The following is a 57,671-nucleotide window of genomic DNA, read 5'->3' as shown; positions in this document are numbered from 1 at the left end:
CGGTTTTATCCTCTCGGTTATGTTTAAATTGTTACCGGGTTGGGTTAACTTATCATTCCTGGCGCCAAGCGGTTTTTCTAAAATGACCGACGCGGGTGTTTACGAGATCCCTTTCCTTGACCGTATGGGCTTTGTGTTTGTGATCTGTATTGTGTTTATGTACATCATCAGCATGATTGAAAACAGCAAAGGCGATAAGGTTAATGCTCTGGAAGTGGATACCAAAATGTTTAAAGCACACCCAGCATTTGTGGCCGGTTCCATATTAATTTGTGGTATCCTGGTGGCTTTATATTCTATTTACTGGTAGTAGATAGAAGCAGGAAGTAAGAAACAGGACGCAAGATGCCTGAGGCAGGATAAAATCCTGTTAGGTTTCTACAGTTTTTATCTTATTTCTTGCATCTCAAAACAAAAGTCCCCGCTCCGGATCTCCGGATGCGGGGACTTTTGTTTTACACACTTGTTGGTTTGAAAATATTTCCAGTTAAAAACCTGTATCATTGCAGTAGTTAACTTATTACGTATAGTGGATCAATTTTCAGTTTATTTAACTTACGCACCGGTGGCATCAGCCATATTTGCTATTACCTTGATTTTTAGTTTACTGGCTTTTTACAGCGATGAATTGTACAGCAGGTTTATACTACAGCCTTACAGCGTGTCCCGGGGCGAGTATGTTTATACTCTTTTAACCAGTGGATTAATTCACCGCGATTGGCCTCATCTCATTTTCAACATGATGTCGTATTACTTTTTTGCTTTTCAGTTAGAAACAGTGATAGGGCATTGGCAATTTGGTCTGCTTTATACAGTCAGTTTGATTTTAAGCGATATGCCAACCGTTTTAAAACACAAAGAAGATTATTGGTACCGCAGTTTGGGTGCTTCGGGCGCTATCAGCGCGGTGGTATTTAGTTCTATCTTGTTTTTTCCGTTTGCACAGATGGGGCTGATTTTTTTACCCATCCATGTCCCGGCCATTGTATTTGGCGCGCTGTACCTTGTTTATTGCGTATATGCTTCGAGGCAGGCCATCGGCAGCATTAATCACGACGCTCACTTTTATGGCGCCATTTGCGGAATAATAGTTACCATAGCGCTATACCCACGTGTGGTACCGGCGTTTTTCCACCACCTGAGCACTTTAAGTTAAAGCCCTAACTCAATATTTTCGGCGGGGATAAAGTTTTCATCCTCGTCCAGCAGGAAAGTCATGGGATGCTCAGGGTTTTTGATGATCTCGAACAACAGGAAGCCCCATCGTTTCCAAAAACTTTCCAATACCTGTCCGTATGTTTTGCCCAGCCAATCGTCAAACAATGGCTTAGTGCTCATACCCTTTAACGACATCGCCTCAATATAAATCTCCTCGCCTACAGGCAATATATTATACTCGGGCAAGCGGTTAAACAAGTAGGCCGAATAAAATATCCTGCCGCTAAATTCTTCAAACTGGATGGGGTGCAGTGTTTTGCCCTCTATCTTTTCTAAAATCTGCCTGTGATAATTGCGGTTGGCCCCGTTATCCTGTAACGAAATAATTAAGCCAAAATCTTTTAAACGGATAGAAAATGTGAGCGTATTAATTTCATCGCGGTAAGCAAACTCATTTTCGGGATTGTTAACCTTAAATAAAAACAGGCTGAAGGGTTTAAACTCTTCAAATACCAAAGGCAAATTAATGCTTTGCAGCATCAGGTGCAGGTTACTAAACTTATGAATGATGGATTGCGATATATTAAACTCATCGCCCTGGGCATGCGATTGGCGGATAGCCATTTGTATCTCGTTAAAAATAATGCCGTAAAGCAGTTTTCCTGCCCATTGAAAAAGCTTCAGTTGGTCAATCGCCTGTACGCCCTCAAAGCCACCGTCAAAGGCCTCGGCTATCTCCTGCTCTAATGGCTCAAGGTATCGTTCGTTCACGGTTGCCGAACAAGGTATCTTTAAATCCTTGTAGGTGGCCATGCTTTCATCCAGCAATTTAAAGGGCTGATCCTGCAAGTCGTACCGGCTCATCAGCCAGGCCGGGAAAACCTGAATTTTTTCTTCGGATGATTGAAGGGTTTCGCCGGTAAGGAAACACTTGTTATTGCTAAAATTGAACGTATCGAATGGCTGGTATAATTTTACTGACATTGCCGCAAAGATAGGGTTCAAAATTTTTATTGAAGTAATTTTTTTGTCAAGCTAATAACTTCCCCTGGCAACAATTATTTATTTTTAAAGATAGCCACCACGGTTAAAACGAAATTTTTAGATTTGGTTTTAACATGAAACTGACTTACAAACCCTTTGAGCTCGAACTGAAACACACGTTCACTATTGCCAAATTCTCGCGTACATCAACCCCTGTTATGCTGCTGCAAATAGAGCATGAGGGATACACAGGGCATGGCGAAGCATCTATGGTTCCGTATATGGGCGAAAGCCACCAAACAGCTACAGCATTTTTACAAAAAGTTGATGTGGCTCAGTTTAAATACCCTTTTGATTTTGCTTATATTAACAGTTATCTGGATGAGATTGAGGCTGGCCATCCTGCTATTAAAGCCGCGATTGATATTGCCCTGCACGATTTGGACGGCAAGATGAAGCAACAGCCTTGCTGGCAATTGATGGGAAGCAATCCGGCGTTGATGCCGGTAACATCATTTACCATAGGGATTGATACGCTGGATGTAATTGTCCAGAAAGTAAAGCAGGCAGAAGGTTTTAAAGTGATTAAGGTAAAGCTGGGCCGGGATAGTGACCAGGAACTGATTAAAACCATCCGTAGCGTAACCGACGTGCCTTTATTTGTTGATGCCAACCAGGGGTGGACGGACCGGCAGCAAAGTTTGGACATGACCTATTGGCTGCAAGAGCAAGGCGTATTGCTGATAGAGCAACCCATGTTGAAAACCGATATTGATGGTAATGCCTGGCTCACCGAGCGCAGCCCCATACCATTAATTGGCGATGAAGCTGTACAGCGCTTACCGGATGTAGCCAGGGCGAAGGGGGTTTATCACGGCATTAACGTAAAGCTCATGAAATCGGCCGGGATGTATGAAGGGCACCAGATGATTTTAAAGGCGAAAGAATTGGGTTTAAAAACCATGATAGGATGCATGAGCGAAACCAGCTGCGCTACCCTGGCCGCGGCGGCTTTAGCCCCATTATGCGATTGGGCCGATTTGGACGGCCCTTTTCTCACTACAAATAACCCCTATGTTTTACCTGAATTTAAAGATGGTAAATGGGTGCTGAATAATGATGCCGGATTAGGATTAAAGGGGTAGCTGCTTTTGGGCGCGATTTAAGTCTGCCTGGCGAATATCCGTTAGGGAGCATAATATCCGGCGCGGGCCGTAAAAAACGGTTGTATAAAGTATAAAACAAAAGGCCCATCTGATTGGAGATGGGCCTTTTGTTTTATATTGAAAGTACAATTGTCGCCCTGTTAATTCAGGCTCAAGATTTTCGAAGCAAGATTAAAATCACAGTGCTAATCCTTGCCTAAAATAATTGGCGCTCCTTTGCCATTACCGAGGATAATTACCTTAGCATTTGGCGAAAGGGCAATTTCTTTTTGAGCCTTAATGGTTTCGTATTGCAATTGCTTGTCTGATAGGCCGGTAGATAATATCTTTTGATAATCGGCTATACCCTGTGCTTCTACCCTTTTACGTTCGGCTTCCTGCTTTTCCTTTTGCAGTACAAATTGCATTTTTTGAGCATCCTGCTCGGCATTGATCTTTGATTCGATACTGGCTTTTACCGATGCCGGGAGGGTGATGTTGCGTACCAGTAACTGTTGCAGCTCAATTCCGTTTTTGGCAAAGCTGGCGCTGATGGCTTTTTGTATTTTGTTTTGGAACTCTTCTCTCCGGGTGGAGTAAAGCGCCACGGCTTCATAGTAAACAGCATTGTCGCGTATGGCGGTACGCGCCACAGGGCGCACTATTTTGTCCACATAATCGATACCGATGTTTTGGAGGATGTAGGGGGTTTTGTAAGGGATTACGCGGTATAAAACAGTAAGGTCTACCGTTACTTCCAAACCATCCGATGATAATACGCGGATGGCATCGTCACCGCTTTTTTGACCTTCGGTAGTTTGCGCGCTCATGGTATAGTTTTGGGTGCGCGAATCGAAGGTGGTTACATCAACCACTGGATCAATAATGTGCAGCCCGCTTTCCAGTACATCATTTTGTACCTTGCCAAATAACGACTGTACGCCTACCGTACCCTGCTCAATAACCTTAACCGAGGAGCTGAACAAACCGATTACCACAATAACTACCCCAACAATGGTAATAATGCCCGAATAATGACTATTGGGCGACGGGCTACGTTTGATCACCATGCCCGCGATGAGCACAATGATGCCGAGAATTGCTATAAACATCTTTTGTTTTTTTTGTTGAAGTTACAGCTTTTTCTGTGTGCTTTTAATGTCTTTGATCAGCCTTATTTTAAAGATAATCACCATTGCACACAAAAAAATTGCCCCCAACAAATAGGCCCAGTTGCTGTTTTTAATGCTATAATAACCAAACAGCAGGCACAAAAAAATGCAAACGTTGTATAATACGTTTAACAGTACTTTAAACCACATTAGTATACCTGCATTGAAGGGTCAATTTCATCGGCCCAGGCCAAAATTCCCCCCGTTAAATTATACAAATTGGTAAACCCTTTTTGCTCAAGCTGCATAATAGCTACGGCGCTGCGTTTGCCGCTGCGGCATTGCATAATAACAGGTTTATCTTTTGCTATTTTTTCCGACTCGATCAGGATCCCGGCAAGGGGAATTAAAGTACCGCCCAGGTTTGACATTTCGTACTCAAAATCTTCACGCACATCAATCAGCTGAAAATCTTCACCTTTGTCCATTTTTTCTTTAAGTTCCTGTACGCTTATTTCTTTCATGTATATCTAATTTGTTGGGCAAAGTTATTGATTTTATAACACAAAGCAGATTGCTTGGCCGGGCTATATTTCGTAATTTGATCTGTAACAAACAAACATAGTGGGCGTTTAATAGTAACAGGTGTAATATTGGTTGCACTAAGTAAGGAATGAAGAAGATTACACGTTTTTTTTGGTTTTGCTCCGGCGCCCACGTAGATACGCTGAAAAAATACCCCATCGAACATAACAAGTATGTGGGCATAGGTGCCACCATATTTTTTACGGCTCTGTTTGCCTCCCTTTCTGGTGGCTACGCCATGTATTTTGTTTTTAGCGGGAACGATTTTGCGGTGGCGTTCGCCATTTTGTTCGGCATCATCTGGGGGTTGGCTATTTTTAATATGGACCGCTATATTGTGGGTAGTATCAATAAACAGGGTACAACCAACCAACAAATACTACAGGCATCGCCGCGGATTTTGCTGGCTATTATGATTGGTGTGGTTATATCGCGCCCGCTGGAGCTCAAAATTTTTGATAAAGAGATCCGCCAGAAACTTAAAACATCTTACCTTAACGGGCAGCGCAGTAAAATTGATACCCTGCAAAAGGCCTACAACGAAAAGTACGGGCAGGAGCTGCTCAAAAATAACGACATGAAAAAGGAGCGAGACTCGCTCACCAAAGATATCAACCGCTCGCGCTACCAGTTAAACCAGGAGGTTTTTGGCGATAAAAGCAACCAAACATCGGGCATTAAAGGATATGGAACCTACGCCAAGCAAAAGCAAGGCGTTTTGCAGGAAAAACAAGACAGGCTGAAAGTAGTGCAGGATAACCTGGATAAAATGGACGGCTATTTAAACCAGCGCAAAGAATACGATGGACTGAACAACGTTAAACTTTTTTCGGAGCATCAACTGGACAGCCTATCAAATGTGGCCGGTTTTGCCGACCGTAACTGGGCGCTCGGCCAATTGGCTTACAGGGCAGATGGCAAGCGCGACCTGGATACTTATCTGGCGCAATCGTTTATCGCTTACCTGTTTATTCTTTTTGAGTGTTTACCGGTATTTGTGAAGCTAATGTCGCCCAAGGGATCGTACGATGTGGCGCTTTCGCGGATTGAAGAGTCGGACACGCATTTTGCCAATAAAGAACGGGATAAAGCAGTTGCTGCCACGGATGACGTACATGCTCATGATGTGAGTACCGAGGCGGAGAAACGAAGGCAGCTGATTAGCCGCCAGGCAGAGCATGATTTGGAGAAGCATCAGTTTGACTGATGAGTCCTATACTGTTTCCAGAATTAAATTGCCATCAATGTGAAGTTTTGAATGTAATTTTTTGGCAATACCCATATTGATCTTCTTCTTGCCGTTAAGAATAGAACTTAGTGTTGAATTTGGAATTTCAAGAAAAGCGGAAAGTTGTGATTTGTTCATTTTTTTCTCGTGCATTATATTTTGCAGTACATCCGTTATGGAAGCTTGCATAGGCATTGGATACTTATCGGTTTCAAATTGCTCAACCAATAAAGACAATGTTTCCAATTCTTTAGTTTCTTTTACGCTTAGATTATCGAATCCCCTGGCAATAAAACTTTCAATTTTAGATAAAGCAATATAGTAATCGCTGTTGTTTTCAATACGCTCCATAATTAAAGTTGATTTAATTTCCCTCTCTTGTTTAGTTCATCATATTCCGGATGTGTGAAAATTCCACGTATGTAAATGGTTCTGATATCAAAATGAATCATGGCAATAAGCCGGTAATTATTCCCGGCTATGTCAAATACATACCTATCGTTACCTATATAATCTACCGAGTTAAAAGACTGTTTTACATCCGGCAAGCTATTCCAATCTGATTTTTTTGATTTGGCAAACCATTCATTTAGTGCAATTAATGAACGGGGATGTTTGTTTGCAAATAAATGAATTACACCTTTTGTGATAATAACCATGTTTCGACTTGGAAAACTTAGTGAAGTTAGAAAAAAATTCGTAAAACGCGAAATCGCCCCTTCATTAATAAAAACCCATTAACCATAATTAAATGATAGCTTTGGCGCTATGGAAAGGCAAGACGTAAAGAAATTGGTTAAAGATACAGTAGCTACTTTAGGCGAAATAATGCATAACACAGCTATAGAAAATACCAGGTGGATATTTGCCTTAACCGAAGCTCAAAAGTTAGAAGCCTTTGCCGCCGAAAAAGAGGGCTTGGCAAAGCATTTATTAACAGTAGATAAACCCGGCGATATGTTTTTGTTTCTGTCGGAGTATAACAAAACCTATAATTTGCCGCCGTTTGAAACCCAGGCCCACTTTGCAGTACGCCGTTTAAACAGTGTGGTTTTTTTGCTGGTAGCTAACGAGGAACTATAGTTTCTTTTCAACAATCGGTGAAATCAAATTAGTAGCGGCGAAATCGTGATATTCAGTAAAAAATATTTGGTGTAATCCCCCTATATTTGGCCCAAATTTAACACCATGAGTTTCAGAACTGAACACGACACCATGGGCGAGGTACAAGTACCTGCCGATAAATACTGGGGCGCACAAACCGAGCGCTCTCGCAACAATTTTAAAATAGGCCCTGAGGCATCTATGCCTAAGGAGATTATCGCAGCGTTTGCTTATTTAAAAAAGGCCGCGGCATATACCAATACCGATTGTGGTGTATTGCCTGCCGAAAAACGCGACCAGATAGCACAGGTTTGTGACGAAATTTTAGCCGGGGAACTGGCTGCTGAATTTCCGTTGGTGATATGGCAAACCGGATCGGGCACGCAATCAAACATGAACGTGAACGAGGTGATTGCCAACCGCGCGCATGTACTGCAAGGCAACAAACTGGGCGAAGGCAAAACCTTTATCCACCCGAATGATGATGTCAATAAATCGCAATCATCAAACGATACCTACCCTACCGCTATGCACATCGCCGCCTATAAAATGGTGATGGATGTAACCATACCGGGTGTTGAAAAACTGCGCGATACGCTAAAAGAGCGTTCGGAAAAATTTAAGAATGTAGTTAAGATAGGCCGTACCCACTTAATGGATGCTACGCCGCTTACCCTGGGCCAGGAGTTTTCGGGTTATGTATCTCAGTTGGAGCATGGTTTAAGAGCGTTGAGGAACACGCTTGATCACCTTTCGGAATTGGCCCTTGGCGGAACTGCCGTAGGTACAGGCATTAACACCCCTAAGGGTTACGATGTTAAGGTGGCCGAATACATTGCCCAATTTACCAACCTGCCTTTCCGTACTGCCGAAAATAAGTTTGAAGCTTTAGCCGCTCATGATGCCATTGTGGAAACACATGGCGCTTTAAAACAAATAGCGGTATCGTTAATGAAGATTGCTAACGATATCCGTATGCTGGCCTCGGGCCCGCGTTCAGGCATCGGCGAGATCCACATTCCGGATAACGAGCCGGGATCGTCAATTATGCCGGGCAAGGTTAACCCTACCCAAAACGAGGCCGTAACCATGGTTGCCGCACAGGTAATGGGTAACGATGTAACTATATCTATCGGAGGCTCAAACGGCCACTATGAGCTTAACGTATTTAAGCCGGTAATGGCAGCTAATTTTTTACAGTCGGCCCGCCTGATTGGTGATGCCTGCGTATCTTTTAACGACCATTGCGCCAAAGGCATTGAGCCTAATTACGATGGTATTAAAAAGCACCTTGAAAACTCGTTGATGCTGGTTACGGCCCTCAACCCGCATATTGGGTATGAGAATGCTGCCAAAATTGCCAAGTACGCCTTAAAAGAGAATAAATCGCTGCGCGAAGCTGCTATCGGCTTAGGTTTATTAACCAACGAGCAGTTTGACGAATGGGTTAAACCCGAAGATATGATTGGCGGTTTAAAATAAACGCCCCCACCTAACCCTCCCCTTTTTGGGGAGGGCTTTTCATTAATATGCGTAAAACTTTCCGCCGTTCACCTTTTACATCACTGGCTTTAAGCTCCTTGCTTCTTGCCTGCTGCTTCCTGCTTCTCTTCCCCTCCTGTAGTTTTAACCCCAATTACCAGGGTAAAGGTACCGCCATTATACAAGGCGAATGGAAACAGGATACCGTTGAAAAGCAGAAGCAACTGGTTAGTTATGCCCTGTATAATTTCAGGTTCAGCTGCGATTCCTTTTATGTGTGCATTGCGTCGGTAAGTAAGGTAAACTATGGTGCTGATACCTGTATGAACAAGGGCCGCTGGCAGGAATATGCCAAAGGTACCTACGAACAAAAAAGCGATACCCTGCACCTGAACGGTTTTTTCTGTAATGCGGATTATACGCTGAAAAAAGAGGGAGGTTGTTTCCGTTTCGGTGCGTATGATGAAAGCTTTAAGCTCAGCACTGCGGGCGATTCCACCATCAATCTGTTATCCTTTAGCAATACTATCCCCATGCGTTTAAAGCTGGTGAAGCGCATTCCCTGCGTACCCAGAGCTTTATAATGATGTCTATGTAAGCTATTGATTATCAATGCTAAATTTCTATCCGTCATGTCATCCCGACGTGAGGAGAGACCTTTTGCGCGCGATAAGCATGCAGCATATCGGGTGCGCTGATTGTCAATCGCTTATTTTGCGTTAATAATCAGTATTCATAATTTAGATCATCGGCCCGCTCAATTGCCGCGGGAAGGGGCTTGTCACTTTTTGTCTTGATACAAAAAGTAACCAAAAAAATCAAGACTGCCCGATCCTTCCGCCCACAGGCCAACTCCTGGCCCGGCGTGCAGTCAGGCTTTTGCGCACTTTTCTTTCTGCACCTCACAGTCTGCGAAGGTTCAAACGTCATCCCTATTTTTTTCGGCCCGCCGGGTCCGTTACTTATAATGATGTCTTCTATAAACCAAATTGCCAGTTACCAGGCAACTCTGGTTTTTGCCGCATGATATTTTACCGGGCTTATTTACATCTTCATTAATTTCAAGCAAAACAATCACCAGTACTTGCGGTTAATAATTTTAATTAAAATGAATTATTATGAAGTGGTTTGGTGGCCGCGAAAGCGGAAATGTAGAAGATGGTAACGGAAGCGGCGGCAAGGGTTTGGCTTTTGGCGGTGGTATCTTAGGTATTATTGGTTTTTTATTTTACCTGTTTACCGGTACTAATCCTACACAATCTATCAACCAAACCGGTTCCGATTCATCGCGGCAGCAAAGCACCCAATACGGCCCGAAGAGTATGCAGCGCAAATTTATCGGGGTAGTTTTAGCCGGTACCGAAGACGTATGGGACAGCCTGTTCCGGGCGCAGGGTAAAACTTACATTAAACCTAAACTTTATTTATATAGCGAAGGTGTAGAAGCCGGTTGTGGTTTTGCCAGCTCGGCCACAGGCCCGTTTTATTGCCCTGCGGACAGTAAGGTTTACCTGGATACGGCCTTTTTTAACGACTTACAAAATCGTTTCCATGCACCCGGACTGGCGGCAGAAGCGTATGTAATAGCGCACGAAGTGGGCCACCATGTTCAAAACTTGTTAGGCGTTTCGGCACAGATGGACCAGGCCCGTAGCCGCTTAAGCCAGAGCGAATACAATAAACTATCAGTTAAACTTGAGCTGCAGGCCGATTTTTATGCCGGGGTTTGGGCACATTATGAACAGGCTCCCGGAAAAGGAATTGTAATTGAGCGCTCAGATATCGACTCGGTGCTCAACGCCGCACATGCCATCGGCGATGACCGACTGCAAAAACAGGCTACCGGACACGTATCGCCGGATAGTTTTACCCACGGCACATCTGAGCAACGGGCTTACTGGTTTAAAAAAGGTTTTGATAGTGGCGATATTAGGCAAGGAAATACTTTTGAGGCTCGGGAATTATAGCGGGATCAAATGATTTTAATTGGGCTGTAAGATTTGGGATCAAAGTCTAATTGCTCAATGCTGAAATCACCATTATTGATGGTAATCGGAGGTAGCTTAAATTCAGGCATTTAAGTTCCCTTTTCTTTTATGTAATATCTACGTTAGGCCTGATATCACGGTTCAATGGTTTTTTCTTCGCTCGGCGGACTTGGTCATTCTACCTTTACGGCTCATTATTTTGGCCGATGTTTTTTATTCTTCTTTTGTGGTTAAAACCGTCAGCTACATTTAACTATTTTATTTTTCTTTGTAATAAAAAAGCCAAATGCGTCGGGAAAAATACGAACACTTGCCTGTTTACCGTAAATCTCAAGAAATATTTGAGTTGGTTGAAATTATTGCCGACGCATTAAAGGAAGATGAAATGAAGGAATCCCTGGCGGGGCAAATGTGGACTAACGCGGCTTTAATACAAGCAAAAATTGCCGGGGCAGAAGGCGGAGGCATATACACTTTAAGAATGCAAAACGCAGTATTGATCAAGCTGGCCGTCCAAGATATGTTTAACGCCATATCCTTTGCGGAGATGGTTAATATAAACGAAGAGGATTATGTACAGCTGATGCGCGAAAAGATTGAAGAGTTCCGCTTGGTTTTTGTGGATTGGATCCGTGGTTTCGATAAAACTTACGATATCCCGGATAATTGGGCTATCCGATTTGATACCAGCACGCCCGAGCAGGAAAAGCTGGAAGAGCTGAGGTTTAATGATGATGAGCGTTTTTTTAACGATTTTGACGATGATGATGAGTTTGGTGATGAAAACGAGGAAGAATGATAATTAATACACGAATAGAAACTAATTTCACCAATCATCTGAAACGCTGGTTCCGTCAATCAACCGAATTTAACTACCGATTAGTTGCGCCCGGCTATGATCGCCTGCCGACTTATTAACACCTTCAAACCCAGATTAACACACTATTAAACAAAAACTACCTGTAATTTCATCTATAAAGCGTAATTTAGCCTGTCATAATGGCTTTTAACCTGCTATGGCTCAATTGTTGCCTTAGCCTTAATTTATTATCAAAATACACAGCATGTTGGGATTTATCAGTAAGCTTTTTGGGAACAAGTCGGACAGAGATGTTAAGACTATACAACCTATAGTTGAAAAAATAAAAGCGGAGTTTGCCAAATTAGGCACGTTAAGTAACGATGAATTAAGGGCAAAAACCCTTGATTTTAAAGAGAGGATCAAAAACGGCTTGGCTGATATTGATGCTGCGTTACAATCAGTTAAAACCCAGGCCGAAAATCCGGATTTGGATGTTAGCGAAAAGGTTGACCTGTATACCCAGATTGACAAGATAGAAAAAGACCGTAACAAAGAGTTAGAGGTAATATTATTGCAAATACTGCCCGAAGCCTTTGCCGTTGTTAAAGAAACCGCTAAACGTTTTACCGAAAATAAAACTATTGAGGTTACCGCAACGCCGTTTGACCGCGAATTGGCCGCCATAAAAAAGAATGTAATTATCAATGGCGATAAAGCCGTACACCATAACAGTTGGATTGCTGCCGGTAACGAAGTTACCTGGAACATGGTACATTACGATGTGCAGTTATTAGGTGGTGTGGTATTGCACCAGGGTAAAATTGCCGAAATGGCCACTGGTGAAGGTAAAACGCTGGTTGCTACGTTACCTGCTTATTTAAATGCCATTGCCGGCGAAGGCGTACACATTGTAACTGTGAACGATTACCTGGCCCGACGTGACTCGGAGTGGATGGGCCCGTTATATGAGTTTCATGGCTTATCTGTTGATTGTATTGACAGGCACGAGCCCAACAGCGAGGAACGCCGCAATGCTTACTTAGCCGATATTACCTTTGGTACCAATAACGAGTTCGGTTTTGACTACCTGCGTGACAATATGACACGTAGCCCCGAAGAATTGGTGCAACGCAAACTGCATTATGCCATGGTTGATGAGGTGGATTCAGTTTTAATTGACGACGCCCGTACACCGCTGATCATCTCAGGCCCTATTCCGCGTGGCGATGAGCATGAGTTTTATGAACTTAAACCACGTATAGAGCGTTTGGTGAATACACAAAAAAATTATGTTTTGGGTGTATTAAATGAAGCCAAGAAACTGATTAACGATGGTAAAACCGGCGTTGAAGATGGTGGACTGGCCCTATTGCGTGCGCACCGCGGTTTGCCAAAAAACAAAGCCTTAATTAAGTTTTTAAGCGAGGGTGGTAACAAAACCATTCTGCAAAAAACCGAGAATTACTATATGCAGGATTCGGCAAAGGAAATGCCGAAGGTTGATGCCGAGTTATATTTCATCATCGACGAAAAAAACAACCAGGTTGAACTAAGCGAGAAAGGTATCGAGTTGATCACAACTTCGGGCGAAGATCCTCACTTTTTTGTGATGCCTGATGTGGGCGGCGAGGTTGCTGATATTGAAAAATCAGCTTTAACTATCGAAGAAAAAGTTGCTAAGAAGGATGCCCTGATGCGCGATTTTTCTATCAAGTCTGAACGGATCCACTCCATTAACCAATTACTAAAGGCTTATACTTTGTTTGAAAAAGATGTTGAATACATTTTGGACGAGGGCAAAGTTAAGATTGTAGATGAGCAAACAGGCCGTGTTTTAGATGGTCGCCGTTACTCGGATGGTTTGCACCAGGCTATTGAAGCTAAGGAAAACGTTAAAGTTGAGGATGCATCACAAACTTTTGCTACCGTTACTTTACAAAACTACTTCAGGATGTACCACAAGCTTTGCGGTATGACGGGTACTGCCGTAACCGAAGCCGGTGAGTTTTGGGAAATATACAAACTGGATGTGGTTGAAATACCAACCAATACGCCAACCAGCCGTAGCGATTACCAGGATCTGGTTTATCGTACCGTGCGCGAAAAATACAACGCCGTTGCTGGCGAAATTCAAACTTTAGTATTCCCATACTCGCATTACGAGCCGCAGTACGAAAAGGATAAAGAAGGCAAAATAAAAATGAGCGCCGGCAAGCCGGTTGTTAAATTTGACAGCGCCGGAAAGCCCGTGCCTCAGTTAGATGGTAAAGGAAGTTTAATACCTGCTCCAAACCCGTTAACGGGCCAGCTTGAACCACGGGCCGGTCGCCCGGTGCTGGTAGGTACCACCTCGGTGGAAATTTCTGAATTGCTGAGCCGCATGTTGAAACTACGCGGTATTAAGCACAATGTACTGAACGCCAAAATGCACCAAAAAGAAGCCGATATTGTGGCCGAAGCCGGTAAAAGTGGCACCGTTACCATTGCTACCAACATGGCTGGCCGTGGTACGGATATTAAGCTGGGCGAAGGCGTTAAGGATGTTGGTGGTTTAGCCATTGTAGGTACCGAGCGCCATGAGTCGCGCCGTGTTGACCGCCAGTTGCGTGGTCGTGCCGGTCGTCAGGGCGATCCAGGGTCTTCACAGTTCTTCGTGTCGTTGGAAGATGATCTGATGCGTTTATTCGGTTCAGAACGGATTTCCAGCCTGATGGTAAAAATGGGAATTGAAGAGGGCGAGGTAATTCAGCACTCCATGATCACCAATTCTATCGAGCGGGCTCAAAAGAAGGTGGAAGAAAATAACTTTGGCATCCGTAAGCGCTTGCTGGAATATGACGACGTGATGAACTCGCAGCGTACCGTAATTTATACCAAACGTAAAAATGCTTTATTTGGCGAACGTCTGGATGTTGATTTGAGCAACACCATTTTTGATGTAGCTGACGATGTAGTTGCCGAGTATAAAGGCGAAAATAATTACGAAGGATTTAAACTGGAAGTGATCCGCCTATTCTCGCTTGATGTGGACATCAGCGAAGATGAATTTGCCAGTCTTTCTGCCAATAAATTAACCGATAAAACATTCCACCAGGTAACCGATTTTTATAAGCGTAAGGCTGAGGCTATTGCCAACCAGGCCTACCCTGTGTTAAAGGATGTTTATGATAACCGCCAGGGAATTGAAAACATTATAGTACCATTTACCGACGGCATACACGGCTTACAGATTGCCGTTCCGTTAAAGAAGGCGATTGATAACCATGGGCAGGAAGTGTTTAAATCGTTCGAGAAGAATGTAACGCTTACCTTTATCGATGATGCCTGGAAAGAGCACTTGCGCGAGATGGACGAGTTGAAACAATCTGTTCAAAATGCGGTGTACGAACAAAAGGACCCTTTATTGGTTTATAAGTTTGAAGCTTTTGAACTGTTCCGCCAGATGCTGGCCAATGTGAATAAAGAAATTGTAAGTTTCTTGTTCCGAGGTGGCATCCCGATGCAACAGGAAGAGGAAGTGCAGGAAGCAAGGCCTCAGCCAAAAACCGATATGCGTAACATGCGTACATCAAAACCGGAGCTGGCTCACGAAACCAACGGCGTACCAACCTTGGTTGATGATACCCGCGAAGTTCAAAAGCAAATGCCAGTAAAGGCCGAACAAAAAATTGGCCGTAACGATCCTTGCCCTTGTGGTAGCGGTAAAAAGTTTAAAAACTGTCATGGTGTAGGTGTGGCCTAAGGCCCCCACCCAACCCTCCCCGGTAGGGATGACTTTACAAATTAAAAAATTTCCCTATCGGGGAGATTTATAATGCTTAAATTATAAAATGAAAGATAGCAATACCATATCCTTTTTGCGCTGTAAAGCATTAAGGTATGGTATTGCTTTTTTTATGCTGATATCGGCCGCTACGATGGCGCAAACACCGGGCAAGGTTACAGTTGTTAAAGATGCCCGGATTGATAGCCTGATAGCGTTGCGTATCGCATTGAGTAAGGCGCCTGCCGGAGCCAATACCGGCGTTTATGCACCGGCCTCGGGTACTGGGTACCGGGTGCAGATATTTTCGGGCTCAAACCGCAGTGAAGCCTATAATGCTCAATCTAAATTCAATGAGCTTTACCCGGAATTAAAAACGTACATTATTTACAGCGAACCTAATTTTAAAGTTCGCGCGGGCGATTTCCGTACCCGGCTGGAAGCTTCTAAACTATTGGAGCAACTGCGCTCTCAATTCCCAAGCTTGTTCATCATCTCCGAAAAGATCAATCTGCCCAAAATTGGAAATACCAATGATTAAAGAAAAAATACAGGAACTATCCAAAACCATTTTTAATGATGTGGTAGGCAACCGCCGTCATTTACATGCTAATCCGGAGCTATCCTTCAATGAGCATCAAACATCGGCTTTTGTTGCCGCCCAACTGGATGCCCTGGGTATTCCTTACGAGCACATGGCTGATACCGGTTTGGTAGCCCTGCTTAAAGGTGGCAAACCGTCCGACAGGGTGATTGCACTACGGGCCGATATGGATGCGCTGCCTATTGTAGAGGCTAATGATGTTCCTTATAAATCAACTAATCCGGGAGTAATGCACGCCTGCGGCCATGATGTACATACGTCATCATTATTAGGCACTGCTAAAATATTATCCGAGTTGAAAAATGAATTTGCCGGTACCGTTAAATTTATCTTTCAACCCGCCGAAGAAAAACTACCTGGAGGAGCAAGCCTGATGATTAAAGAAGGCGTATTGGAAAACCCCAAACCGCAGGCCGTATTCGGCCAGCATGTAATGCCTTTGATTGATGCCGGTAAAGTGGGTTTTAGGGCAGGTAAATACATGGCCTCTACGGATGAGATTTATGTTACTGTAAAAGGCAAGGGGGGCCATGGTGCGCAACCTCAGCAAAACATAGACCCGGTTATTATTACCGCCCACATCCTGGTGGCGCTGCAAACTATTGTAAGCCGCACCGCCGATCCAAAACTGCCGTCGGTACTATCCTTTGGTAAGGTAATTGCCAATGGGGCAACCAATGTGATACCTAACGAGGTTTACCTGGAAGGCACCTTCCGTACGCTGGACGAAGCCTGGCGCAAGGAGGCCCACCAAAAAATGAAGAAAATGGCCGAAGGCATTGCCGAAAGTATGGGTGGCAGCTGCGATTTCAATATCATGAATGGTTATCCGTTCCTGATTAACGAGGAGAAGCTTACTGCCGCTACACGTGCCCACGCCGAAGATTATTTAGGCAAAGAGAATGTGCTCGACCTGGATATCTGGATGGCCGCCGAGGATTTTGCCTATTACAGCCAGGTTGCCGATTCGTGCTTTTACCGCTTGGGTACGCGCAACGAAGCGCGTGGAATTACCTCGTCGGTACACACACCAACCTTTGATATAGAAGAGAATGCGCTCGAATTGAGTACCGGCTTAATGGCTTACCTGGCCCTTAAAGAATTAGGTAATTAGGCGATAAGTAACGTTAATCATTTATTTATCAAGTCGTTTTTAGTATGATTGTATAATTTGAATCCCCGATAAATGAAGAAATTCCTGACCGCTATCATGCTTTTAATCGGCACAACGGGCTTTGCGCAACAGATTAACCGATTTAATCCGGATACCATCAGGTCTATCACCATTGATACCAACCTGGTTAATATTAAAGCCCACAAGCTTAACGCGCAGGATTTTATAGATGCCATGCTCAACGATACCGGCTTTTACCAGGCCTTCCGTAATATGAAACGCTATAGCTTTAACGCCGAGAACCGGATTTATACTTACGATAAAAAGAACAAGGTATCGGGTAAAATTTATCGCAAAATACATCACAACAATAAGGGCGCCTATAAAATGGAGTTTGTAGCCAAGCGCGATAGTGGCGACGTTTATAAAAAGAATGGCAAATATGAGTTGTACACTGTAGAGATGTTCGATTACATTTTTATGAACGCCTATAATTCCGATTTTACCAGCGGTGATTCCCCTGCCATCGGTGGCAAGAACGAAGGGTATAAGGCCAAGCTAAAAACCCTGGTATTTACCACCGGACGCAAAGTGCCCGGCATTCCTTTTATAAGTGGAAAAACAGAGATATTTTCGCCGGAGCTGAGACAGTTTTATACTTACCAATTTGCCCGCGGAACTTATTTAGATAGTATACCCGTGTATCGATTTAAGGTGATACCCAAGCCGAGCATTAGTGATGATGATGTGATCATCAAAGAAGTGACCACCATTTTTGATACCCGCACCTTCCAGATTCTGGGCCGTTACATCGATATGAAATTTAAAAACTTCCTGATCGATTTTAACGTGCAGATGAATATCGAATGCAGCAACTTTGACGGCGAGCTGCTCCCCATCAAAATCACCTACCAGGGTAACTGGGATATCCCCTTCCATAAAGAAGAACGCGCCAGCTTTTTAATCGTTCATAAGGATTATAAAAAGGAAAAGAATCAATAAGCGCTTGAAGGGGAATTTCTAATCAGCTGGGTTTGCTGGTCTAACGTATTGCCTTCTATTCATAACAATTAATCTGCAAGATGCCAACAGATATAGCCAGCAAAAGAAGCTTTGTGATGTTCTATCTGGCCTTATTTGGCTTCTGTTTGTTTTATTTTTTAATGGGCTTTGCTGTATTGGAAATAGGCCTAACCGACCATAACAAACATACAAATCAATTTTACGGTGAAGACTTCGGGATGCTCGTGATGTTCGTTGGAATTATCATTTTGACGACTTATACCATACATGCCTATATCAAAAGCGCGCCATCAATCCGGCTTAACAACAACTATATCAAATTTGGTTTAACAACCTACTACTGGAGTAATTTGGAGGAAATCTCCCTGACAGGCAAAAAGCCGTATCTGTTTAGCGACCAAAAGGAGGGAGTAATGCTGAAATTTAAAGATGAAAGGACGCGGTATTTTCTGGATGAAATGTACGCCAATACGCCCGAAATAAAGCAATTTATAAGACACCACATTATTGGCGAGGCAGCGGAACACCAACAACCGAATGAACCCGGTGTTAAAGATGAGCAGTTTGTAAGCTATAAGGGTAAAGCCTGGTTAAATTACAGATCTTTTTTATTGTGGTGTTTTATCGGCCTGCTTATTTATATCGGCATAAATCACATTGGCCATTTGGGTTTATTGATTTTGCTTTTAGGTATCGGCCTGGGTGCCTTCAAGCTTGGTTCGTGGTATGTTTTTTATTTTGATCTTTCAGATAACTATTTCGTTGTAAAAAATCATAATATGTTTTGGGTATCCAGAATTTATGCCTTATCAAATATTCAGCAAATTGTATTTGAGCAGCCGTACAAAATGCCTGGCTCTATCAGGGTTATAACTAAAGACTTTAAAAGCAAATTGTTTAGAGCGGGAACAATTCCCGACAGGCAATGGATTGATCTTAAGGATGAATTGGAAAAAAGAAATGTTACGGTGCGAGATGAGTTTGTGTATGCTATTGTTTTTTATGAATTCACTTTTATTAAAGAAATACGCGAAATTTTTAGAAACCTGAATTAAAACAATAAATTCAAAATATTATCAACCCTCTTTTTTGAGTTGAAACCGCGCATTTGCTGTAAGTGAGATTTGCAAACCGCCTTAAATAGCACATGTTAGTTACGTTTAATTATTATAATTGTAATGCCTACTATAATAGTTGGCAACCAAGACATGAATGGATTACATCCCCAGTTTGCTCACGATCGGAGTAAGGGATCGACCGCGATAAGCAAACATGCCTGCCCCAATGATAAGTATGCCTATTCCTATCAGAATAAGAAGTATTCCAACAATGTTAGTTTTTTGCAAGATAGTATCTATTGCTTGTCACTGGAAAGCTTTGTCTTAATATAACAATGGATTAATTAATGGCGTTAGTTTCTATTATTATACTATATATTTAGTTAACAAGCCATCCGTTTGATTCCCCCCGTAGCTTCCCATGTATGCTCTGTTTCTTTTTTAAAACACAACTATGAGTATACCATATTAAACATGATATTGAAACATGTTTTTATACAGCCCGTATAAATACACAACCAATCAACCTTTCTCGTATCTGCCATTTTTAACGTTAAACTAAATTATGATGATGGCTATCTGTGTCACTTCCGGTAAGCAATTGTTATTTAAGATGTTTTTAGTACTGATGTGCATTACCCAGCTTTGTTTTGCCCAAACCGAACAGCGCCTCAGGTTTTCGGGCTATACGGTAAGCCAAAATACCGGGCAAAATTATGCTCCCTGGCTGAGCGATAGCCTGGATACCCTGGTTGCGGCCGCATGGACAGGCAACGATGTGTGGGTAGATGTTACTTTATCCCTGGCCACACCGGGCAAGGTTACTAAAATATCGTTGTATGATTACCAGGGCGTATTTGAAACACAACCAGCACTTATTTATGCTTTAAAAGGCACCACAAAAACTTTATTGGCCACCTTTACTGGCCCAAGTTACATGGTTTGGGGAGATCATTTCTATAACATCCCTATTGATGCCGATGCCGTTGTAGTACATAAATTTGGCAATAATATCCCCCAGAAAATATTTGTTTATGGTTACCCCGATACCAGCGCGACACCTGTTACCACACCGCCGCCTGTTGTTACGCCTCCTGCTGCGGATCCAGATAGCCTGGTTAAAATACCCATTACCGCCAGCCGTTGGTACCAGTTAAATAATGTAAACAGCGGTTTGGATGCTTTAACCGATGGCATTACAGATGTGGATGTGAATACTGGCTGGGGTAAACTGATAGCTAATTTTGATGCCGTATATCCTGTTGCCGACGGCGAAAAGATCACCTTATCCAAAGTTAAATTTTTTAGTTACCACGGCGGCTTAGATAAGCCCATGACCTTGGCCATCATTAACAGCCAGGGTAAACGTATTAACGTTGGTGTATTTAAAGGGTTTAGCTACAATACCTGGCTCGGCCCTTATCCCGATAGGGCAACCACCGGCGATGCGCAGTTTAATTTAGACAGTACTATTAACGATATTAAATTCCTGGTGATCAACAGTAACGGCGGCTACCCTACCGAAATGGAATTGTACGGTAGCTACAAAGCGCCAAATGCCATACCACCCATGGTACAAAGGCCAACCAAACTCAAACAGTTTTTTGGCATCAACGCCTTTGAGTGGAACTTTGAGAACGGTGCCATCGATCCTACCAAAATAGATTCGGGGCAGATCAGGGCGCTCAAATCGTTTACGCAGGTGAGGCACTATATGGATTGGGAAAAACTGGAGACTGACCAGGGCAGCTACACCTACAACCCCACCCGCAACGGCGGCTGGAATTACGATGCCATATACCAGTTTTGTAAGGATAATGGTATTGAGGTTTTGGCCGACCTAAAGCAGCTGCCAGGCTGGATGGTTGACAGCTACCCGGATAGTTTAAAAGATAGCGAGAGCGTCCCTTTAAAATACGGTAAAGATTTTGCCGACCCGGCATCATACATTGAGCAAGCCAAAACGGCGTTTCAATATGTGGCGCGCTATGGTTCAAACCTGCAGGTTGATAGCGCCTTGCTTAGCGTAAACGGTACCCAGCGCTGGACTGGTGATCAGGTTAATGTGATTAAAAAAGGCATGGGCCTGATTAAATATATTGAGTGCGACAACGAACGCGATAAATGGTGGAAAGGCCGCAAAGGTTTTCAAACCGCCTATGAGTATGCCGCCAACCTGTCTGCTTTTTACGATGGTAATAAAAATACCATGGGGCCGGGTGTGGGCGTGAAAAATGCCGATCCGTCTATCAAAGTAGTAATGTGCGGGTTATCCCATGCCGATCCGGGTTATGTGCGTGGTATGGTTGACTGGTGTAAGCAGCATCGTGGCTATCATGCTGATGGCTCGGTGAACCTTTGCTGGGATGTGATTAACTATCACCTGTACTCAAACGATGCCAATAATTCGCAAAACGGAACGCCGACCCGTGGTATGGCACCCGAGGTTGACCCTTTCACCGCGAAATCGGCCCAGTGTTTTGTTCAAATGGCGCATGAGGTTGCCGGAGACATGCCCGTTTGGGTTACCGAGGTAGGTTATGACCTGAACCAGGGCAGCCCTTACAAAGCCATCCAGATAGGTAACAAAATCCCTTTGCAAACCCAGGCCGACTGGATACTACGCTCATCCCTACTATACGCGCGTAACGGGGTGGACAGGGTGTTTTTTTACCAGATGTATGATGATAATGCCCTCAATCCCATTCAGTTTGGCTCATCAGGCTTAATCAACGACAATAAAACCCGTCGCCCGGCGGCAGATTACCTTTATCAAACCAACAAGCTGTTAGGCGAATACAGCTTTAAACAAACCCTGAATGCCGACCCGATAGTTGACCAATACGATTTAAACGGAAACCCGGCCTATGTTTTGGTAGTGCCCGATGAAAAAGGACGAACTGCCAGTTATTCACTTGATTTACCGGGCACTGATTCTGCCAAAGTGTATACCTTAAAAATTGGGGCCGACAGCATGGATATGCAATACGCCAGGGTAATTAACGGTAAGCTACAAGTAGCGGTAACCGAAACACCGGTATTTGTAATACCTGTTACCGGGTTAATGGCGGTAGGCCGAAGCTTCAATGCGTTCCCCGTAAATAACGAAGCTTTAACAAGCCCCAACACGGTTAGCAAAAATGAATTGAATACTTTAAAGCTATACCCTAACCCGTCGGTGAGTTATGTTAGCGTTAGTTTTAGCAGTGCCGATGTAAGCAACAATATCAATGTACGGATACTCAACGAACAAAGCGGCAAATTGTATAAAGCCTTTACTGCTGTTAAAAGCGAAAAGGATTACTCAACGCTGGTTGATCTGTCTGGCGCGGCAATGGGCGTGTATCTTATCCAGTTGAAGCAGGGGAATACGGTAAGTACTAAAAGGTTGATTAAAATAAATTAGCAGTTTGGTTTTAAAAATAGCTGGCTTAACTTTTTTTTAAGTTGCTGTTAGCCTTCAAATAATAAAGGCTTGGGATCACCCACAGTTTGATGCCATGTTATACCCCTTGAAGCGGGTGAACGTCAATACCGACAAGATGGAAATTATATTGCCGGATTTTACAGAGGCGAAAACGCGTTTAGTAAGGATTTATCCGGCATGAAATTGATTATTAGCCGGTTATTTATAACCGCAGCAGACTAAAGCAAATCATTGCAAGTACACCCTGAAATACTTTTTAATATTATAGTACCAATATTCCTTGATTTTTATAAAGCTTATCTGTAACTTGTTTAACTTATAAAACCTATAGTTCTCCTCTTCAAGTTCTAATTTATTTTAAACAGGAATAAACGGTTCCTGTCCATCTCTTTGCCAGTTGTTTATGATCCTGGCAACGATCTGTCTTCTTATTCCATCTTAAGTTTTCGGGTTTAGAAACCAGGTCATTTTTCTGCCCTGCTAATTTTTATATTCTTTAAAGCCCAATAAACCATCGTATTAAAACTATATAAAAATCAAATGAATAAAATTTCTAAAATCGAATTCGCGATATTAATTATGATCATTGCCATCATATTCATTTCGGAGTACTACTACATTATTTTAAAAGACCATGACCGTGCTCTGTTTATTGGCCTATGGCCACCCACCATGGTGGGCTTGCTGATTTACTTTAACCTTAAAAAGACAAGTTAACATGGAAAATTTAGATCTTATCATACTCACCATACTGGTTACAGTATTGTATGTTGGCTTTGCATGGGGCTTATTTAGCGCACAAAAGAAACAACAGCATCCTAAAAGCGAAACCCTGTTGTAATTATCATCTCACGTTTTAAAACAATTTTTTATGAATACGCTTTCAAATTGCGCCCAGATCATCATTGCACTTTCTGTGTCATATGTATGGATTTTCCGTTATGATAATATTGTAAAAGAGTTTAAACAGTACGAAATCCCCGACCTGCTAAGAAACTTTGTTGGTGCAGCAAAAATATCGCTATCAACACTTTTGGTTTGCGGTATATGGCACCCGGGTTTAATATTGATACCAGCCCTATCAATGGCCGCACTCATGGCATGTGCCCAGGTAGCGCATTTTAAAGTTAAAAACCCATGGTCAAAATTTGTTCCGTCGGCAATATTACTTCTTCTGTGTTTGTTTGTAGCCGGCGTTCATTCCGGGTTAATTTAACTTAATGCTGCTCACTATACTAACAATAGTTTCTGCTATTTCATTTCTGTATTATGGAATTAGCTTTTTTACAAACTCCGGCATGGAAGAAGAGTTCCTTCGTTACAATCTCGACAAATACAGGAGACTTATAGGCTACCTGCAATTTCTGGGTGGAGCCGGACTCCTCGTTGGTTTGATTTGGCAGCCTCTGCTTGTGGCCGCTTCGGGCGGCCTTGCTTTATTGATGTTAATTGGATTTGGAGTACGAATTAAAATGCAAGATGGACTTTTACTATCATTGCCATCTTTTATTTTTATGCTTCTAAATGGCTATATCTGTTTTGCCGCGCTGTATCGCTAAGGTATTAATTGCCAGTTTGCTAAATTGTTAATACTACAAATAGCAACTGCTTTATAAGTGCAAGCAGACGCAGGGAATCCTTAACTAAAAACAAAATCTCTCAGAAGTTAATCTGAGAGGCTTTTTCCTTTGACAGCCCTTGGCCGAAGGTAGAAACTTCGGATCAGCCATGCCGATAGTCTACGGCACCGAAAAACAAAAATGCCTCAAACCTTAAATAGAGGTAGTAGATACGACAAATTGATCAGCGGGAGCATTGGGCCTATCGTGGTGCGGGCTTTATTTATAACACAATATTTTTTCCATGATTTGAAAAGTTGGGCAGATTCAGACCGGAATTAAAAATGCTTCAAATTGTCTATCCTCACTAAAGGATTAAAACTTTATCAAAATGAATATTCTTAATAACCACAAACCCAAAAAATGCGGATCTCATTAATTTCGGACGATTATCATGTAGTTTGTTTCTCGACTTGCAATTTGAAAGCTATATTTAGGTGTCGAAAACCTTTAATATTTTAAAATGACCTCTCTAAGATTTGCCCTCGCAGCTTTAATCGTTTGTTTATTAGGCTGTAATAAAAACAGTAAACCAAAAGCAACTAAAACGCAAGTTAAAGCGATTTTGAAAGTTAATGCGTCCGCAACATCAGATACCACAAAGGATAAACAGGAGATTCAAAAACTTATCCGTAACTTGCTTGTATGGGCCGAGGGTGGAAAAGGAGTTCCGGATTTACTTCCATTTGTGGTAAATCGACAGGATAGTACAGTTACAGGCTTTGATCTGGGTAAGCTTAAAGGAGTTGACGATAGTTTGAAAACTACAGGTTTTTTTTCTAAAGAGTTTATCAATAACTACAACCAAATCATCCAGGTACTTGATAGGAAGATGAAAGAAAAGAAGATCGCACCTTTTTCAACAGGAGAAATACCGCCTTTTGGTTTCCATACTGATGCCGATCCCTGGTGCGATTGCCAGGATGTACCTTATGACCATCCTAACGCCTATAGTTTAGTTGATGTGCATATTATTGAATTAAACAAAGAAAACGGTAAAATGTACTGGACCTGGGGCAGCCTTCCTAAAGATGTATCTCCTGATTGGAGAACCGTTACCTATAAATTCAACGTAACAAAGGAAAGCGGTCAATGGAAGGTATCTTATTTACAGGGCTTCGATATCAAAAGAGCTTAATGAATGCCCAAAATGACGACAAACGATGCACTGTCTTTCGCACTACCATAATCTATATTTTGCAACTACAAAAAGCCTTCAGGCCGTTCTGAAGGCTTATAAAAATTTTCTAAATAAAAACCTGGTGGTTTCTTTTTGTGGGAACTAATGGGCTCGAACCATTGACCGATCGGTTTAGAAGTTTTTAAATTTACGGCACATCAATAAACCCCGCAGGCTTGCTGGGCAAGGCGCTGCGGGGTGGTAACCGCTACGTTACAGCTCTTTATCCTTAACCATCTTTGCGTCGCGGGTATTCTTTTGTACGGCAATGGCCGAAAACATGCTGAGGCAGAATGCCATAGAGTAAAAACCTTTCTCACTTAGCGCCATATTTGCATTCCAAAGGCCTATCGTCAACAGGAGCATTGCTGCAATAGTGGCAAACCAACTAATTCCGTAGTAAAGATCAGTAACGGCAAGTCCCTCGGCCCTGTCCCTTACGCTTTTTTGTACAGAGATCACTGCGAATAAGCCAAATAATAAAATGGTAAAATAATAACCTTTCTCGTTCAACGCCATACTTGCGTTCCATAAGCCAATGCAATATCCCATAGTGCCTATTAGTAAGGCAAACCACGAAGCGCCAATAAATGCAGCAGTTGGTTTAAACGGGTTTCTAACGTTTTCACCATATTTTACAAACGGTGAATTTTCTTCTGTTCTTGGTTGTAGCGGTTCCATTTTTATTCTGTTTTAATGATTAATATGAAAGCAAATGTCGGATGTAAAACAGACCTAAAAAAAGTAGAATTTGAAAATTACTGACGATATAATTTAAGGATTATTGTACTTTTATACCTCTCAATATAGCTATATGGAATCACTGCCGGAGTTGATTAACTTGCTCAATAATACGGATAAAAAGCTATTCAGGCAGTTTTTACAACGGAAAAACAAAAGGGGCGATGTAAAAAATCTGCAGTTACTTGATTTGATAGAAACTGACGATATAGATAATTTAAAAAAGCTCTACGACCCGAAAAAAAATAATGATGCATACTATGCCTTACATAAAAGGCTACAGGATAACTTATTGCTATTCTTATCGCAGAAAACCTTTGAGAGCAATCATTCTGATACCTATGACGCTTTGCGCCTGCTGGTGGTGGGGCGTTTTTTATTGGAAAATCATGTGGTCAAGATAGCGTTCAAATGTTTGGATAAGGCAGAACGCCTGGCTGAACAGTTAGAGCAGTTTAATTTGCTGAATGAGCTCTTGCAGTTGAAGGTACAGTACGCACATTTGCCAGGTGCCGAGAACCTCGAAGCTTTGACCGCGCGCTTCCTGCAGAATCAGCTACACATGCAACGCGAGGCTAAACTCAATATGGCCTATGCTTTTTTGAGGCAGGAACTACAGGAAATCCATCTGAATGGAAAAATCGTTAATTTGACGACCCTGATGATAACGACGATCCGGAAGTTCAAAATCTCCGGACAGGATCTGATGACCTATAAATCCATTTACCAAATTCTTTTCATCGCGAATGAATACGCTGCGATACAGCAGAATTATGGATTGATAGAGCGCTATATCAACCGAACGGATCAATTTATGCAAGGCCAGCCGGATAAAAATCAGTCCTATCTTTTTTACCATATATCCATCTTATATTTTTTGGCGAACTTTCATTTAAGACGAAAAAATTTTGAAGGTAGTGCGCCTTATCTTAAGCAAATGATGGATCTAATGCTGACGGATAGTCACTATTATGCGCTGTTTTATTTACGCCATCAGTTACTCGCCGCGCTCAATCTGTTCTTTACAGGCTTTGCCGACGATGCGATCGCGCTATTACAGAAATCGCTCTCCAATACAAAGCACAGGTTTAAACCGGAAGACATCGAAGATATACGAATATGCCTGACCATGTTTTTAGCGCTTTGCAATGACCGGGGAAGTTTGAAGCAGCTGACTTTGTTAACGCGTGCTGATGCCTGGTATGAAAGAAAAATGGGCATGTTATGGACCATTCGAAAAAACCTGATGGAAATTTTGGTGCAGGCACAGTTCTCTAACATCGAGCTTGCCACGTCCCGGATCAGCAGCTTCCGGCGCCGGTATAAGAAGTACCTGCTGAAAACTTCGGAGGAGCGCGTTCTATTGTTTCTGAAGCTGGTTGAAAAACACCTGCTAAAACCTGATGTAACTTCTGAAACGGGGTATAGAAAGGCGGTTTTAGACCTGCTTGGCGGGATAGAAAATAGCGATATCTTCACGTTGAGCTTTATTGCCTGGTTAATAGCGCGCTGGGAGAAAAAAACAGCTTATAAAGTTCTGCTCACACTTATAGAGGATGGCAATTAAGATCACTAAATGAGATAATGTGTAACAAAGATAAAAATATTAAAGTTTCTAGCTGTTCTTTCTGGTTGGGGATATGCTAAATAGCGAGCAGCGCAGTTAAAGTGAGGCATGATAATGATTCGGTTTTCTTTGTGTAGGGGTCAGATTGGTCACGTCCTTGGTGTAAATGGTATGGTTTCAGCTTTAAGGGAGTACCTATAGGATGATAGATTTTTAATTATATCATTACGACTGATGCCCCAAGCACTGGATATGTAGTGTATATGCGGTTGGCCTAAATGTGGTGCCTCTTTACCCCGTATTCCCGATTCTGTTCTGAAAAAGCAATGCCAATAGTTCTCATCACCGATGAAGTCACCGATTACTTTATGTTTCTTCGCTATCGCAACCTTTATTTCGGCTGGTGACATATCAGTTACTCCGAAGAACTCAAACTCACCATCATCTTTAAGATGCATCATTGCTGGATAAACCTTACCAGCAAACTCCTTCGCATGATATTCAGAAATCAATCTACTATACGGCATTCGGAATTTTAGCCAAGCATGAATCGGCGTACATATTAATAAATCAGTATCGAATATTAATCTTGCAACAATTTTCTTCTGTGCCTTCTTCTTCCTTTCTTGTAGTAACTGTAGCAAATCAGTTGGTAATGCAGCTTGTTCTATTTTAAGGTATTCTTGCTTCCAACGTTGTTTAGCCATGGCCTTAGACCTGATGGCCCACTCAAGTTTAGTACTACTTTTTAATTGTTGGTAATCAGGCATCGCCTCTTTTGTCATTAAGTCAAACCTGTAGTTAAGTTCCTGCACAGCATCTCCGAAGTGAGTAATTGGGTTAACTAGATTGCAGGTTGGAAAACGATAAGATTGATAACTCGTGTTTTCGTCGGTTTGATAACTTTGAAAGTTCATAGTAGTCGTTAGGTTGCTAAGATAATTTTATGCGATAATTGGCAACAATGTGTGCCCCTACGAACTGAAGCAAACCGTCTGAAGGTAGAGGGTAGGATAGTACGTATATAAATATACTTAGTTATTAAAATACTAATAGCAAGGCATCTACAATTTACTTAATTCGATTAAGTAAATGACATTACTGCCAGTTAGGTTAAGGGTATACCTTGTGGTTTCATCATCTGCAGTGATCGGGATAGAACCTTGTCCATGACCACCAATTCTATTTCGAATTGTAGGTATTCCACTTTCTAAAAGGCTTCTCAATGAAGTTAATTGACTTTGCATGTAACTTGGAATAAGATCATTGTTCAAGCAGACCTTAATGAGGGTTGATGATGTGTCTTTTTCATCATATGACCAGCCCTTCGCTTTACAAATGATTTTCATCGTACTTTCAAATGTTTTTAAACACTCGGCGAGACACTCTTTATTCCTTCCATGTCTATAATGCTCATGTGCTTTTAAATACTCTTCATTGGCTCCTGAAAATGTTGAATTATGTAGTAAGCTCAAAGTAGGTTTTACGATCTCAGAATGAATGTAAGTTGAATCCACTTTAATTAATTCACCATCCTCATATTGATATCCAATTGCATGTTCCTTGAACCGTTGGTTTAATTCTTCTATAGCTTCGTTGGCTTCAAGTTTACGCGTCGTAGAGGTTTGATAGTTGTGGTCAGAGGTTATAACTTTGGCTACCGCTCTGAAACACAGCTCAATCGAATCAAGTACTCGGTTTATATCTTTCTCTCTCAATATATGCTCTTCAATTCTTTCTTGGTATCCCCGAGAAACATTTAAATCAAACAAGCCGTATTCACGACATAATATATCATGGATTTCTTTGCAAAGCATTTCAACGGGATCGATACTATAACCGACAAAAGTTCCAAATGCATCGTTAATAATATGGACTACTTGCACTCTGAAAGGACTTGGAAGCTTATCGTAAATTAATATATCTGATGGCTCTTCTGTCAGTGCTTTTTGTCGTTTGGAAAACAGATTAAATACAGCCATGTTATTGCTTATTTTTTACTAATATATATAATATCTGGGAGCAATCCTTGCGAGTTGAGCGAGGGTCTAAGCAGAGGCAGCACGAAGTGCGGCTGGTTAGTATGCTTCACAAGGCTTTGGCGCCCATCGCTGGTGCGCGCGTGTCGCGCGTTCCGCAATATGCCCGAAACCGTTTAAGTGAACAGAATACCGAATGAGTCGAAATTCAGTTGGTTGACGGTGTGATTAACAACATTCCGCGAAGTTCGTTTATACAAAGATTCGTTAAAGGCACACGCCACAGGCGTGCGCCAGCATTGGGTTTTATCACTAGTTTTAATCAATCTTAATTTGTTATATAGCTCGCTTACTTCTAACGCGCAACCATGCTATTTTTCTGCTCTTAACTAGATACCTTAAAAATGAAAAGCGCCCATAACTAATGGTTATGAGCGCTGGTGTAATCGTTTTACTTTAAACGATTTATTAAGTTTCCGACTGCATGTGTGACTAACGCAATAGAACCTAATAAGTGCAATACGTCAGTTAACATCTCTAAATTATTATGATTTAACATATTGGCTGGTGGAGTAGGTTTTACGCTTGCCTGCTATCCCTTTGCATAATCCATCATGCTTTCATTATTTAATGCTACTTTTGATTTCCTAAACAAAAATAGGTTCATTTATGGACTATTTTAGAGAAAGCTGGTTGCGCTAACAACCGGCTTTTTTTACGGCCTACCCGCATTGTAAAATTACTGATCCTATATCTCAATGCAAGTAAATGATACCTAAACCGTCTGCATCACACTTTATTGAAATTACTATAGGTAAATGTATCGGGGGCTAAGTCTGAAGTCAATAAGAGAGCACACTCAGCGAATTTTTCTTGGCAAATCGGCAAAAAAACCTACACTTAAATTTTTATCAGTTTAGTAATTTAATCAGGAAATGGTGGACCCGGATTAAAAATTCTGCTTATTTCGGAGTAAAAAGTTAAGTTTTTTCAATTAAATTCCCCCCCCCCGCTATCCGAAGTTTCCAAACTTCGGATCAATATGCCCGTAGTCTCCGACTACCGTAAACAAAAAAACCCTCAGAACTTAATCTGAAGGGTTAATGTAGTGGTGGCTACTTTACAAATCTCGAACTATTTCTTATCAGATTTGCGGTTAATAGCGAATTTGGGCTTATAAATTTTTCGGTTCAAACATCATAGTAAAGGAGGTTTTGATTGTTAAATTAAGAGTTCGATTAACTTATCAATACTTCAGCAATCTGAATAAATGATGTAATTTTTGAACTAAGTGGTGTTACGTTAACCTTTTTAAAGAAACTCTTCTACTGTTCCCGCCTATCTGATTTTAAATCATAAAAAAGTATCTCGAATGGCGGCTAAGCAAAAGTAAGAGCGATTCCGTTTGCTGTTTTGTGGACGTATTATAAACTCATTTCAGTTACAATATTCCCGACTTTGGTTACAGCCATCTTACTCCAGGTATTGAACTTTGCGGTATGAAAAACGAAACAAAAAACAAACGCTTAGCGCTCGTTACCGGGGCTAACCAGGGTGTCGGGCTGCAAGTCGCAAAAGAGTTGGTAGAGACTGGACACCTTGTATTATTGGGCTCCAGAGAACTGGCCAAAGGTGAACTTGCGGCTGCAGCAATCGGTGATGGCGCTATTGCTGTACAGATAGACGTAACCGATCAGGCGTCCATCAAAGCCGCAGCAGCATTAATTCGGGAAAAATTTGGTTATCTGGATCTGCTGGTCAATAACGCCGCCATCTCGAATACCAGAAAGGGTAATATGTCGTTGCTGGAATTCTCTAAGATCAGCAGGGCAAGCAATATTTCACTGGACGAAGTCCGCTCTATTTGGGAAACCAATGTCTTCGGCGTATTGGCCGTTTATCAAGCTATGTTACCCTTGTTGCGCCAATCAGCCGCGCCGCGCATAGTGAACGTTTCCAGCGGCGTAGGATCGCTCACAACAAACGCCGATCCTGCTTTCCCTTACCGTGCTATTTTCAGTCCGGGTTATGCTGCTTCAAAAACGGCGCTAAATGCCATTACCCTGGCCATGATGATCGAACTGGAAAACACCAATATTAAAGTTAACTTAGTGTCTCCGGGGTTTACAAGTACTGCACTTAATAACTTTGAAGGTACGGAGTCGATCGAAGACGGCTCCCGTGAAGTGGTAAGGGTTGCCTTGTTCGGACCGGACGATCCTTCAGGTACTTTCACCCGCTGGGAAAATGTAAACATACCATGGTAACGCAACCACATAAATTCAATTCATTGTCAGAAGTGCACGCGGCATTCGGCTTACCGAAGCCGCTGCACCCGTTGATCAGCATTGTTAACGGCATGCATAACAACATAGAAGTGAATTTTCCTGCCGAATCTTTGATCACCAGCTTTTATAAGATCACTTACACCGCCAAGGTCAGCGGAAAAGTAAAATACGGACAGGGTTATTATGACTTTGATGAAGGTGGAATGCTGTTTGCCGCGCCCAATCAGCTTATGGGCGGAAGCGAGCATAACGGACCATATTCAGGTTACAGCCTATTCATCCATCCCGATTTTTTGTTAGGCTATCCCCTGGCCAAAAAGATCAAACACTACGGTTTTTTTTCTTACTCCGCCAACGAAGCACTGCATCTGTCCGAGGCAGAAAAAACCACGATCATCACCACCCTTAAAAGTATGGAAACCGAGCTGAACCTTCCCATAGATGATCTCAGCCAGGATGTGCTGATCTCTCAGATCGAGCTGTTACTCAACTACAGCAACCGGTATTACAAACGGCAGTTCATCACCCGCAAAGCCATTCATACAGACCCGCTGCAAAAACTGGAAACTGTTCTGGATAATTACATCAACTCCGAACAGGGCATCCCGTCGGTTCAATACCTGGCAGAACAACTGGCGATGTCGCCGAGCTACCTCAGCGATATGCTGCGCGTGATTACCGGGCAAAACGCACAGCAGCATATCCATAGAAAACTCATCGAAAAGGCAAAAGAACAACTGACCATTACCAATCTTTCGGTTGCTGAAATTGCTTACAAGTTGGGGTTTGAACATTCGCAATCGCTCAGCCGCCTTTTTAAGACCAAAACACATATTACTCCATTGGAGTTCCGGGCTTCTTTCAATAAAAATTGAAATGCTATCAACCAATCAGGGGTGTTTACGACAGCATTTTTCTGCCTCGCTATCCGAAGTTTCCAAACTTCGGATCAATATGCATTTTGATAACCTGGCTAAACAACAAACCAAGCGTATCGCTGTTGAATGCCTATAAGATATGTCAAATGGATACGAATAAAGCTACCCCCATTATTTTGCAAACCAAACAACATTTCGATATTCTTGACGGGTTAAGAGGCGTTGCAGCCCTGGGCGTTGTAACATTTCATTTTATGGAGTGGGCCTACGCTGATTACAGCAAGAACTTTATCGGGCATGGTTTTTTGGCTGTGGATTTCTTCTTCTGCCTTTCGGGATTTGTGATAGGGTATGCTTATGATAACCGTATCGCCAAAATGGGTGTCCTTGAATTTTTTAAATCAAGGATCATCAGGCTGCATCCGCTGGTGGTGGCCGGATCGGTAATGGGACTGCTGGCATTTTTATTGGACCCATTTGGCGGCCATCCCGAGTTATATAGCGCCGGCAAAATCGCCCTGGCGTTTGTTTGCTCTCTGCTGCTTATCCCGTTACCTGTTATAGCTGATCGTGGTTTTAACCTGTTCAGCTTCAATGCACCATCATGGTCGCTGTTTTGGGAATATATTGCCAATATTGTTTACGCATTTGTGCTTTACCGGATAAGCCGTCGCTACCTGCTGTTGTTCACCCTGCTCTCGGCAATAGCTATTTGCTTGGTTTGTTACCATTCAGGCAATTTAATGGGCGGCTGGAGTGGCCCCACTTTTTGGGACGGAAGCGTCCGAATATCCTATTCTTTTTTAGCAGGGTTGCTTGTTTACCGTTCCAAATGGATCATCAAAAACAAATTGGGTTTTATTGGCCTGGCGCTATTGCTGGTACTGGCCCTTATCATGCCATTCACCAAATTAAACTGGTTTTCAGAACCCTTGGTAGTACTACTTTATTTCCCTTTACTGATTGTTTTGGGGGCCGGGGCTACTTTAACACCCGGCTTTAAAAAAATTTGCATTTTTTCGGGAAAGATCTCCTACCCCTTGTACATGACGCATTATGCCGTATTATGGATGTTCGGCAACTATTACACCAGCCATAAGCCCGGGACAATGCAACTAACGCTTATCATCATTAGCGGGCTAATCCTGCTGGTTGGGGCAGCGTACTTAGTGATGATAATTTACGATATCCCAGTAAGGAAATATTTTAGTGATAAACGAAGTAAGAGGCTTGCCGAGCAAAAAGCGGACGGGGTGTAAAAAGCGCACCGATAAGAAATTAAGACCCTTTACTTTACACCTGCTTCTATAATTTCGATAGGTTACTTTGTCTGATAATCAATATCCTAACTATTTTCAACATTAAACAAATATCACTATCTTCATTGATGCATAGCTTGAAATTGATCGGACGATTTTACCAGGATATATTTTTAGCTAATTTTTTAGTGACCCTCAGTTGCATTGGACTTGCATTTTTCTATGATAACCTTGCTCATAAAATATTTCCGATGTTATTTTGGTTTAAGGTTGTAGCCTTGTTTATGATATTTTATCTCGCAATTCATAATAAAAAACGTGAGCTATATTACTATCAGAACCTGGGCATTTCAAAACAAAAACTATTAGTGGCAACTTCTGTTTTCGACATGATCGTTTCCTTTAGCTTATTTATTACAGCTTATCATTTCAAATGATCCATACACTCGAAACAGATGGGGTGCAGCTTGATTTCGGCCTGCACAGGGTGTTTTCAGATATTTATCTTAAGTGCGAAACAGGTAAAATAACCGGCTTGCTCGGCCGGAACGGAGAAGGTAAAACCTGTTTGATGAAAATCATTTCAGGTAATTTAAACGCTTCAAGCAACTCTATTCGCTTTGATGGGCACGTGGTAAGCAATGCTCGCTCGCATCCGCACCTGCTTTTATACTTGCCCCAGTTTAATTTTATCCCACGCTCGCTCAGGGTGAAACAAGTTTTGGATGATTTTGGCTTAGCCCGCAACGACTTCATCAATTGGTTCCCCCAATTTGAACTGGATCTTAAAGTAACCCAGCTTTCCGGAGGGCAATGGCGGATGCTCGAGATCTACATTATCGCGAAAACGCCCTCACAATTCGCTATGCTTGATGAGCCTTTTACGCATCTCAATCCCATACAGATAGAAAATATCAAAGTGTTTTTAACCGCGCAAAAAGAACATAAAGGAATTTTGATAACCGACCACATGTATAAACACCTGCTTGAAATAAGCGACACCGTATATTTGCTAAAAGATGGCAAAACGCACCTTGCCAAGTCCATTGATGATCTGGATACTTTGGGCTATATCAGGCTATGATTGGCAAGCTCATTACCCGTTACGTTGTTGAGTAGAGTAAGCATACCTGAGAAACGGAATGCCATTCGCGACGTACGTTAGCGAATTTTAGTTGCTATGATAAAGGTACATTGCCCCATCGGCTTAAGGCATTGGTATAGCAGTTTTAATTGGCATCAGCACATTGCTTTTACTATTTCTACTTAGGTTGAATGGTAATTGACGATGCCCACGCCTGCTTTTTCAGGCCGGGATATACATCGTATGATGCATATCCCGGCCTGAACATGCTTAATAGGCAGCTATTACTTCACACGTTCAAGATATTCTCCGGTGCGTGTATCCACCTTTATTTTATCTCCCTGGTTTACAAAAAGGGGAACCTTAATTTCTATACCGGTTTCTGTTGTTGCGGTTTTTAGCGCGCCCGATGAGGTATCACCTTTAACAGCCGGTTCGGCATAGGTAATTTCAAGTTCTACGTTGTTGGGCACTTGCGCCATAATCGGTTCTTCGCTTTCAAAAGAAACAATCACGTTCATTCCTTCTTTCAGAAATCTTACAGCCGGGCCAAACAGGGTTTTGGGGATATTAAACTGATCGAAAGTTGTGTTATCCATGATCACCATAAAGTCGTTATCTTCATACAGGTATTGAAAGTCGTTTGTTTCTACCCTACAGATCTCCACCTGTTCGTCGGTACCTAAACGTGCCTCTACAATTTTACCGGTTTTAATATTCCGGAATTTATCCAAATAGAAGGCCCCTCCTTTACCTGGTGTACGATGCATTACCTCTGTAACGGTTACCAGTTCGCCGTTGTAACGTAATATATTTCCTACTTTAACTTCAGATGCTTTTGCCATAAAATGCGATTTTCAATTTTGAAGCCAAAGATATATTAAGTTATGATAAACTTTGTTTAAAACGGCTTGCATTATTTAATATCCGGCAGGTTTTAAAATCGTTTCAGAATGAAGGATTTACAATTTTATAAATTCTGACTGATACCGGCATTCAACTATTGATCGGCCGTAAATAAAACGTACCTGTTTTCTTCAGCCGCCAGTTTCCAAAACTCCTTTGTTCCATCAAACCACAGCCAGGTATATTCCAGATCTTCATCAGTTAATGGGAATCCATATTCCGCGGCATCAATTTGCTGATACCCCTTATCCAAAAACGCTTTGCCGGTGATATTTACCGCATGGGCAATTTGCTTTACCTGTTCAGGAGTTTTGAGTACCATAATATAATCATCTTCGGCATATAAAATTTCTCCACCCAGGATAACATGGCTCAGCGGAAAATTGCCGTTGTTATATTCAAGCTTTCCGTCGGTGAGGCTACGATGCAAGGCATCCCATGATTTATCAAGCTCCGCTAATCGTTGGGGATATTGATCGAAATAGTTTTGCTCTACTTCCTCCTGCAAGTAGTTTAACCGATCCTGATCCGTTTTAATATCTTTTAATTTTTTTACTTCGTCTGCGCCGAGCGAAAAAAGAACTCCTAAACATGACATATAGTTATCAGTAATATTTTGTAAGCAAGTTACAAATAATGCCGATCATGGTTAATGAAGTATTGCACAACTATGCAATACTTCCGGCAGGTTTCAATTTGAGCAACTTTTCCGGGTTTAACGTTAAGTGCAACGAGAAACGGCTGCTATAAAAGTCTTTGCCATCATAATTACGTGGATATATATTATCTTTAAATCGATGAATTCTCTGATTGATTCCGCCTCGATATTTCGTTACCATAGGGATATGATTGTTTTACATGGCAGCCAGGATAGTAAAGCTTTAGGTTGGCTGGATAAAAAGAGCCAGTCTGTACGGTTTGAAGCTTTAAGCACCGTTGCCGATTTAAGGGGCTGTAGCATGTTAGATGCCGGTTGCGGTTACGGCGATCTGTTTGGATATTTAGATCAGAATTTTACCGACATCAGCTATTGGGGGATGGAGCAAATACCCGAATTGTTAGAGGAGGCCGAGCTACGCTATGGCCACAACCCGCGCGTAACGTTTTTACCCGGAAACTTTATGTATAGCAAATTACCCATATGCGGTTATACCATAGCCTGCGGCTCGCTGAGCTACCACAGTGCCGACCCTGATTTTGTTTTCAAAGCCATTGCCCGGTTATATGAAAACTGTAAACTGGGTTTGGGCTTTAATTTATTGAGATCTATCCCTGTGAATGAGTTGATTGTAGCCTATAATCCGCAAGTTATCCTCTCTTATTGCCGTACATTGAGCGCTAAATGTATTATGCTGGATGACTATGTTGAAGACGATTTTACGGTATTTATGTATCATTAATTCGCCGTTTGGCTTCCATTTTGTAAATTTGATTGAATGCGGGCATCGGCAGGATGGAAACATCCTAAGGCGCTGAAAAACAATCTGTAATAATATACGTTTTACCTGTTGTAAACTCTTAAAAATGGAAATTCTTGTAAAAAAATGGGCTAAACAGGCATTCCTGATCGTCCTGGTTTCTTTTTTATTCAATACAAGTTTTGCACAAACTACACGGAAAGAAAAGTCGGCCCAAAAAGAGGCAGAAGTAAAGGGGCTTGTGGAGTCAAGAAATTATGTTTTTAAGGCCGAGTTTGCACAACCCATGCGCGGCGGTAGCCGGTACATTACGCCGGATTATGATTTAACTGTAAGTAAAGATAGCCTGGTGGCTTACCTGCCTTACTTTGGCCGGGCTTATATAGCACCTATTAATCCGCAGGATGGTGGTGTTATGTTTACAACTACCCAGTTTGATTACAACATGGCCGAAAAAAAGAATAGTTGGGAAATCGTTTTTAATACCCGGAATGCCAAGGATGTTCAAAAAATGTATTTATCGGTTGGCAAGGACGGCTATGCTACTTTGCAGATTACCAGCAACAGCCGCGATCCGATTTCGTTTAGAGGATATGTGCAGGCCCGGAAAAAAAAAGCATAAGCTGAGAAACGGGCGTTCCTTGGTTGCTGTTGATAACGATCTGTTAACTATCGGCGTGTCTGTATTTGACTTAAGAAACTCTTCCATCCTGATTCTAAAATCTTGATGCTATCCTGCTATCTTTGCAAACTTAATGCAAGGATTAATTACAAAGTCGACCGGAAGTTGGTACCAGGTGCAAACGCCTGAAGGGCACAAGCTGGATTGCCGTATCAAAGGCAAATTCAGGATTAAGGGTATTACCACTACTAACCCCTTAGCCGTTGGGGATGTGGTAGATTTTGAAATGGAACCCGAGCAACAAACCGGCGTAATTACCAAACTGCACGAACGGAAAAATTACATTATCCGTAAATCCATTAATCTGTCAAGGCAGGCCCAAATTATCGCGGCTAATTTAGATCAGGCTTTTTTGGTGGTTACTTTAGCTTCGCCGCGTACATCGCTTGGCTTTATCGATCGCTTTTTGGTTACTGCCGAGGCTTATCATATCCCCGCAAGGCTGATATTCAACAAGCTTGATTTGTTTAGCGACGAGGGTTTGGAGATACTGGCGGATTATCGCGCCATTTATGAGAACCTGGGCTACCCTTGCTACCAGATCTCGGCCACCAAAAACATCAACGTGAACCAGGTGATTGAGGTATTGCAGGATAAAACGAGCTTATTTTCGGGCCATTCGGGCGTGGGCAAATCAAGCCTGATCAATAATATTCTGCCCGAACTGAGCTTGCGTACAACCGAGGTTTCGGAATGGCACGACAAAGGGATGCATACCACAACCTTTGCCGAGATGTATGAACTGCCCTTTGGCGGTTTTATTATTGATACACCTGGCATACGCGAATTTGGTATTGTTGACATTGAACAGCAGGAATTGGGACGGCTATTTCCAGAAATAAGAACACATATGGAAAATTGCCGGTTTAAAAATTGCCGCCATATCAACGAGCCTGGCTGTGCTGTTTTAGCCGCCGTTGAAACCGGCGAAATCGAGCCATCCAGATACGACAGCTACTTAAGTATGTATCATGGTAACGACACGCGCGCTTAGTTTTAGTACCGATTGCTAAGCAGGATGTTTCTGAATTAAATATAAATGGATCAAGAGTGTAGAAATCAACAGTTCTGGGTCTGTGTTTCTTGTTTCTTGCTTCTTGACTCTTGTTTCTTCCGCCCTAATCAGGTTTATTGGCTCATCAATACAAAATCTTTAAGATAGCTACACTCTCCGATAGCTTTTTTGTAAATAGCTGTTTTGCGGTATTTATCTTTAAGCTCATCAAAATATTGGCTGCTACGTAGCTGATGCAGGTATTTTTTTTCGGCTTGTGTATAATCTGTCATAAAAAAGTTGGGTATAACAGCTTGTTTTTGCCTGCATTTTGCCGCCATAAAGGTGCACTTGGCTTTAAACTCTTCGTTATTGCTCAACGATCGCGCCAGCAAATAATACTTTTCGGCATTTTCCGTTTTAACATAATCAGTATCGTAGCTATATTTTTGCTGTCGCCCAAAATCTGCCGATGACCAGGTGTACGAAATTAAATACCAGGCATTGCCGTAATGTGATGTATTGTACAGTCCGGTGGCATAACGGTAATAGTAGGATGGCGCATTTAGGGTATCGGTTTTAATTTTTTGCTCCAGGGTATTCATCGCCATAGCGAACTGTAGCTTATTGAAGCCCTTTGTTTTACCGTACCGTAGTACTTTAGGATAATCATTAATCCGGTCAATAAACGGATCGCCTTTGTAATAATCGTCGGGATATTTGTTTAAAGCCACAACATCCACCAATTTAAAGGCTGCAATGGCTTTGCCGTACCGGTGCTCACGCAGATAGGCGGTGCCCAGCAATTCGTTTAGGTAATTGAGTTTAAGCAGGTTGAGTTTGCTGGCTAAAAAATTTAAATAGGGAACTGCGGGTGGTGTCTTTTTCCAGCGGATAAGCCTGCTGATCTGTGACGAATGCAAATTGTTTTCCCAGAAATCAGTCATCACGTAATCGCCCGCGCTTTTAAACAGTGCAAGGGCTGCCCTGGTGGTATCGCCTTGTTGTAAATAAGCCGGAGCTAATATCTGCTGATAAAAGTTACGTGCGGTAATAGCAAACTTATGGTCATCGTTATCAATATAATCGCCCGAAGTATTCCGCTTCACTTCTGCCTTTGTTTTCTCATCCAGCCACTTTAAGGCGGGTAAAAGCTGTGCTTCATTAATTTCGTTCAGTTTTTGGATGTTCTGAGAAATCAATAATAAGCGGATAATTTCTTTCTGATCATTCATCGCCGGGCTTAGCTGCTCATTATTCAATGCCCTTAGCCAGGCAAAGCCATTGGCGTTATCACTCTCCATCCAGGCCAGGTAAGCACCGGCTAAATTGCCGATGTTATAATCGGGGTACTTGCGTTCGGCCACTAACTGCTTGCAAAAGGCAATCAGCTTGGCCATGTGTATCAATCGCCCGGGTTGCTTTTGGTCGCCTCGCTCGGTATAAAATCCGCTTGTAAAAGCCGTGTTCGCATTTAATAACTTATGGGTAAGATAACCCTCTTCCAGCTTATTGATTTCGCGCACTAATAAAACGCCTACCGTGGCAGAAGATGGGGCGTAATGATAAACCTGCTGTAAGTATTCTAAATTGAGGTCGGGGTTCCCAAAACCCTCTATAGCGTAAATGGAAGCCCGCTCGTTGTTATTGGTGCAAAGCGCCAATGGTTTATTGCTTGTAACGTGAATGTATTTGTAATTTTGATAGGCCTGTACACGCCTTTCGGGATATTCGTCAAATATCCTGGAGAATAAATAAGCTGCCTGCACAGTATCTTTAAGCCAGCGTTTCTCGCCTGCTTTTAGAGCAAGAGCCCAGCCTCGTACATGGCTTTGGGAAGCAAAAGCCGCTATGTACTTATCATATATCCTGAGGGCAATTGTATAATCCTTGCCATAATGCATTAGCCGCTGGGCTTGGTAAAAGTATCTAAGCTGTATAAATTTATCTTTTTCAAGCAAAGCGTTTTTCAGTGCCGTATTTCCGGCGGTCAGTAACCCAATTGTGTCGATGGGCGTTGGGTTCCATTGGTCAAAACCGGTATTGGCCAATTTCTCTGCAGATTTAGCAAAGCGATAATACTTTAAAGCACTGCTGTTTTTTTTAAGAAGCAAGGCTCGCAAAAAAGTATTTTTAGAAAGCGTATCCGGCAACTTTTCGCCTGTTTTTAAATACCCTTCCGCCAAAGCCGCCTCGGTGTGAGCATCTAAATGATACATGGCCCGGGCTACATCATCGGCGCTTACATCCTTGCCAAAATAGGCGGCCCATTCGCCGGCGTTAACATCGGCTTCGCTAAGGGGCTCTTTATTATCGTATAAAAACTGGTAGCTGGTAAAATAAAAGGGCCTGTTATCTTTTCCCCCCTGCACATTATTGTGAAAAAAAGACACATAATAGTCGTAGGGGTCAACTTCGCCGCCACAGGCCAGGTCAATAGCAATGCCTGCCACAAAGCAAGCCATCAAACTAACGCAATAAATGAGCGGTGTTTTCCAGCTCTTCATAAGTATACTTTTTAACAATAGCTTCATCTAAATGGAAATACAATACCTTAACATTACCGGGCTTTAAAAAGCGACCAATGTATGCTGTAATGGTTTGTATGTTTTTAGCGTCCGAATTTTCCCACCTTACCTCGTCGCCACTTTGTAAACCATAAGCAGGCAAATCTGTTTTGGCAGTGTACAAATTGCCTCCGCCAGATGCAAACTCCTTTTGATGGTTTAAAATATCAAAAAATATCCGTTTATCAATCCCTATGTACTGCTTATTTCTAAAAACTACAGCCCAGCTAAATAAAGGCAGGCCGATATCCATTGCCATGGGATAAGCTGCAAGGTTTTCGCCCAGGTATTTTTTAAGCTCGCTCACCTCGATAATAGAATTTTGTGGGCCGTATTTACGCAGGTTGCCCATGTTGTAACACATCAGTAAAACCCCATCTGCCGGAGGGATGCCGCTTGTTTTTTGATTTTTAACCTGGTGAAGCCTCAGCGTTACCGAAAGCTTTTTACCTGCCAGTAAGGGTTTGATCTGCTTAAGCAGGTAAAAGTAATTTTCGCGGGTCTGCGTAGTCCAGTCGCAATCTATCTGTAGTTCCTGATATCCAGCTTTTCCTGCTTGTTGTACCTTGCCATCAACAAAGGTTTTTATTTTATTTGCCAGGATGTTCAGCTTACCAGGTGTTGTGCTCCTTAAAACATCATTTACAATAAACACCACTGGGATAATCTGGATAGTATCGGCCAGTTTATCCTGGAAAATGATGGGTGATACCGGAATCGGGTCGGCCCCGTTCTCTCCCATATCAACATCCATAATGCGTACATAAAGCTGGCGCGTATGCAGGTGTTGCAGATAAGCGTTTTCTACAGCATTTTGCCTGTAAACAGTTTTCCAATAGTAAAAGGAAGTGTTTACCTTTCTATCCGGTTTGCAAGCGGCGAATGATAGAATAATCAGCAATAAAAACCCGGTGCGCATTAACCAAAGTTATTAATTAAAATTAAGGTATAAATTGATGAGAGCAGTTATTCAGCGTGTAAGCCGTGCATCGTGCACAGTAACAGGGAACATTACCGGCCAGATACAAATTGGCTTATTGGTTTTGTTAGGAATAGAGGATGCCGATACCGGCGAAGACGTAGCATGGCTGGCTCAAAAAATGGTGAACATGCGCATTTTTAGCGACGAAAACCATTTAATGAACAAGGCTTTAGCAGATGTAAACGGCAATGTCCTTTTAATATCTCAATTTACGCTGTTTGCCCAAACAAAAAAAGGGAACCGTCCATCGTTTATCCGGGCGGCTAAGCCAGATAAGGCCATTCCATTATATGAGCAAATGGTAAAGGAGTTGGAAAAACTATTGAATAAAAAGATAGCCACGGGCATTTTTGGCGCCGATATGAAAATTGATTTATTGAACGACGGACCGGTGACGATAGTGATGGATACAAAAGAGAAGGAATAATAATGAAGCACTAATTTCACGAATTGAATCGAATTTTCACTAATGTTAGTGGAGCACGAATTACACGAATAGGAGCGAATTTTCACGAATGCTGGAGTGCGAATTTTTTTAGTGCGAATTCTATTTTATTAAAGTGATCGCGAATAATCTTTTGAGTTATTATAAAATATATTGACATTTTGCTGTGGCTGATATACTGTTTAAGGACGAATCATACAAAATAATTGGGGCTTGTTTTGAGGTACATAATGCGCTGGGGCATGGGTTTAAGGAGGTTGTTTATAAAGATGCCCTGGAACTTGAATTTAAGCAGCTTGGCGTGCTTTATCATCGGGAGAAGCCTTTCACTATCCGGTATAAGGAACAAACATTGAAGCATTTTTTTGTTGCTGATTTTATTGCTTATAATACCATCATTCTTGAAATAAAACAGGCCAATTATATTGGCGAACCTTACATCAAACAAACGCTCAACTATCTCAAGGCATCCGGCATAAGGCTGGGCATCGTTATTAATTTGGGCAAGCCCTCACTGGAATATCAGCGGGTTGTATTCTGATGTTTATTAATCTTATGGAATTCCTCCTATTATTGCATCTTATCAATAACAACGCATCATGACAATTGAAGAAGCTCAAAAATTAGTTGACCAGTGGATAAACACAACAGGTATCCGCTATTTTAACGAACTGACCAATACTGCCATTTTAATGGAAGAGGTTGGCGAGGTTGCCCGTATTATGGCCCGAAAGTATGGCGAGCAATCGTTCAAAAAATCGGATGAGGAGGTTAACCTGGCCGACGAGATGGCCGATGTGCTTTTTGTATTGATCTGCCTGGCTAACCAAACCGGTATTGATCTGACAGATGCTTTGGAACAAAACATGATTAAGAAAAAGATCCGTGATGCGGACAGGCATAAAAACAACGAGAAACTAAAATAGATCAGCCATGAAAACTACAGCCCTCACCATCATGATCGCTTTAATGCTATCCGCTTGCGGAAATCAAAAGTCTAAAAATGTGGTATCATTTCCAGAACCTTTGATGAGTGCAGATAAAGACGTAGCAAAATATGACATGGCTGCTGAAAAGGCTGTTGGCGGATCGGTGGGTAACACCGCAGTTAAAATTACCGACGTGAGATTAACGGCGCCACCAACACAACAAAGCCCGGGTATTGATACGGTTAAGAAAATAATCAAAGAAGGCGATATTCAATTTGAGGCCGGAGATCTGTCTAAAACCAGGGGGCTTATCATTAACGCTGTAAACAAAGCCGGAGGTTATGTTGCGGAAGACAACCAATCGAAAGATGAAAATACCGGCAGAAAAGAATATGTACTTAAGGCGCGTATCCCATCTAAAAATTTCGATTCTGTGTTAGATGCCATTTCGGGAACGGCAGATAGGATTGATTCGAAAAATGTGCGTGTCAGGGATGTTACTACCGAATATATCGATATCAGATCCCGGCTGGATAATAAGCGGAAACTGGAAGGCCGTTATCTGGCTTTGTTAAATAAAGCTGGCAAAATGGAAGATATTTTGCAGATAGAGAATAAGCTGACAGAGATCAGGAGCGATATCGAATCAACCCAGGGGCAATTAAATTACATGAATAAGCAGGTTGCCTACAGTTCACTGGATATTACGTTTTATTCAAAATCAATAGTGGTAAATAACGGCGACGGCTTTGTCTATAAATTTAAAAGTGCCCTTTCTGGCGGATGGGATTTTTTACAAGGTCTGTTTTTTAGTTTAATTGGCGCTTGGCCCATCATAATATTGGGCGGTATATTGTACCTGGCTTTAAAAAGATATATTAAATTGAGGGACGCCAAAAAAGCTTCTGCTATCCGGGTTTAGTAAAATATTATACAGTTTACAAGTATGATATTGAAATTGTTTATCTTTCAAAAAAAACCTACTCATGGATAATGCTTTCGAATCTCCTGAACTTGCACCTGTTGAAAACGGCGTTATTTTAGTCCTATCGCCATCAGCTATCTATTAAAAGCAGATAAATGGGCTAAATTTCTCAGTATTCTCGGTTTTATTGTAGCCGGGTTTATTGCACTGTTAGCAATATTTATCGGTAGTATTTTTACAATGCTAAGCAGACTCAGCCCCGCAACATCTATGATGCCCGGTGCGGTTGGCACTTCTGTATCAGTGCTCTATTTGGTTATTGCAGCGGTAATATTTGTACTTCATCTATTTTTATTCCAGTTTGCTACCCGTACGCAAAAGGCGCTGACTTATAGCGATGGTGGCTTAATGGACGGAGGCATCCACAGGTTACAGTCGTATTTTAAGATGTTGGGTATTATTATGATTGTATATCTTGTGTTTATAGCGTTCGCTTTTTTAGGTATGATCGCTGTGACATCAATGATGCCGCATTCAATGTAGTTTCACCAGCTTCTCCCCCTCCAGCACCGGGATAGCAGTAGTGATATCTACATTTAAACAAAAATCAATATCCTCCATAATCCCCAGCTGCTTCATGCGCTCGCCGTGCGATGACTTTTTGAGGTAAACGTTCAGATCGTGTTGGGCTAACTGATACAAATCATTGGCGGCAATAGTGGCATCATCCCATTTATAGGCATCGGCTTTTAATTGTTCGGCTACGGCACCGGCAAAAAGGGTATCTTCCAGGTTAAAGTTGTTTTTCCAGCCTGCGCAAACCAATAGTATATTTTCGGGCTGTTGTTTAAGCCAGTTACAAAGCGAGGTTAAATTTAAAAACGACCCTATTACAATACGTTTGGCTTTGATTGACATATGGAGCGCGTGCGTACCATTGGTTGTAGTAAGCACTACCGTTTTGCCGCTAACTTTTTCGGCGGTATATGAAAAGGGCGAATTGCCAAAGTCAAACCCGTCAACCACTTTGCCATCACGCTCGGCGGCCAATAAATAATCCAGGCCCTTTTCGCGGTAGGCGGCACATTCAGCCACTTCGGCAACGGGGATAATGGCTTCCGCGCCGTTTTCAATACCATAGCAAATGGAAGATGTGGCCCTGAAAATATCAATCACCACTACAATGCTACCTTCAATATTAAACAGGGGCAGCAATGCCGGTGTTAAGCAAACCTCTAAATTCTTCATATCATAAAAAAGGCCCTCCCCAAAAAGGAGAGGGCAATGCGGGTGAGTATGTTATTTATAAAAAGGAGGTTTGGCAACCTTCGCCTTTATTTGATTATCGCGTATTTTGATATAGATCTCGGTACCTTCCTTAGCAAATTCAGTATTTACATAGCCCATGCCGATTGGTTTCTGTAATGATGGCGATTGTGTTCCGGAGGTTACTTTACCTATGGTATTACCATCGGCATCGGTTATTTCATAATCATGGCGCGGTATACCGCGATCAATCATTTCAATACCTACCAGTCTGCGGCTCACACCGGCTTGTTTTTGTGCCTGTAAGGCGGCCGAATTGGTAAACTCTTTATTAAATTTGGTAACCCAGCCCAGTCCGGCTTCCAGTGGCGATGTAGTATCATCGATGTCATTGCCGTATAAGCAAAAGCCCATCTCTAAGCGCAGGGTATCACGTGCACCTAAACCTATCGGTTTAATACCGAAAGGTTCGCCTGCCTTAAAAATCGCCTTCCATATCTCTTCGGCATACTCATTATCAAAGTACACCTCAAAGCCGCCTGCCCCGGTATATCCGGTGGCTGATACCAATACATTATCAACACCGGCAAATTTACCTTTGCTAAAAGTATAGTATTCCATTGATGCCAGGTCAAGGTCGGTAAGGCTTTGCAAGGCTTCGGCCGCTTTAGGGCCCTGGATGGCCAGTAAAGAAGTGCGGTCGGATATGTTTTTCATATCAACGCCAAAGGTGTTGTATTTGGATATCCAATCCCAATCCTTTTCGATGTTAGACGCGTTTACCACCAGCATGTAGGTTTTAGCATCAACACGGTACACCAGCAAATCATCAACAATGCCGCCATCCTCATTAGGCAAGCATGAATATTGTACTTTGCCATCGTACAGCTTAGAAGCATCGTTGCTGGTTACCTTTTGAATCAGGTCCAGGGCGTGGTCTCCCTTCAGGATAAATTCGCCCATGTGGCTTACGTCAAAAACGCCTACTGCTTTACGTACGGTTTCGTGCTCGGCGTTTATACCTGCATATTGTACAGGCATGTTATAACCTGCAAAGGGCACCATTTTAGCGCCTAAATTAATGTGTGTATCGGTTAAAGCAGTATTCTTCATGAAAGTGTTGTAATTATGCCGCAAAAGTAACAAAATTGGGCGGAAATCAGCTTTGCAGAAGTTGCTGATAAAATTTTATAAATTGAACGGTAACCACATTAGTATCATGCTGTTGCTCAATCAATCGGCGGGCATTTAAACCTATCCGCCTGCAAAATTCTTCGTCGCCAATGCAATGTTTAATGGCATCATAAAATTCCTGGCGGTCGTCAGCAATTAAAATATGATAACCATTCTGGTAATTTAAGCCTTCGGCGCCAAGCGTTGTGGTGATAATGCATTTCTGCATAGCCATGCCTTCAACTATTTTAACCCGCATGCCGCCGCCAGATAGCAGGGGCACTACCATGATTGATTTACTATTTACAAATTCGAGCGCGTCGTCCACTTCACCCTGGATAAATATTTTCCCCATCACTTCATAGTCGTCAAACGATTCGGGCGTGTTACGGCCGCCCACGTAAAACTTTACTCGTAGATCGCCATCGGTAATGTCTCTTGAAAAATTATCCAGGAACCATTCAACACCTTCCCGGTTAGGCATCCAATCCAGGGCGCCCAAAAAAAACAAGCTCGGAAATTCCGTTTTACTATAGTCGGGCTTGTATCGCGACAGATCAATCCCCACCGGCAATACCTGGATAGGCACCTTAGTTTGGTATTGGAGCATCAGTTGCTTATCCTGTTCGGTTAAGGTAGCTATAGCATCAAAATTATTCAGGTATTTTAATTCGTACCTTTTAATGCGTTTTGCGAGCAGGTTTAAATATGTTTTTTTTATCGGATCGCTCTTTTGTTCGGCCAGGCGCTGCCATATCAGGTGTTCGATATTATGTGCACGATACACCAGCTTGGCTGTACTATTCTTGCGGATGGCCGGCAGATAAGCCGACATAAACAGGCCCTCAAACTGGATGATATCGTATTCCTCGTTCTTCAATTCGGTAAGTAGCAGGCGTTCAAAGCCGATGTCGTAAAAGCGGTCAACGTTGTAGGTGCGGCGGCCCAGCAGGTTCAGGATAAACTCCCACGCAGAGATGCTGATATTGATGTCGTAAGTTTGATAACGGATCTTACGGATCAAATCGTCATCATCTTCTAAACTGATGCGGTGCTTTTTATTGTTTAATGTAAAAACGGTTACATCGTGCCCCTCATTCACTAAGCCCAAAATCGTATTGCGTACCACAATAGGGTAGCCGCCATTTTGTGGAAAGGGAACACGATTACTAAGTATTAATATCTTCACAAGGTTTATTGCCGCGTAAACAAAAATACCAAGCCGGATGGGCTAATCAAAGCAATATTTAAAATAAAGCCAGTTGAGGATCAGTTACCCGGAATGTACGGCGATGATATGGCGTATAACCTAATTCCACCACCATATTACGGTGCTTGATGGTTGGATATCCTTTGTTGGTATGCCAGTCGTACTCGGGATGCTCCAGCGCAATTTTCTTCATATAATCGTCCCGGTATGTTTTGGCTAAAATAGACGCGGCCGCTATACTAAAATATTTTCCATCGCCCTGAATGATACAATGGTGGGGTATTGCCCTATATTTATTAAAACGGTTGCCATCAATAATCAGCAATTCCGGTGCAATATGCAGCTGGTCGATAGCGCGGTGCATGGCCAAAAACGATGCATTTAAAATATTGATCTCGTCTATCTCTTCATTATCAACGGATGCTACAGCAAAGGCTACGGCCTTTTGCTCAATCTCAGCACGTAACTCATAACGTGTTTGTTCGTCAATCTGCTTGGAGTCGTTCAATAGCCCGTGCTCAAAATCGGGCGGTAAAATTACCGCGGCAGCAAATACGGGGCCTGCAAGGCAGCCGCGGCCGGCTTCGTCACACCCGGCTTCGAGTAATTCATATTGAAATCTGGCTAAAAGCATCTTACTAAAAAATACGTAAAGTTAACAACGTAATATCATCTATCTGTTTCGATTTCACCCTCGAGCTCAATTCATTCAATAATTTCTGGTTAAACTTATCGGGGCTGAGCTCGCCGTTCGCTATCAGTATATCCATTAATATATCTTCGTTCCAGATAGCAACATCAGCCGGTTCGTAATCCAGCAGCCCATCAGTGTAATTTACGATTAACGATCCGGGCTCCACATCTATTTCCCCCTGGTTAATAAACGGCAATGTTTCAAAAGCGCCTATCATGGTGGTACCCAGCTTAAGCTGGATGGCTTCGCCGCTTGAATAAAGCAACGAAGGGTTATGCCCCGCGTTAATAAAATTTAAACGTCTGGTTTCCTCATTATATTTTGCCAGGAATAAAGTAATAAATTTTTCGCCCTTGGTTATCTTGATCACAATTTGATTAAGCCGTTCAACAATATTGGTCAAATCATCCTCAACAGTGGCCCAGGCGCGCAAACTGGCCTGGAAATTAGCCATCAGCAATGCAGCCGATATTCCTTTACCGGATACATCGGCAATGCACCACATAAATTCCTTATCGTTCAGGCGGATAAAATCAAAGTAATCGCCGCCAATATTTTGATGCGGCAGATAACGCGCGCCAATTTCAACGCCTGTTTCTTTATGGAGCCTGATGGGGATCAGCATATTTTGCACCTCTACGGCCAGTTCCATCTCACGCTGAAAGCGTTCCGCTTCTATACGCTCTCTAAAAAGTTTTTTATTTTCAAGCGCCACCACAATCACGTTCATAATCGTTTGGATGAAATTGAGATCATTACTGATCATTTCATCCGTGGTATTATAATCGCCTATCAGCGCGAAGGCTAACAGCTTACTCTTATGATGGATGGGGATAAAATAATCATAACCCGCCAATACCGGATCCTTATGCGATGATAGTTTGGCCGGAAGTTTAAACTTGCTTAACTTATTACTTGATTTAAACAGGGCCGAGTTGGACTCAAATTCGCCGCCGTATTTTGACACACAATAATAGCTGCCAAATTTTTCTATCATAAAGCGAAGTTTACCTACGTTAAGGTAACTTTTCAAAATAACTTCGAGCATGCCTATCAATACCTGTGTAGAGGTATTTTTATTGATGGCCCTGGTTACTTCGAGCAACGAATTTAATTCCGACTGCCGTTTAAGCAGCAGCCTGATCAGTTCGTCTTCACCATTATTTTTGTTGTCGAAACTTTGCATTAAGTAGATGTGATAACTAAAGTACAAAAATAACTATATCCGCACATTTTCCGATTTAATATCAAATGCGTCGCGCAGGCCTATGGTAACCAGGTTAAAAGCATATACCATCAGCATAATGGCCAATCCGGGTAATATGGCCAGGTAGGCATCGTCCATAATAATGTATCCATAATGTTCCTTGATCATCCCTCCCCAGGTAGGTGTTGGTGGCTGGGCGCCAAAGCCCAGGAAACTTAAACCGGCTTCCAGCAGGATGGCCGAGGCAAAGTTTGATGATGCCAGCACCAGGATAGGCCCTACAATATTAGGTAATATATGCCTGCGGATGATGCGGTAATTATTAAAGCCTAAGGCGTGCGCGGCTTCTACAAATTCAAATTGCTTAATGCTCATTACCTGCCCGCGTACCAGGCGGGCCACATCAACCCACATGGATATGCCTACTGCTATGTAAATTTGCCACAGGCCTTTACCTAAAGCAAACGAAATAGCAATAACCAGCAGTAAAGCAGGCAGGGCCCACAAAACATTCATAACCCAGCTCAGGGCATCGTCAATCCGACCACCATAATATCCGGCTGTGGCACCTATAAACACACCCAGAAATAAGCTGATGATAACGGCTACCAAACCAACCGACAACGAAATACGTGCTCCTAAAATAACGCGGCTCAATAGGTCGCGCCCATAAAGATCGGTGCCGAACCAGTATTTTTTTTGAATAATTTGCTGCCGTACCTGCTCGCGAAAGCGTTTACGTAGAGCTTCGCTTGCCGCTTTATCTACCCTTATCCCGTTCGGGGTTATCATAACACCCTGGCTATCCCTGGTAACTTTGCGGCCCAAAACCACTTCGTAAATATTAAAGGAAACTTTCTCTGGTTTATCTTCGCTGCCGATGTATTGATCAACCTCAATCGAATCCTTATCGAAACGATAGCCGGTAATGGGTACGCTGCGATAAGCATCAACCTGGCCGAAAAGCATTTTACTGAAAAAGTTAACTTTTTCAACATTCTCGGCCTTGCGTATACGCAATAAAGTGAACTGCGCGCCTGGCTTTTTGATGCTCAACTGCAACAACATGTTATTGGCTTGGGGGCTGGAATCGGGCGTAATTAAATACCCCAACACAGCTGCTAAAACAGATAAAACAATAAATAGTAATCCGGCCAACGCTAACTTGTTGCGTTTAAAACTTTTCCATAAACGGTGCCGTGGCGAACTGTCTGTCAACTTTGTATTTTTAGCTTCTGGCTAAATATCGCTCATTTAAGGTAATAATCAATGTTTATTTAAAAAATGGCCGGTAGTTAACCGGGATATTGTAAAAAACACATTGCTCTTATTTAAATAAATTTCATTTTGTTGTAACTAAGATGTTCGTTTTGCATCTTTAGATAAAAAATCACATTCAATTTTATGAAATTAAATTACCGGTTATCATTGGCTATCTTACTTGCCTTAAGTATAGCCACAAACGGCGGCTTCGCGCAGGTTAAGCCCAAGCCTGCTACATCACCCAGGAGCAAGCCCATACCAGCTAAAAATCAGCTAAGCGCTAATGCACTGCCTGTCGATCCGGCGGTAATTATCGGCAAGCTGCCTAACGGCTTAACTTATTATATCCGCAAGAACGTGCAACCCAAAAACAGGGCCGACCTGTACCTCGTTAATAAAGCAGGCTCTGTATTGGAAACCGATGAACAACAAGGCCTTGCCCACTTTACCGAGCACATGGCATTTAATGGCACCAGGGATTTCCCCAAAAACGAATTGGTGAACTACCTGCAAAAATCGGGTATAAAATTTGGCGCCGACCTAAATGCTTACACCTCATTTGATGAAACCGTTTATCAATTGCCTTTACCTACCGACAGCGTTAAAATATTTGAAAAAGGATTTGACATTCTGTCTAATTGGGCAGGCATGGTGAGTTTTGATACCGACGAAATTAACAGCGAGCGTGGCGTAGTTTTGGAAGAGGAGCGCCTTCGCGGAAAGAACGCACAAGAAAGGATGTCGAAATTAACTTTTCCAGTTCTTTTAAATAATTCAAGATATGCGGTGCGTTTACCTATCGGTAAAGAAGAAATTCTGAAAAATTTTAAGCCCGAAACTATTAAAAGCTTTTACCATGATTGGTATCGCCCCGATCTGCAAGCGGTTATAGCCGTTGGCGACTTTGACCCTAAAAGGGTAGAGCAACTGATTAAGGCAAACTTTTCTGAATTAAAGAATCCGGCCGGCGAAAAGCCCCGTACAAAATATAACATCCCGCCAAGTGTGGGCACGGCGGTTAAAATAGTAACCGATAAGGAGCAACCGTATACGCTTGTTCAAATTATAGTAAAACATCCGGGCAGTGCGGTTAAAACCCAGGGCGCATACTTAAACGCTATCCGTAACATCCTGTTCAACAATATGCTCAGTTCGCGCTTAGGCGAGTTAACTCAAAAAGCAGATCCGCCGTTGTTATACGCCGGTGCCAGCTATGGCGACTTTTTAGGCAACCTGAACGCCTTTACCACCGTTGCCGTTGCCAAACCCGGCGAACTGGAAAAAGCAGTTAAAGCCGCGGTTGCCGAAACTGAACGCGCGCGCAAATTTGGTTTTACCCAAACCGAACTCGACCGTGCCAAACTATCGGTAATGACCGGCATAGAAAGCGCCTGGAAAGAAAAAGACAAAACCGAATCGGTTAATTTTGTGAACGAATACCAGGCCAACTTTTTAAAGGGCGAGGCCATACCGGGTATTGATTATGAATACGATTTCTACAAAAAGAATATCGGCCAGATCAAGTTAAGCGAGATCAACGCCCTGGCTGGCAAATTTATTAGCGACCAAAACCGCGACGTTATTTTAGAGGCTCCTGAAAAGGAAAAAGATAAATTGCCAAACGAAGCCACCCTGTTAAGCTGGATAAGCGAGGCATCAAAAAACATTAGCGCTTATGTGGATAATGTAAGCAATAAACCCCTGTTAGAGAAAATTCCAACTGGTACCAAGGTAGTAGCCGAACAAAAGGATGCTGCCATAGGCACTACAACACTTACTTTTGGCAATGGTGTAAAAGCAATTTTAAAACCAACGGATTTTAAAAACGACCAGATACTGATCAATAGCTTCAGCTTTGGCGGCACATCACTGGTAACAGATGCCGACTATATATCCGCAAGCCTTGCCGCTAACGTGATCAACAGCAGCGGTATTGCCGATATTGACGAAATAAAGCTGGATAAAATGCTGACGGGTAAAAACGTGGGCGTATCGCCGTTTATTAACGAAACAACACAGGGTGTTAACGGTAGCGCTTCTCCAAAAGATTTTGAAACCGCCCTGCAACTGGTTTATCTTTATTATACCCAGCCCCGCAAGGATAACGATATTTGGCAATCAACACTAACACAAATCAAATCGTCGTTGGTTAACCGGGGGCTTGATCCTAACAGCGTTTTCCAGGATACCATTGCAGCCGTAATAAGCAATCACAATTACCGCCGCATGGCCATGACTCCCGAAAAGCTGGCCACTGCTAATCTGGATAAAGCTTATTCCTTTTATCGCGACCGGTTTGCTGATGCCAGCGCGACAACCTTTGTAATAACAGGCAGCTTTGCTATTGAAAAAATAAAACCGTTATTGGAGCAATATTTAGGCGGACTGCCCGCTACCAACAGCCACCAAACTTATAAAAATTTAGGCATACATGCCCCCGCCGGACAAATTACCAAAACAGTATATAAAGGTATAGGCGATAAAGGTACCGTGCAGTTAATTTTTAGCGGAGATTACGTTTACAACGAAGCCAACAATATTCAATTGGATGCTTTGGGCGAAGTTTTGCAGATTAAATTAATTGAGCGCCTGCGCGAAAAGGAAAGCGGCGTTTATTCGCCTGGTGTAAGGGTTGCCTATTCTAAAATTCCATTGAGCCGTTATAGCATTTCGGTTTACTTTGGCTGTGCGCCGGCTAATGTAGATAAACTGATAACAGCTACTATGGAAGAGATAGCCAAGATCAAACAAAACGGCGCCGAGCAAACCGACATTCAAAAGTTTGTTGCCGAAGATAAACGGAGTACCGAAGTGCAATTAAAGGAAAACGGTTTTTGGGCCGGACACCTGAGCCAGACGGCGATGTACCAGGAAAACCCTGATGCCGTTTTAGATCATAACAAAAACCTGGATCAGGTTACCGTAGCTACCACCAAAGAAACGGCTAACAAATATTTAAGCGGCGACAACCTGATTAAATTTATTTTATTGCCTGAGAAAAAATAACAATCAATTTGCCTGCAAAAAGTTTATTAGTCAAATCAAAGTCCCGTTTTAATAGCGGGACTTTTTTATTTTGGTTAGATACAAGCAAATTATTCTTTACATTGTATGTTAATGATGCGCACTCCAGGACAGCAAATTATCCACCAATGGTTTCTTGATAAAAATTGGGAACAGTTTGCCTTTCAGCGTGAGATGGAGGAGGTTTACCTCTCCGGAAATTCGGGCCTGCTTAACGCACCTACCGGAAGCGGTAAAACGTTTGCCATGTTTCTGCCTTTTTTAGAGGAATATATTAACCGCCACCCCACCGATTATAAAACCTGGCAAAATAATGGTTTGCTGATGCTTTGGATAACACCCTTACGGGCCCTCACTAACGATATCCGCAAGGCCATGCAATCCGCATGCGACGACCTGGGCATCCCCTGGAAAATTGCCACCCGTACCGGCGATACCTCCGCCGCCGAAAAACAGGCCCTTCGTAAAAAACTCCCGGAAGTACTGCTAACAACTCCGGAGAGTTTGCACCTGATGCTGGCCCAAAAGGATTATCCCAACCTGTTTAAAAACCTGCAAGTAGTTGTTATTGATGAGTGGCATGAGCTATTAGGCACCAAGCGCGGCGTACAGGTTGAACTGGGTTTATCAAGGTTGAAGGGATTGAGGGATGAGTGGGGAGTCTTTCGTCCGGAGTCCGGAGTTCGGAGCCCTGAGTCTGGAGGTTTGAGTCTGGAGCCGGGAGTTCAGGGTCCTGAGCCAGGAACGGAGAACTGGTGGGATAGGCCCGACCACAATTCAAAAACTAAAGAACAAAATAGCAATAGCATAGTTGAACTATCGCCTTCCAATAAAAATCCCCAACTCCCCACTCAAGACTCAAGACTCCCGGCTCCGGACTCAAGACTAAAAATATGGGGTATCAGCGCCACTATCGGCAACCTGGAGCAGGCCGCCGAGGTATTGCTGGGCAATAACATCCCGCCCGAGCAGATCAAAATGGTACGCGCTAAGCTGGAAAAAAAGATTGTGATAGAATCCGTTATCCCGGAGAATGTAGAAACTTACTCCTGGGCGGGGCATATCGGCGTTAAGCTGTTGCCGCAGGTAATGGAGATTGTAGCTAAAAGTAAAACCACGCTTATTTTTACCAACACCCGTTCCCAGTCGGAGATTTGGTACCATGCTATATTAGATCAATATCCGGAATATGCGGGTATTATGGCTATGCACCATGGCTCGCTGGATAACGAGATCCGAAACTGGGTAGAACAAGCTTTACATAACGAGGCGTTGAAAGTAGTGGTTTGCACATCGAGCCTTGACCTGGGTGTTGATTTCAGGCCGGTGGATACCGTAGTACAGATTGGCAGCCCCAAAGGTGTAGCCCGTTTTATGCAGCGCGCCGGGCGGAGCGGGCACCATCCGGGTGCTATCTCTAAAGCTTATTTTGTACCTACGCATTCCCTGGAATTATTGGAAGGAGCCGCGCTGAAACAAGCCCTCAAAAACGGCGTATATGAAAGCCGCGATCCGGTGATATTGGCCCTGGATGTATTGCTCCAGTATATGGTTACACTGGCCGTATCAGACGGGTTTCGCGCCGATGCGCTTTTTAAGGAGTTGAAAACTACTTTCTGCTACGCCGACCTGAAACGCAGCGAGTTTAACGAGCTGCTTGATTTTATTACCAATGGCGGCAAAACGTTGGCCCAGTACGATGAGTTTTTAAAGGTTGAAGTTGAAAACGGCTTGTATAAAGTAAATAGCCGCCGGGTAGCTATGCGCCACCGGCTAAGCATAGGCACCATTACCAGCGATGTGAGTATCCGTGTTAAATGGCTTAGCGGCGGCAGCCTGGGCACTATCGAAGAGTCGTTTATTTCGAGGCTGAAAGAGGGCGATAACTTTTGGTTTGCGGGGCGGAGCCTGGAGTTTGTACGTATTAAAGAAATGACGGCCTTTGTAAAAAAATCAAATGCAAAAAAAGGCATGATCCCAAGCTGGATGGGTGGACGGATGCCTTTGTCGTCGCAATTGTCGGCGGTATTGAGGTTTAAGCTGGACGAGGTAGCTCAGGGTATAGAGCAGGATGTAGAGGTAAAGGCCTTAAAACCCTTGTTTGAAATACAGGCCCGCGTATCGCATCTGCCGCGCAGCGACGAGTTTTTGATAGAAATTTTTGAATCGCGGGAAGGCCATCATTTATTTTTCTATCCTTTTGAAGGCAGGCTGGTGCACGAAGGGATGGCATCTTTATTGGCCTATCGTATCTCGAAAATTAAAAAATCCAGCTTCTCTATCGCCATGAACGATTATGGTTTCGAACTGCTTACCGACGATGATTTTCCGGTACGTGAAGCATTGAAAAAAGATTTATTTACCATTGATAACCTGCTGGACGATATACAGCACAGCTTGAACGCTAACGAGATGGCCAAGCGGCGTTTCCGCGATATAGCCCATATCGGAGGATTGATATTTACCGGCTATCCCGGGCAACCGGTAAAAGGGAGGCACCTGCAGGCTTCGTCGTCGTTATTATTTGATGTGTTCAGCGAATATGAGCCCAACAACCTACTGGTGCGGCAGGCTTACAACGAAGCTCTGGCTTTTCAGTTAGAAGAATTTAGGTTACGCGCGGCCTTACAGCGCATCCAAAAACAAAAAATAATTATTAAACATACAGAAAGGCCTACCCCTTTTGCCTTCCCCATCCTGGTGGATAGTTTAGGCCGGGAGAAATTCACCACCGAATCTCTTGAGGAACGGGTAGCCAAAATGGCTAAACAGTACCAATGGGACGATAAATCCGAACCGCGCAAAACTGTAAAA

At 42.6% G+C, this 57,671-nt stretch carries 54 protein-coding genes (2 of these 54 cut by a window edge); 35 read left to right on the top strand and 19 right to left on the bottom strand.

The window, feature by feature from the left end; all coding sequences use genetic code 11:
• Together MUCPA_RS15270 and MUCPA_RS15265 are read left to right on the top strand one after the other, a co-directional pair.
• On the top strand, positions 1-310 hold the final stretch of the coding sequence (locus MUCPA_RS15270; protein WP_008507560.1) for a sodium/sugar symporter. The gene continues 1,361 nt to the left of window position 1, outside the view; only the last 310 of its 1,671 coding nucleotides appear in the window; its start codon lies beyond the left edge, outside the window; it ends in the stop codon at positions 308-310.
• A 219-nt stretch (positions 311-529) separates the two neighbouring features.
• Positions 530-1,156: a rhomboid family intramembrane serine protease gene (locus MUCPA_RS15265; protein WP_063747535.1), complete on the top strand. Its 627-nt coding sequence runs from the start codon at positions 530-532 to the stop codon at positions 1,154-1,156.
• Here MUCPA_RS15265 and MUCPA_RS15260 read toward each other — a convergent pair.
• Positions 1,153-2,142 carry a hypothetical protein gene (locus MUCPA_RS15260; RefSeq protein ID WP_008507556.1) on the bottom strand — a complete coding sequence of 330 codons (990 nt, stop codon included), beginning with the start codon at positions 2,140-2,142 and terminating at the stop codon, positions 1,153-1,155. The two genes, MUCPA_RS15265 and MUCPA_RS15260, sit on opposite strands and share 4 nt — an antisense overlap.
• 134 nt (positions 2,143-2,276) lie before the next feature.
• On the opposite strand from MUCPA_RS15260, the gene MUCPA_RS15255 reads away from it, so the two are divergent.
• Positions 2,277-3,287 (top strand): dipeptide epimerase, encoded by a 1,011-nt coding sequence (locus MUCPA_RS15255; RefSeq protein ID WP_008507554.1) that lies wholly within the window; start codon positions 2,277-2,279, stop codon positions 3,285-3,287.
• A gap of 206 nt (positions 3,288-3,493) precedes the next feature.
• On the opposite strand, the gene MUCPA_RS15250 is transcribed toward MUCPA_RS15255, so the two are convergent.
• The 3 genes from MUCPA_RS15250 to MUCPA_RS15240 are packed head-to-tail and all read right to left on the bottom strand — an operon-like array spanning position 3,494 to position 4,923.
• Positions 3,494-4,399: a prohibitin family protein gene (locus MUCPA_RS15250; protein ID WP_008507553.1), complete on the bottom strand. Its 906-nt coding sequence runs from the start codon at positions 4,397-4,399 to the stop codon at positions 3,494-3,496.
• Between the two features lie 21 nt (positions 4,400-4,420).
• Complete coding sequence (locus MUCPA_RS39560; RefSeq protein WP_008507552.1) at positions 4,421-4,609, bottom strand: DUF6358 family protein; 189 nt, start codon at positions 4,607-4,609, stop codon at positions 4,421-4,423.
• Positions 4,609-4,923, bottom strand: a complete 315-nt coding sequence (locus MUCPA_RS15240; protein ID WP_008507550.1) for a rhodanese-like domain-containing protein — start codon at positions 4,921-4,923, stop codon at positions 4,609-4,611. Before MUCPA_RS15240 ends, MUCPA_RS39560 begins: the two co-directional genes overlap by 1 nt.
• Positions 4,924-5,072: 149 nt before the next feature.
• Between MUCPA_RS15240 and MUCPA_RS15235 the strand changes: the two genes are divergently transcribed.
• On the top strand, positions 5,073-6,191 hold the full coding sequence (locus tag MUCPA_RS15235) for a DUF4407 domain-containing protein (RefSeq protein ID WP_008507549.1): 1,119 nt from the start codon (positions 5,073-5,075) through the stop codon (positions 6,189-6,191).
• Positions 6,192-6,197: 6 nt separating this feature from the next.
• Here the strand turns inward: MUCPA_RS15235 and MUCPA_RS15230 are convergent, their stop codons facing one another.
• Positions 6,198-6,563, bottom strand: coding sequence for a helix-turn-helix domain-containing protein (locus MUCPA_RS15230; RefSeq protein WP_008507548.1), 366 nt, complete (start codon positions 6,561-6,563; stop codon positions 6,198-6,200).
• A gap of 2 nt (positions 6,564-6,565) precedes the next feature.
• The gene (locus MUCPA_RS15225) at positions 6,566-6,871 is read right to left on the bottom strand and encodes a type II toxin-antitoxin system HigB family toxin (RefSeq protein WP_008507547.1); all 306 of its coding nucleotides are present in this window, start codon (positions 6,869-6,871) and stop codon (positions 6,566-6,568) included.
• Between the two features lie 109 nt (positions 6,872-6,980).
• On the opposite strand from MUCPA_RS15225, the gene MUCPA_RS15220 reads away from it, so the two are divergent.
• From MUCPA_RS15220 to MUCPA_RS15150, 16 genes are all read left to right on the top strand, one after another.
• Positions 6,981-7,295: a hypothetical protein gene (locus MUCPA_RS15220; RefSeq protein ID WP_008507545.1), complete on the top strand. Its 315-nt coding sequence runs from the start codon at positions 6,981-6,983 to the stop codon at positions 7,293-7,295.
• A 105-nt stretch (positions 7,296-7,400) separates the two neighbouring features.
• Positions 7,401-8,798: a class II fumarate hydratase gene (fumC, locus tag MUCPA_RS15215; RefSeq protein WP_008507543.1), complete on the top strand. Its 1,398-nt coding sequence runs from the start codon at positions 7,401-7,403 to the stop codon at positions 8,796-8,798.
• 47 nt (positions 8,799-8,845) lie between these two features.
• The gene (locus MUCPA_RS15210; RefSeq protein ID WP_008507541.1) at positions 8,846-9,382 is read left to right on the top strand and encodes a hypothetical protein; all 537 of its coding nucleotides are present in this window, start codon (positions 8,846-8,848) and stop codon (positions 9,380-9,382) included.
• Positions 9,383-9,916: 534 nt separating this feature from the next.
• Positions 9,917-10,765, top strand: coding sequence for a KPN_02809 family neutral zinc metallopeptidase (gene ypfJ / locus MUCPA_RS15200; protein ID WP_008507539.1), 849 nt, complete (start codon positions 9,917-9,919; stop codon positions 10,763-10,765).
• Positions 10,766-11,072: 307 nt separating this feature from the next.
• A complete protein-coding gene (locus MUCPA_RS15195) occupies positions 11,073-11,585 on the top strand; it encodes a hypothetical protein (protein WP_008507537.1) in 513 nt (170 codons plus the stop codon).
• A gap of 265 nt (positions 11,586-11,850) precedes the next feature.
• Entirely contained in the window at positions 11,851-15,330 is a 3,480-nt protein-coding gene (locus tag MUCPA_RS38880) for a preprotein translocase subunit SecA (RefSeq protein ID WP_008507536.1), read from the top strand.
• A gap of 88 nt (positions 15,331-15,418) precedes the next feature.
• Positions 15,419-15,892: an SPOR domain-containing protein gene (locus tag MUCPA_RS15185; protein ID WP_008507534.1), complete on the top strand. Its 474-nt coding sequence runs from the start codon at positions 15,419-15,421 to the stop codon at positions 15,890-15,892.
• Positions 15,885-17,069, top strand: coding sequence for a M20 metallopeptidase family protein (locus tag MUCPA_RS15180; RefSeq protein WP_008507533.1), 1,185 nt, complete (start codon positions 15,885-15,887; stop codon positions 17,067-17,069). The genes MUCPA_RS15185 and MUCPA_RS15180 overlap by 8 nt, the downstream gene beginning before the upstream one ends.
• A 72-nt stretch (positions 17,070-17,141) precedes the next feature.
• Positions 17,142-18,071, top strand: a complete 930-nt coding sequence (locus MUCPA_RS15175; protein ID WP_008507531.1) for a hypothetical protein — start codon at positions 17,142-17,144, stop codon at positions 18,069-18,071.
• 80 nt (positions 18,072-18,151) lie between these two features.
• A complete protein-coding gene (locus tag MUCPA_RS15170; RefSeq protein ID WP_008507529.1) occupies positions 18,152-19,147 on the top strand; it encodes a hypothetical protein in 996 nt (331 codons plus the stop codon).
• A gap of 568 nt (positions 19,148-19,715) precedes the next feature.
• Entirely contained in the window at positions 19,716-22,556 is a 2,841-nt protein-coding gene (locus MUCPA_RS15165) for a T9SS type A sorting domain-containing protein (protein ID WP_050982115.1), read from the top strand.
• Between the two features lie 561 nt (positions 22,557-23,117).
• Entirely contained in the window at positions 23,118-23,294 is a 177-nt protein-coding gene (locus MUCPA_RS38280; RefSeq protein ID WP_008507524.1) for a hypothetical protein, read from the top strand.
• 1 nt (position 23,295) lies between these two features.
• Positions 23,296-23,418, top strand: a complete 123-nt coding sequence (locus tag MUCPA_RS39245; protein ID WP_008507523.1) for a hypothetical protein — start codon at positions 23,296-23,298, stop codon at positions 23,416-23,418.
• Positions 23,419-23,448: 30 nt separating this feature from the next.
• The gene (locus tag MUCPA_RS15160; RefSeq protein ID WP_008507521.1) at positions 23,449-23,793 is read left to right on the top strand and encodes a DoxX family protein; all 345 of its coding nucleotides are present in this window, start codon (positions 23,449-23,451) and stop codon (positions 23,791-23,793) included.
• A gap of 4 nt (positions 23,794-23,797) precedes the next feature.
• Positions 23,798-24,136 (top strand): DoxX family protein, encoded by a 339-nt coding sequence (locus tag MUCPA_RS15155; protein ID WP_008507518.1) that lies wholly within the window; start codon positions 23,798-23,800, stop codon positions 24,134-24,136.
• Between the two features lie 523 nt (positions 24,137-24,659).
• Positions 24,660-25,334, top strand: coding sequence for a hypothetical protein (locus tag MUCPA_RS15150; RefSeq protein ID WP_008507517.1), 675 nt, complete (start codon positions 24,660-24,662; stop codon positions 25,332-25,334).
• Positions 25,335-25,589: 255 nt separating this feature from the next.
• Here the strand turns inward: MUCPA_RS15150 and yiaA are convergent, their stop codons facing one another.
• A complete protein-coding gene (gene yiaA, locus MUCPA_RS15145) occupies positions 25,590-26,057 on the bottom strand; it encodes an inner membrane protein YiaA (RefSeq protein ID WP_008507516.1) in 468 nt (155 codons plus the stop codon).
• Between the two features lie 133 nt (positions 26,058-26,190).
• On the opposite strand from yiaA, the gene MUCPA_RS15140 reads away from it, so the two are divergent.
• Positions 26,191-27,684 carry a hypothetical protein gene (locus tag MUCPA_RS15140; RefSeq protein WP_008507514.1) on the top strand — a complete coding sequence of 498 codons (1,494 nt, stop codon included), beginning with the start codon at positions 26,191-26,193 and terminating at the stop codon, positions 27,682-27,684.
• A gap of 149 nt (positions 27,685-27,833) precedes the next feature.
• Here the strand turns inward: MUCPA_RS15140 and MUCPA_RS15135 are convergent, their stop codons facing one another.
• Together MUCPA_RS15135 and MUCPA_RS15130 are read right to left on the bottom strand one after the other, a co-directional pair.
• Positions 27,834-28,601 (bottom strand): hypothetical protein, encoded by a 768-nt coding sequence (locus MUCPA_RS15135; RefSeq protein WP_008507513.1) that lies wholly within the window; start codon positions 28,599-28,601, stop codon positions 27,834-27,836.
• 147 nt (positions 28,602-28,748) lie between these two features.
• Positions 28,749-29,666, bottom strand: coding sequence for an STM4504/CBY_0614 family protein (locus tag MUCPA_RS15130; protein WP_008507511.1), 918 nt, complete (start codon positions 29,664-29,666; stop codon positions 28,749-28,751).
• A gap of 1,496 nt (positions 29,667-31,162) precedes the next feature.
• Here MUCPA_RS15130 and MUCPA_RS15125 point away from each other — a divergent pair.
• The 4 genes from MUCPA_RS15125 (at position 31,163) to MUCPA_RS15105 (ending at position 35,172) form a co-directional block, all read left to right on the top strand.
• Entirely contained in the window at positions 31,163-31,930 is a 768-nt protein-coding gene (locus tag MUCPA_RS15125) for an SDR family NAD(P)-dependent oxidoreductase (RefSeq protein ID WP_008507509.1), read from the top strand.
• Positions 31,924-32,826, top strand: coding sequence for an AraC family transcriptional regulator (locus tag MUCPA_RS15120; RefSeq protein WP_008507508.1), 903 nt, complete (start codon positions 31,924-31,926; stop codon positions 32,824-32,826). The genes MUCPA_RS15125 and MUCPA_RS15120 overlap by 7 nt, the downstream gene beginning before the upstream one ends.
• A 149-nt stretch (positions 32,827-32,975) precedes the next feature.
• Positions 32,976-34,088, top strand: a complete 1,113-nt coding sequence (locus MUCPA_RS15115) for an acyltransferase family protein (protein ID WP_008507506.1) — start codon at positions 32,976-32,978, stop codon at positions 34,086-34,088.
• A 433-nt stretch (positions 34,089-34,521) separates the two neighbouring features.
• Positions 34,522-35,172 (top strand): ATP-binding cassette domain-containing protein, encoded by a 651-nt coding sequence (locus MUCPA_RS15105; RefSeq protein WP_008507503.1) that lies wholly within the window; start codon positions 34,522-34,524, stop codon positions 35,170-35,172.
• A 284-nt stretch (positions 35,173-35,456) separates the two neighbouring features.
• On the opposite strand, the gene efp is transcribed toward MUCPA_RS15105, so the two are convergent.
• The gene (gene efp / locus MUCPA_RS15100) at positions 35,457-36,017 is read right to left on the bottom strand and encodes an elongation factor P (protein ID WP_008507502.1); all 561 of its coding nucleotides are present in this window, start codon (positions 36,015-36,017) and stop codon (positions 35,457-35,459) included.
• Positions 36,018-36,172: 155 nt separating this feature from the next.
• Entirely contained in the window at positions 36,173-36,676 is a 504-nt protein-coding gene (locus tag MUCPA_RS15095; protein ID WP_008507499.1) for a YfbM family protein, read from the bottom strand.
• A gap of 199 nt (positions 36,677-36,875) precedes the next feature.
• Here MUCPA_RS15095 and MUCPA_RS15090 point away from each other — a divergent pair, with 199 nt between their 5' ends.
• The 3 genes from MUCPA_RS15090 to rsgA all read left to right on the top strand — a co-directional run bounded on the left by MUCPA_RS15090 (position 36,876) and on the right by rsgA (position 39,172).
• On the top strand, positions 36,876-37,478 hold the full coding sequence (locus tag MUCPA_RS15090; RefSeq protein ID WP_008507498.1) for a methyltransferase domain-containing protein: 603 nt from the start codon (positions 36,876-36,878) through the stop codon (positions 37,476-37,478).
• A gap of 124 nt (positions 37,479-37,602) precedes the next feature.
• On the top strand, positions 37,603-38,118 hold the full coding sequence (locus MUCPA_RS15085; RefSeq protein ID WP_008507497.1) for a DUF4251 domain-containing protein: 516 nt from the start codon (positions 37,603-37,605) through the stop codon (positions 38,116-38,118).
• A gap of 133 nt (positions 38,119-38,251) precedes the next feature.
• The gene (gene rsgA / locus MUCPA_RS15080; protein ID WP_008507496.1) at positions 38,252-39,172 is read left to right on the top strand and encodes a ribosome small subunit-dependent GTPase A; all 921 of its coding nucleotides are present in this window, start codon (positions 38,252-38,254) and stop codon (positions 39,170-39,172) included.
• Positions 39,173-39,306: 134 nt separating this feature from the next.
• Here the strand turns inward: rsgA and MUCPA_RS15075 are convergent, their stop codons facing one another.
• Entirely contained in the window at positions 39,307-41,679 is a 2,373-nt protein-coding gene (locus MUCPA_RS15075) for a hypothetical protein (RefSeq protein ID WP_008507495.1), read from the bottom strand.
• Complete coding sequence (locus MUCPA_RS15070; protein ID WP_008507494.1) at positions 41,642-42,658, bottom strand: hypothetical protein; 1,017 nt, start codon at positions 42,656-42,658, stop codon at positions 41,642-41,644. Before MUCPA_RS15070 ends, MUCPA_RS15075 begins: the two co-directional genes overlap by 38 nt.
• A gap of 37 nt (positions 42,659-42,695) precedes the next feature.
• Between MUCPA_RS15070 and dtd the strand changes: the two genes are divergently transcribed.
• The 5 genes from dtd (at position 42,696) to MUCPA_RS15045 (ending at position 45,563) form a co-directional block, all read left to right on the top strand.
• Entirely contained in the window at positions 42,696-43,148 is a 453-nt protein-coding gene (dtd, locus tag MUCPA_RS15065; RefSeq protein ID WP_008507492.1) for a D-aminoacyl-tRNA deacylase, read from the top strand.
• Between the two features lie 184 nt (positions 43,149-43,332).
• Positions 43,333-43,707, top strand: a complete 375-nt coding sequence (locus tag MUCPA_RS15060; protein WP_008507490.1) for a GxxExxY protein — start codon at positions 43,333-43,335, stop codon at positions 43,705-43,707.
• 58 nt (positions 43,708-43,765) lie between these two features.
• A complete protein-coding gene (locus MUCPA_RS15055; protein ID WP_008507488.1) occupies positions 43,766-44,092 on the top strand; it encodes a nucleotide pyrophosphohydrolase in 327 nt (108 codons plus the stop codon).
• A gap of 7 nt (positions 44,093-44,099) precedes the next feature.
• The gene (locus tag MUCPA_RS15050) at positions 44,100-45,017 is read left to right on the top strand and encodes a DUF4349 domain-containing protein (protein ID WP_008507487.1); all 918 of its coding nucleotides are present in this window, start codon (positions 44,100-44,102) and stop codon (positions 45,015-45,017) included.
• Between the two features lie 243 nt (positions 45,018-45,260).
• Positions 45,261-45,563: a DUF5362 family protein gene (locus MUCPA_RS15045; protein ID WP_157543919.1), complete on the top strand. Its 303-nt coding sequence runs from the start codon at positions 45,261-45,263 to the stop codon at positions 45,561-45,563.
• On the opposite strand, the gene MUCPA_RS15040 is transcribed toward MUCPA_RS15045, so the two are convergent.
• The 6 genes from MUCPA_RS15040 to MUCPA_RS15015 are packed head-to-tail and all read right to left on the bottom strand — an operon-like array spanning position 45,555 to position 51,788.
• The gene (locus MUCPA_RS15040) at positions 45,555-46,268 is read right to left on the bottom strand and encodes a 2-phosphosulfolactate phosphatase (RefSeq protein WP_008507486.1); all 714 of its coding nucleotides are present in this window, start codon (positions 46,266-46,268) and stop codon (positions 45,555-45,557) included. The genes MUCPA_RS15045 and MUCPA_RS15040 overlap by 9 nt on opposite strands.
• Positions 46,269-46,319: 51 nt before the next feature.
• The gene (gene gcvT, locus MUCPA_RS15035) at positions 46,320-47,399 is read right to left on the bottom strand and encodes a glycine cleavage system aminomethyltransferase GcvT (protein ID WP_008507485.1); all 1,080 of its coding nucleotides are present in this window, start codon (positions 47,397-47,399) and stop codon (positions 46,320-46,322) included.
• Positions 47,400-47,445: 46 nt separating this feature from the next.
• Positions 47,446-48,648 carry a glycosyltransferase family 4 protein gene (locus MUCPA_RS15030; protein WP_008507484.1) on the bottom strand — a complete coding sequence of 401 codons (1,203 nt, stop codon included), beginning with the start codon at positions 48,646-48,648 and terminating at the stop codon, positions 47,446-47,448.
• A gap of 58 nt (positions 48,649-48,706) precedes the next feature.
• On the bottom strand, positions 48,707-49,303 hold the full coding sequence (locus tag MUCPA_RS15025) for a ribonuclease HII (protein ID WP_008507482.1): 597 nt from the start codon (positions 49,301-49,303) through the stop codon (positions 48,707-48,709).
• A 4-nt stretch (positions 49,304-49,307) separates the two neighbouring features.
• Positions 49,308-50,549 carry a PP2C family protein-serine/threonine phosphatase gene (locus tag MUCPA_RS15020; RefSeq protein ID WP_008507480.1) on the bottom strand — a complete coding sequence of 414 codons (1,242 nt, stop codon included), beginning with the start codon at positions 50,547-50,549 and terminating at the stop codon, positions 49,308-49,310.
• 33 nt (positions 50,550-50,582) lie between these two features.
• Complete coding sequence (locus MUCPA_RS15015; protein WP_008507478.1) at positions 50,583-51,788, bottom strand: ABC transporter permease; 1,206 nt, start codon at positions 51,786-51,788, stop codon at positions 50,583-50,585.
• 186 nt (positions 51,789-51,974) lie between these two features.
• Here MUCPA_RS15015 and MUCPA_RS15010 point away from each other — a divergent pair, with 186 nt between their 5' ends.
• The gene (locus MUCPA_RS15010) at positions 51,975-54,839 is read left to right on the top strand and encodes a M16 family metallopeptidase (RefSeq protein WP_008507477.1); all 2,865 of its coding nucleotides are present in this window, start codon (positions 51,975-51,977) and stop codon (positions 54,837-54,839) included.
• Between the two features lie 111 nt (positions 54,840-54,950).
• Positions 54,951-57,671 carry the 5' portion of a ligase-associated DNA damage response DEXH box helicase gene (locus MUCPA_RS15005; protein ID WP_008507476.1) on the top strand. Its footprint extends 18 nt past the window's final position, so the window shows 2,721 of its 2,739 coding nt (coding positions 1-2,721); its start codon is at positions 54,951-54,953; its stop codon lies beyond the right edge, outside the window.

It is taken from the genome of Mucilaginibacter paludis DSM 18603 (assembly GCF_000166195.2).
GTDB classification, from domain to species: domain Bacteria; phylum Bacteroidota; class Bacteroidia; order Sphingobacteriales; family Sphingobacteriaceae; genus Mucilaginibacter; species Mucilaginibacter paludis.
Note: the sequence above shows the minus strand (reverse complement) of the source record. Positions and strands in the feature narration are given on the sequence as shown.

Excerpts from the sequence above, each read along its gene's own strand:
- MUCPA_RS38280 (WP_008507524.1), top strand. The coding sequence starts at position 23,118 with ATGAATAAAATTTCTAAAATCGAATTCGCGATATTAATTATGATCATT.
- MUCPA_RS15105 (WP_008507503.1), top strand. The coding sequence starts at position 34,522 with ATGATCCATACACTCGAAACAGATGGGGTGCAGCTTGATTTCGGCCTG.
- MUCPA_RS15010 (WP_008507477.1), top strand. The coding sequence starts at position 51,975 with ATGAAATTAAATTACCGGTTATCATTGGCTATCTTACTTGCCTTAAGT.
- MUCPA_RS38880 (WP_008507536.1), top strand. The coding sequence starts at position 11,851 with ATGTTGGGATTTATCAGTAAGCTTTTTGGGAACAAGTCGGACAGAGAT.
- MUCPA_RS15240 (WP_008507550.1), bottom strand. The coding sequence starts at position 4,923 with ATGAAAGAAATAAGCGTACAGGAACTTAAAGAAAAAATGGACAAAGGT.
- MUCPA_RS15070 (WP_008507494.1), bottom strand. The coding sequence starts at position 42,658 with ATGCGCACCGGGTTTTTATTGCTGATTATTCTATCATTCGCCGCTTGC.
- MUCPA_RS15025 (WP_008507482.1), bottom strand. The coding sequence starts at position 49,303 with ATGCTTTTAGCCAGATTTCAATATGAATTACTCGAAGCCGGGTGTGAC.
- MUCPA_RS15020 (WP_008507480.1), bottom strand. The coding sequence starts at position 50,549 with ATGCAAAGTTTCGACAACAAAAATAATGGTGAAGACGAACTGATCAGG.
- MUCPA_RS15230 (WP_008507548.1), bottom strand. The coding sequence starts at position 6,563 with ATGGAGCGTATTGAAAACAACAGCGATTACTATATTGCTTTATCTAAA.
- MUCPA_RS15220 (WP_008507545.1), top strand. The coding sequence starts at position 6,981 with ATGGAAAGGCAAGACGTAAAGAAATTGGTTAAAGATACAGTAGCTACT.
- fumC (WP_008507543.1), top strand. The coding sequence starts at position 7,401 with ATGAGTTTCAGAACTGAACACGACACCATGGGCGAGGTACAAGTACCT.
- efp (WP_008507502.1), bottom strand. The coding sequence starts at position 36,017 with ATGGCAAAAGCATCTGAAGTTAAAGTAGGAAATATATTACGTTACAAC.
- MUCPA_RS15090 (WP_008507498.1), top strand. The coding sequence starts at position 36,876 with ATGAATTCTCTGATTGATTCCGCCTCGATATTTCGTTACCATAGGGAT.
- MUCPA_RS15130 (WP_008507511.1), bottom strand. The coding sequence starts at position 29,666 with ATGGCTGTATTTAATCTGTTTTCCAAACGACAAAAAGCACTGACAGAA.
- MUCPA_RS15210 (WP_008507541.1), top strand. The coding sequence starts at position 8,846 with ATGCGTAAAACTTTCCGCCGTTCACCTTTTACATCACTGGCTTTAAGC.
- MUCPA_RS15155 (WP_008507518.1), top strand. The coding sequence starts at position 23,798 with ATGCTGCTCACTATACTAACAATAGTTTCTGCTATTTCATTTCTGTAT.
- MUCPA_RS15045 (WP_157543919.1), top strand. The coding sequence starts at position 45,261 with ATGCTAAGCAGACTCAGCCCCGCAACATCTATGATGCCCGGTGCGGTT.
- MUCPA_RS15170 (WP_008507529.1), top strand. The coding sequence starts at position 18,152 with ATGCCAACAGATATAGCCAGCAAAAGAAGCTTTGTGATGTTCTATCTG.
- MUCPA_RS15180 (WP_008507533.1), top strand. The coding sequence starts at position 15,885 with ATGATTAAAGAAAAAATACAGGAACTATCCAAAACCATTTTTAATGAT.
- MUCPA_RS15150 (WP_008507517.1), top strand. The coding sequence starts at position 24,660 with ATGACCTCTCTAAGATTTGCCCTCGCAGCTTTAATCGTTTGTTTATTA.
- MUCPA_RS15055 (WP_008507488.1), top strand. The coding sequence starts at position 43,766 with ATGACAATTGAAGAAGCTCAAAAATTAGTTGACCAGTGGATAAACACA.
- MUCPA_RS15075 (WP_008507495.1), bottom strand. The coding sequence starts at position 41,679 with ATGAAGAGCTGGAAAACACCGCTCATTTATTGCGTTAGTTTGATGGCT.
- dtd (WP_008507492.1), top strand. The coding sequence starts at position 42,696 with ATGAGAGCAGTTATTCAGCGTGTAAGCCGTGCATCGTGCACAGTAACA.
- MUCPA_RS15135 (WP_008507513.1), bottom strand. The coding sequence starts at position 28,601 with ATGAACTTTCAAAGTTATCAAACCGACGAAAACACGAGTTATCAATCT.
- MUCPA_RS15085 (WP_008507497.1), top strand. The coding sequence starts at position 37,603 with ATGGAAATTCTTGTAAAAAAATGGGCTAAACAGGCATTCCTGATCGTC.
- MUCPA_RS15050 (WP_008507487.1), top strand. The coding sequence starts at position 44,100 with ATGAAAACTACAGCCCTCACCATCATGATCGCTTTAATGCTATCCGCT.
- MUCPA_RS15225 (WP_008507547.1), bottom strand. The coding sequence starts at position 6,871 with ATGGTTATTATCACAAAAGGTGTAATTCATTTATTTGCAAACAAACAT.
- rsgA (WP_008507496.1), top strand. The coding sequence starts at position 38,252 with ATGCAAGGATTAATTACAAAGTCGACCGGAAGTTGGTACCAGGTGCAA.
- MUCPA_RS15120 (WP_008507508.1), top strand. The coding sequence starts at position 31,924 with ATGGTAACGCAACCACATAAATTCAATTCATTGTCAGAAGTGCACGCG.
- MUCPA_RS15125 (WP_008507509.1), top strand. The coding sequence starts at position 31,163 with ATGAAAAACGAAACAAAAAACAAACGCTTAGCGCTCGTTACCGGGGCT.
- MUCPA_RS15165 (WP_050982115.1), top strand. The coding sequence starts at position 19,716 with ATGATGATGGCTATCTGTGTCACTTCCGGTAAGCAATTGTTATTTAAG.
- ypfJ (WP_008507539.1), top strand. The coding sequence starts at position 9,917 with ATGAAGTGGTTTGGTGGCCGCGAAAGCGGAAATGTAGAAGATGGTAAC.
- MUCPA_RS39245 (WP_008507523.1), top strand. The coding sequence starts at position 23,296 with ATGGAAAATTTAGATCTTATCATACTCACCATACTGGTTACAGTATTG.
- gcvT (WP_008507485.1), bottom strand. The coding sequence starts at position 47,399 with ATGAAGAATACTGCTTTAACCGATACACACATTAATTTAGGCGCTAAA.
- MUCPA_RS15260 (WP_008507556.1), bottom strand. The coding sequence starts at position 2,142 with ATGTCAGTAAAATTATACCAGCCATTCGATACGTTCAATTTTAGCAAT.
- yiaA (WP_008507516.1), bottom strand. The coding sequence starts at position 26,057 with ATGGAACCGCTACAACCAAGAACAGAAGAAAATTCACCGTTTGTAAAA.
- MUCPA_RS15040 (WP_008507486.1), bottom strand. The coding sequence starts at position 46,268 with ATGAAGAATTTAGAGGTTTGCTTAACACCGGCATTGCTGCCCCTGTTT.
- MUCPA_RS15095 (WP_008507499.1), bottom strand. The coding sequence starts at position 36,676 with ATGTCATGTTTAGGAGTTCTTTTTTCGCTCGGCGCAGACGAAGTAAAA.
- MUCPA_RS15175 (WP_008507531.1), top strand. The coding sequence starts at position 17,142 with ATGAAGAAATTCCTGACCGCTATCATGCTTTTAATCGGCACAACGGGC.
- MUCPA_RS15160 (WP_008507521.1), top strand. The coding sequence starts at position 23,449 with ATGAATACGCTTTCAAATTGCGCCCAGATCATCATTGCACTTTCTGTG.
- MUCPA_RS15115 (WP_008507506.1), top strand. The coding sequence starts at position 32,976 with ATGGATACGAATAAAGCTACCCCCATTATTTTGCAAACCAAACAACAT.
- MUCPA_RS39560 (WP_008507552.1), bottom strand. The coding sequence starts at position 4,609 with ATGTGGTTTAAAGTACTGTTAAACGTATTATACAACGTTTGCATTTTT.
- MUCPA_RS15235 (WP_008507549.1), top strand. The coding sequence starts at position 5,073 with ATGAAGAAGATTACACGTTTTTTTTGGTTTTGCTCCGGCGCCCACGTA.
- MUCPA_RS15255 (WP_008507554.1), top strand. The coding sequence starts at position 2,277 with ATGAAACTGACTTACAAACCCTTTGAGCTCGAACTGAAACACACGTTC.
- MUCPA_RS15195 (WP_008507537.1), top strand. The coding sequence starts at position 11,073 with ATGCGTCGGGAAAAATACGAACACTTGCCTGTTTACCGTAAATCTCAA.
- MUCPA_RS15140 (WP_008507514.1), top strand. The coding sequence starts at position 26,191 with ATGGAATCACTGCCGGAGTTGATTAACTTGCTCAATAATACGGATAAA.
- MUCPA_RS15185 (WP_008507534.1), top strand. The coding sequence starts at position 15,419 with ATGAAAGATAGCAATACCATATCCTTTTTGCGCTGTAAAGCATTAAGG.
- MUCPA_RS15250 (WP_008507553.1), bottom strand. The coding sequence starts at position 4,399 with ATGTTTATAGCAATTCTCGGCATCATTGTGCTCATCGCGGGCATGGTG.